We start from the raw sequence: 57,090 nt of genomic DNA on the forward strand, positions 1-57,090 counted from the left end.
GCCAGCCCTTCTCGCGGGCGATCCGGACCGCCTCGGTGCGGTTGCGGGCCTCGGTCTTCTGGATCGCCATCGACAGGTAGTTGCGCCGCCATGGCCGTCGCGCCGCGAGGGGAGACCACCGTGACACCGCCGGCCGCAGCCAGCGCCGCCGCCATCCGTACCGACGACCCGACCAACGACCCCGCCGCGGACAGTGCCGCGGCCGCCGACTCCCCGGCACCCGCCCCCACGGGGCTGCCCGGCAGCGGCGACGACGACCCCGACGAACGCACCGCGGCGGACGACCCCGCCGCTCCCGGCCGCACCCGCGCGGCCCACCCGTCTCCCGCAGGCGCCCGGTTCACCAGGCCCGGGGGGATGTTCTCCTCCCTGCGCGTTCGCAACTACCGTTACTTCTTCGCCGGCCAGGTGGTGTCCAACACCGGGACCTGGATGCAGCGGATCGCCCAGGACTGGCTGGTGCTCAGCCTCACCGGCAGCCCGCTCGCGGTCGGCATCACCACCGCCATGCAGTTCCTGCCGATGCTGTTGCTCGGCCTCTTCGGCGGCGTGCTCGCCGACCGGATGCCCAAGCGCCGGCTGCTGATCTACACCCAGGGCGCGATGGGCCTGCTGGCCGCCGGCCTCGCCGTGCTGACCGTCGGCGGCGTGGTGACGCCGTACTACGTGTACGCCTTCGCCCTGCTGCTCGGCCTGGTCACGGTGGTGGACAACCCGACCCGGCAGGCCTTCGTCTCCGAGATGGTCGGGCCCAAGGACCTCGCCAACGCGGTCAGCCTGAACGCCGCCAACTTCCAGACCGCTCGCCTGGTCGGCCCCGCCGTCGCGGGTCTGCTGATCGCCGCGGTCGGCAGCGGCTGGGCCTTCGCCGTCAACGCGCTGTCCTTCGCGGCGGTGATCGCCGGACTGCTGGCGATGCGGGAGAGCGAACTGCGCCCGACCGAGCCGATCGCCCGGGAGAAGGGCCAGTTGCGGGAGGGGCTGCGGTACGTCAAGGAGCGGCCCGAACTGCTCTGGCCGATGGTGCTGGCCGGCTTCATCGGGACCTTCGGCTTCAACTTCCCGACGCTGCTCTCCGGTTTCGCGTACGACACGTTCAAGGTGGGCGCCGGCCAGTACGGCCTGCTGAACACCGCGATGGCGGTCGGCTCGCTGGCCGGCGCGCTGCTCGCCGCCCGCCGGGGCGCGCCGAGGCTGCGCCGGCTGGTCGGCGCGGCGCTGGCCTTCGGCACGCTGGAGGTGGTCGCGGCCTTCGCGCCCGGCTACTGGACCTTCGCGCTGCTGCTGACGCTGATCGGGGTGTTCGGGCTGAGCTTCAACACCTCGGTCAACTCCATGCTGCAGCTGGCCACCGACCCCGAGATGCGCGGCCGGGTGATGGGCCTGCTGGTGCTGGTCTTCACCGGCGGCACGCCGATCGGCGCCCCGGTCGTCGGTTGGGTGACCGCCTCGTACGGGCCCCGGACCGGCCTGCTCGCCTGCGGACTGGTGTCCGCGCTGGCGGCCGGCGCGGTCGGTGTGGTGCTGGCCCGCAGCGCGGACCTGCGGGTGCGCTTCGACCTGCACCCGGGCCGCGGCGGCCGGGTGGTGGCCGTCGTGCCGCGGACCGCTCCGGCGCACAAGTCCGAGCTGGCCGCCGCCTGCTGACTGGACGTCACGTCAGGTCCCGTCACGGTGATCGGGCTGACGGGCTGACGTAGTGTCACACCCCCCGAGGGCTCGCCTCGGGGGGTTCGCGGCGTCAGAGCCGGATGGCGAGGACCTGGCCGGGCCAGACGCCGTTCGGCTGCTCGACCTCGAAGCTCTCGGTCTCGGTGAAGCCGAGTGCCCGGTACTGGGCGACCAGCTTGCGGTCGGCCCCGCCGTAGCAGTCGACCCGCAGCAGGCCGATGCCGCGCCGACGGGCCTCCTCGACCGCGTCGGCGATCAGCGCGGCGCCGATGCCCGAGCCCTTGCGGGTGCGGTCGGTGACCAGGTTGCGGACGAACAGCTCGCGCTCGGCCACGGCCGGGACGTACGTGCCGCGTTCCTCGGACAGCACGCAGGAGCCGATCGTGCGGCCCTCGTCGTCCACGGCGAGCCGGATCAGGAACGGCTCGCGGCCGTACTGCTCGATGTGTTCGACCCGGGCGGGCGTGCTGCTGAAGGGCTGGTCGCCCCACTGGCCGGTGCGGTCCCGGCCGACCAGCCAGGCCACGGCGCCGTCGAGCAGGGCGAGGATGTCGGGGACGTCCTCGGGGCCTCCGGTGCGGATCTTCATGCCGCTGGAATCGATCATGAAGCCGTTCTAGCCCAAAGCCGCGCGGGTGGGAAGGTGCCTGCGGTGGCGGTGGCGGTGGCGGCGGTGCCTGAGGGCTGGGAGCGGCCGCTGTCCGGGCGCTCCGCGCGGGAAGATGGGCCCATGAGGCTTTTCGTGGCGGTGCTCCCGCCGGTCGCGGCGTTGCAGGGGCTCTCCGACGCGGTCGCGCCGGTGCGCGGGCTGCCCGGGGCGGACCGGCTGCGCTGGACCACCGTCGAGGCCTGGCACCTGACCCTGGCCTTCCTCGGCGAGGTGCCCGCCGAGCGGCTGCCGGAGCTGGAGGCGGGCCTGGCCGCCGTCGCCGAGGTGCACCCGGTGCACCGGCTGCGGATCGCGGGCGCCGGGCGGTTCGGCGACCGGGTGCTGTGGGCCGGTGTCGAGGGGCAGACCTGGGCGCTGCGCCGACTGGCCGAGGCCGCCGCCGAGACCGCGGCCGAGGCGGTCGGGGAGCAGGCCGACACCTTCGCCTTCCACCCGCACCTCACGCTGGCCCGGGCCGGCTCCTCCCGCGGCCACCGGCGGGCCGTCCAGCGGGTCGCGGCGGCCGAGCTGGACGGCCTGGCGGCGGCGCTGGCGGACTACCGGGGGCCGGAGTGGGAGGCCGCCGAGCTGCACCTGATGAGGAGCGACCCGGAGGGCGGCTCCGCGCACTACGAGTCGGTGGCCTCCTGGGCGCTGGCGGACTGGGGCTGAGGCCCCGGGGCCCTCGCCGTCCGGCCCGGCGGGCGGCGGAGGTACGCTCGTTGACCGTGGATCCCAAGACTCGAATGCGCATCGTCTCCGGCACCCTGGTGCTGCTGTTGATCGTGGTGCTGATCAGCTCACTCGCCGGCCGCTAGCCGCCCGGCCGCCAGCCGCCGGCAGATCGGTTCGCTCATCGGCCGCCGGTCCGGTCCGCGGACGGCGTGAGGGCCACCACCCCGGGTGGGTGGTGGCCCTCACGCATGCCTCAGCGGGTGCTCAGAGCTGCTCGACCACGTAGTCGATGCACTGGGTGAGCGCCTCGACGTCCGCCGGGTCGATCGCCGGGAACATCGCGATGCGCAGCTGGTTGCGGCCCAGCTTGCGGTACGGCTCGGTGTCCACGATGCCGTTGGCACGCAGTGCCTTGGCGACCGCGGCGGCGTCCACCGACTCGTCGAAGTCGATCGTGCCGACCACCTGGGAGCGCTCGGCCGGGTTCGCCACGAACGGGGTGGCGAAGGAGGACTTCTCGGCCCAGGCGTACAGCCGGGACGAGGAGTCGGCCGTCCGGGCGACGGCCCAGTCCAGCCCGCCGTTGCCGTTCAGCCACTCCAGCTGGTCGGCCAGCAGGAAGAGCGTGGAGATCGACGGGGTGTTGTACGTCTGGTCCTTCGACGAGTTGTCGATGGCCGTCGGCAGCGAGAAGAACGGCGGGATGTAGCGGCCGGAGGCGGCGATCTCGGCGGCGCGCTCCAGGGCGGCCGGGGAGAAGGTGGCCAGCCACAGGCCGCCCTCGGAGGCGAAGGACTTCTGCGGGGCGAAGTAGTAGACGTCCGTCTCGGTGATGTCCACCGGCAGGCCGCCGGCGCCCGAGGTGGCGTCCACCAGGACCAGCGAGCCCTCGTCCGCGCCGGCCGGGCGCCGGATCGGCATCGCGACGCCGGTCGAGGTCTCGTTGTGGGTGAGTCCGTAGACGTCCACGCCGGCTTCGGCGACCGGCAGCGGGTGGGTGCCCGGGGCGGTCTTGATCACGCTCGGCTCGGCGAGCCACGGCGCGGCCTTGACCGAGGAGCCGAACTTCGAGGAGAACTCGCCGAAGTCCAGGTGCTGGGACTTCTCCCGCACCAGGCCGAAGGCGGCGATGTCCCAGAAGGCGGTGGAGCCGCCGTTGCCGAGGACCACCTGGTAGTCCTCGGGCAGCGAGAAGAGGCTGCTCACGCCCTCGCGTACGCGCTTGACCAGGTTCTTGACCGGGGCCTGGCGGTGCGAGGTGCCGAGCAGGGAGGTCTGGGTGGCGGCGAGGGCACTCAGGGCCTCGGGGCGCACCTTGGACGGTCCGCAGCCGAAACGGCCGTCTGCGGGCTTGATGTCAGCGGGGATCTGGATCTGAGCCACGCGCGCAGCCTACCGGCCGGGGACCGGGCGGGGGTACGGTCGTCCGCCCGCTGAGACTGTGATCTTGGCTGCTCGGGAACGCCGACAGCGGGCCCGGCCGAGGCCGGACCCGCTGGTCAGGGGCACTGTGCGGACGCTCGTCCGGTGCGGTCAGTGGACGATGGCGTCCCAGCCCTCGACCTCCTCGGGACGGCGCGGGCCGGGGCCGATGTAGCGCGCGGAGGGGCGCACGAGCCGGCCCGTGCGCTTCTGCTCCAGGATGTGCGCCGACCAGCCGGCGGTGCGGGCGCAGGTGAACATCGAGGTGAACATGTGGGCCGGGACCTCGGCGAAGTCCAGCATGATGGCGGCCCAGAACTCGACGTTGGTGGCCAGCACGCGGTCGGGGCGGCGGTTGTGCAGCTCCTCCAGCGCGGCCTTCTCCAGCGCCTCGGCGACCTCGAAGCGCGGCGCGCCGAGCTCCTTGGCGGTGCGGCGCAGCACGCGGGCGCGCGGGTCCTCGGCGCGGTAGACGCGGTGGCCGAAGCCCATCAGGCGCTCGCCCTTGTCCAGGGCGTTCTTGACCCACGCGGTGGCGTCGCCGGTGCGCTCGATCTCCTCGATCATGCCGAGCACGCGGGAGGGGGCGCCGCCGTGCAGCGGGCCGGACATCGCGCCGACCGCGCCGGAGAGGGCGGCCGCGACGTCGGCGCCGGTGGAGGCGATCACCCGGGCGGTGAAGGTCGAGGCGTTCATGCCGTGCTCGGCGGCCGAGGTCCAGTACGCGTCGACGGCCTTGACGTGCTTCGGGTCCGGCTCGCCGCGCCAGCGGATCATGAACCGCTCGACGACCGTCTCGGCCTTGTCGATCTCGCTCTGCGGGACCATCGGCAGGCCCTGGCCGCGGGCGGACTGGGCGACGTAGGACAGCGCCATCACGGCGGCGCGGGCGAGGTCGTCGCGGGCCTGCTCGGCGGAGATGTCCAGCAGCGGCTTGAGGCCCCAGACCGGGGCGAGCATGGCGAGCGCGGACTGCACGTCGACCCGGATGTCGCCGGAGTGCACCGGGATCGGGAACGGCTCGGCGGCCGGCAGGCCGGGGTTGAACTTGCCGTCGACCAGCAGGCCCCAGACGTGGCCGAAGGAGACGTGGCCGACCAGGTCGTCGATGTCGACACCGCGGTACCGCAGGGCGCCGCCTTCACGGTCGGGTTCGGCGATCTCGCTCTCGAACGCGACGACTCCCTCAAGCCCGGGTACGAAGTCGGACATGCGACGGCTCCTTCAGTTCTGCGATCGGCGCTCCGCCGTGGTGGGGCGGCGCACCAGTGACCGAATCGTGGTTGGCACTCGGTGCCAGAGTGACAGGCACGGGGTGCATTGCGCCATACACCGCCGTGGTGATGTTTGCCCTGGGGCCGCTTGACTTTTCCGTCGGGGGCCGGTCGTTCCCGGGAGAATCACCGGAACCAAGCGCCCGGTTCCGGACAATTCCCCGCACGACGGGCGGCCAAGCGGTGGCGAGTCACCTTATCTCCCACCGGGGTTTGTCCGGAGGTAGCGGTGCCGGTCGCTTGTCGTACGGGATGATGTTGGCGTGCAGACCCCGGAACGCGCCCAGTCGACGCCCCCGAGCCCCGCCACCCGGACCCCGGCCGGGGAGGCCCGCCCCGGCCCGGACCCCACCGTGATGCGCGAGCACTACGTCCACGAGGGCCTGGTCGAGGAGCAGCTCGCGCCCGAGCCGATCGGCCAGTTCACCCACTGGTTCCACGAGGCGGCCGAGGCCGGGGTGACCGAGCCCAACGCGATGGTGCTCTCCACCGCCGACGCCGAGGGACGGCCCAACTCGCGCACCGTCCTGCTCAAGGGCTACGACGCGCGCGGCTTCGTGTTCTTCACCAACTACGGCTCCCGCAAGGGCGCCGAGCTCGCCGCCAACCCGCACGCCGCGCTGCTGTTCCCGTGGCTCGCGCTGGCCCGCCAGGTGATCGTCCAGGGCCGGGTGGAGAAGGTCGGCCGGGACGAGACCGCCGCCTACTTCCGCACCCGCCCGCACGGCTCCCAGCTCGGCGCCTGGGCCAGCGAGCAGTCCAGCCCGGTCGGCGGGCGCGAGGTCCTCGAACAGCGCTACGCCGAACTGGAGCGCCGCTACCCGGAGGGCGAGGGCGTGCCCGTCCCGCCGTTCTGGGGCGGCTACCGGGTGATCCCGGAGAGCGTCGAGTTCTGGCAGGGCCGCGAGAACCGCCTGCACGACCGGCTCCGCTACCTCGCGGACCCGACCGACCCGACGGGCTGGCGGGTGGAGCGGCTCTGCCCGTGAGGGCGGCCGGGCCTGCGGAACCGGAGGTTCCGGGGGCTCCGGGGGCCCTGTCGGCACCGTGGGCCGACCGGGTCGACCCGGTCGCGGCGGCGCCGCGGAACTGATGGCCCGTCATGCCTCGGGTGTAGGATGCCCGTCGCGGACCTGGGTCGATGTACATCCGGCCAGCAACGCGCTGTGCCGGCACGATCGAGTGAGGGACTGATGGGCGTCACCGGTGCGGAAATCGCCGCTGGACTCGGCTCTGACCTGGTCGACGTCACCGCCCTGCCGCTCGAAGAGCTCGACGCCCTGCCCGACACCGTCCTGGGGGACCTGCTGCGCCGGGTCGTCGCGGACGCCCTGACCCCCGGCGCGGAGCCGCTCGCGGCCTTCCAGTCGTCGCTCGGCCGGTAGCCGCAGTCCTGGCCGTGCCCGCCGCTGCCGCCGCCGTACCGGTCATGCCATAGCAGTCGCGCCGTAGCGGGTAGTGCGGTTCCGGCGTGCGAGCCCTGGTGGCGCGCTCGCGCTCCCGTCGGCGCGCCCCCGGGCGCCGGAGCACTCCCGGTTTCGGGCGTGCGCCTGACCACCGGTTAAACCCCCGGCGGTCGCCGAATCCGCCAACTCACCAGCACGACTGGTGGAGTTCACGACATCCTGGGGTATGAAACCAGCGCCGTCGCGGCACCGTCGGGCACGGGGGGAACGGGTGATGGAGCACGAACAGCACAGGCCGTACTTCTTCTTCAGCTACGCGCGTCGTGACTTCGAGGCCGAGGACGCCTTCGTCAACCAGTTCTTCAACGACCTGCGCGACGAACTCGGCCGGCTCGTCGGGGCGGGCGTCCGCGTCGAGGAACTCGCCTACCGCGACACCGAACAGCTGCGGCTCGGCGACGACTGGGCCGAGCAGCTGGCGACGATGCTGGGTCGCAGCCGGACCATGGTCGCGCTCTACTCCCCGGCCTACTTCACCAGTCTGTACTGCGGCAAGGAGTGGACCGCCTTCCGCGGCCGGGTCCGCCGCCACCACGAGGACACCGGGGAGCTCATCTCGGCGCTCGTCCCGGTGCTCTGGGAGCCCGTCGTGCCCGGTGAGCTGGCCGACGAGGTGACCAAGATCCAGTGGGCCCAGCCGGACATGGGCGAGGCCTACGCCCGGCGCGGCCTGCGGGCCCTGCTGCGCTCCGCGCAGAGCGGGGCGTACGAGCAGGTCGTCCGGGTGGTCGCCGAGCGGGTCCGGGACGCGTCCGCGCGGCGGCTCGGCGAGCTGCCCGAGTTCGACCTCGGCGCGGTGCGCGGCTACTTCCCGCCGCCGGCGGCGCCGGCGACGGTCTCCACCCCGGGCATGGTGCGGCTGTTCATCGCGGCCGGCCGGGCCTCGGAGGCCGCCGCCGAGGGCGGCTCGTACGCGGGCGGCTGGTACGGCGCCAAGCCGTGGCACTGGGCGCCCTACCATCCGCCCACCCAGCCGTCGTTGGTGGCGCGCGCCCAGCAGGTGATCACCGCCGCCGGGCACGCCACCACGCTGGAGGAGATCGACGGCGGCCTCGGCGGGAAGCTCGACCAGGCCCGCGAGGACAGCCAGGTCAGCATCCTGCTGGTGGACCCGTGGGTGGCCGGCGGGGAGCGCTACCGCACCGCGCTGCGCGAGTACGACGACCAGAACCACCCGGCCACCGGCGTGATGGTGCCCACCGGCAGCGCCGATCCGGCCGACGGACCGGAGCGCGACGTGCTGTGGGCGGGCGTGCGCGGCGTCTTCCGGCGCAACTGGCTGCGCCGGAGCGACCTGGAACACCTGTTCCGGGTCAAAGTGAGCCGGGAGAGCTTCGACAACGATCTCACCATCATGGTGACGGTCGCCCAGAACAAGCTCATGGACGACAACTTGGATTGGGGGGACGATGGCGGCGACGCCTTCGGCTTCGGCCCCGGCGGCCCGGCCATGCCCGGGCTGGCCATCCCGGCCGGCCCGCCGGGGCCCCGCCAGGGTCCGTCCGCGTCGTTCGGCCCGGGCCAGGGCCCTGGCCCGAAGGACCTCCCGCACCAGAGTCGTGGCAAGGACAACGCTGTCCCACTGAGGGGAGACAAGGACGATGACCACTGAGCCCGGTGCAGAGCGTGAGCGCGGCGGACCGGGTTCGGTCGTCACGTTCTACTCCTTCAAGGGCGGTACCGGCCGGACCATGGCCCTGGCCAACGTCGGCTGGATCCTCGCCAGCCGGGGCCTGCGCGTCCTGGTCGTCGACTGGGACCTGGAGGCGCCCGGCCTCCACCGGTACTACCACCCGCTCCTGGTCGACCCCGAACTGCACTCCACCGAGGGCCTGATCGACCTGCTGCGCTCCTACGTCAAGCAGGCGCTGCCCTCCGCCACCGGGCCGGTCGGCCTCTCCCCGGCCGCCTGGCTGGACGAGCCGGGGCGCCTCGACGGCTACCTCTGCGGTCTCGCCCTCGACCTGCCGCCCGGCGGCCGGCTCGACTTCCTGCCCGCCGGCCGCCAGAACGCCGCCTACGCCGCCGCCGTCACCAGCTTCAACTGGCGCAGCTTCTACCACGGCCGGGACATCCGCGGCGGCGAGTTCCTGCGCGAGCTGCGCGAACGCTGGGCCCGCGCGTACGACTACGTGCTCATCGACAGCCGCACCGGCGTCAGCGACACCTCCGGCATCTGCACCGTCCTGATGCCCGACACCGTCGTCGACTGCTTCACCTTCAGCGCCCAGAACATCCGCGGCGGCGTCGACGCCGCCCGCGCCATCGCCGAGGCCGAGGAACGGGCGATCCGGGTGCTGCCGGTGCCGATGCGGGTCGAGGACGCCGAGCAGGAGCGCCTGGAGGCCGGACGCGACTACGCCCGCGAGGCCTTCGCGCCCTACCTCGGCCGCTGGCTGCCCGGCGACCGCCGGGCCGGCTACTGGGCCGACGTCGAGGTGCCGTACAAGCCGTTCTACGCCTACGAGGAGGTGCCCGCCACCGTCGCCGACCGGCCGCAGGAGGCCCGCAGTCTGCTCAACGCCTTCGAACGGCTGGCCGGTTGGATCACCGACGGGCGGGTCCGCACCCTGCGTCCGCTCACCTCCGACACCCGCCGCCGGCTCTACGGCGCCTACCTGCGCTCCGCCCGCGTCGTGCCGCGCCAGGTCTTCGTCAGCTACGCGCCGGAGGACCGGATGTGGGCCGAGTGGGCCGCCGGGACGCTCACCCGCTTCGGCTACCAGGCCTCCCTGCACAGTGCCGCCGAGCCCTACACCGGCCCCCGGCCGCCGGAGGTCGCCGGCCCGCTCGAAGGCCAGGGCCGGCTGCTCGCCCTGCTCTCGCCCGAGTACACCGCGCTGCCCCGCTCCGCCGAGGTCTGGCAGCTCCTGCAGGGGCGTGAACTCCTCTCCGGCTCACCGGCGTTGGTCGCCCTCCGGTTGCAGGACCCGGACGAGCCGGTGCCCCGCCCGTTCGCCGGGCAGGCCGCCCCCGACCTGGTCCGCTCCTCCGCGGCCGGCGCCGAGTCCCAGCTCTACGGCGAACTCGGCCCGCCGCCCGGCAGCAACCGCCAACTCGACTCCGACAGCGGCGAGATCATCGCGCCCGCGCGGTTCCCGGGCACCGCCCCGCAGGTCCAGGAGGCGCCCTCGCGCAACGCCGCCTTCATCGGGCGTGGCAAACTGCTCGAACTGCTCCGCAACCGCTTCACCGGCGGCCCGGCCGCCGTGCTCAGCCAGGTGCTCTACGGCTTCGGCGGCGCCGGCAAGTCCCAGATCGCCGCCGAGTACGCGCACCGGTTCAAGGCCGCGTACGACGTGGTCTGGTGGGTGCCCGCCGAGGAGCCCGCCAACATCCCGCAGAAGCTCGCCGAACTCGCGCCCCGGCTCGGCGTGCCCACCAGCGACGACGTCGCGCACACCGCCGCCGCCGTCCTCGACGCGCTGCGCCGCGGCCAGCCGTACCGCCGCTGGCTGCTCGTCTTCGACAACGCCGGGACCCCCGAGGAACTCGCCCCCTGGCAGCCGGCCGGCTCCTCCGGCGGACACGTGCTGATCACCTCCCGCAACCAGGGCTGGGCCCGGCACGCCGGCCTGGTGGAGGTCGACGTCTTCCTCCGCGAGGAGAGCGTCCGGCTGCTGCGCCGCTTCAACGCCGGCGTCTCCCCGGAAGACGCCGACCAGGTCGCGCAGCGCCTCGGCGACCTGCCGCTCGCCGTTGGCCAGGCCGCCGTCTGGCTCCAGGAGACGTCGATGCCGATCGCCACCTACCTCGAACTCCTCGACGAGGAGCTCACCGAGATGCTGGAGCGCACCCGGCTGCGCACCGCCGACTACCCGCACTCGGCGGCCGCGACCTGGCGCATCTCGGTCGAGGAACTGCGCCGGATGAACGCCCCGGCCGCCCAGATCCTGGAGATCTGCGCCTTCTTCGGCCCCGACGCCATCCCGATGCGGCTGCTGTACAGCCGTGCCGTCACCCGCGCCCTGCGGCTGCCCCCGCGGGCGCCCCGCGACAAGCTCGCGATCGGCGAATTCCTGCGTGCCATCAACCGGTTCGGGCTCGCCCGCACCGACCAGGGCAGCGAGACCATCACCGTGCACCGGCTGGTCCAGGCCGTGCTCCGGGACCAGGTCGAGGAGGAACGGCGGGCCGAACTGCGCGGCGTCGTCCACGCCGCGCTCGCCACCGCCAACCCCGGCGACCCGGACGTGCCCGCCAACTGGGCCGAGTACGCCGAACTCCTGCCCCACCTCTGGCCGTCCGGCGCCGTCGACAGCGCCGACGAGGACGTCCGGCAGTGGATCATCGACTCGGTCCGCTACCAGTGGAAGCGCAGCCTGCACGAGTCCGGCCGGGAACTGGCCGAGCGGACCCTGGAGCACTGGCGCCAGGACGGCTACGGCGGGCCCGACTTCGACGTCGACAACGACGCCCAGACCCTGATGCTGCGCACCCAGCTGAGCAACATCCGCCGCTCCCAGGGCGCCCTCCAGCAGGCGTACGAGATGGACCGGGACATCCTGGAACGCTTCACCGTGACCCTGGGCCCGGAACACTCGCACACCCTCGCCGTCGCCAACAGCCTCGGTGCCGACCTGCGCTTCCTCGGCCGTTACGACGAGGCCCGGACGCTCGACCGCCGGACCCTGGACGCCGCCCGGCGCACCCTCGGCCCGGACCACCCGCGCACCCTGATGATCACCAACAACCTCGCCGTCTCCGACTACCTGGCCGGCGACCGCCGGGCCGCCCTGGAGCGGCACCGCAGCAACTACCTGCAGCAGCGTGACGCGCTCGGCGCGCACAGCCTCTACGCGCTGTCCTCCGCCTCCAACTACGCCCGCGACCTGCGGGAGACCGGGCGGCTGCGGGAGGCCCTGGACCTGCTGGAGGAGACCGTCCGGATCTACCAGCAGACCATCGGCGACGGCCACACCGACACCCTGCGCGCCCGCAAGAACCTCGCCGTGGCACTGCGCCGGGCCGGCCGGTACCACGAGGCCCTGGAGATCGACGAGGACATCTACCAGCGCTACCTGGACATCAACGGCCCCGAGCACCCCGACACCCTGGCCGCCGCCACCAACCTGGCCAGCGACCTCAACGCCCTCGGCGACACCGCCCGGGCGATCCCGCTGGCCGAACGGGCGCTGGCGCGGTACCGCGACTACCTGGGCGAGAACCACCCGGTGACGCTGGCCGGCGCCAACAATCTGTCGGTCTACCTGCGACTGGCGGGGCGCACCCAGGAGGCCCTGGAGCTGTCCGGCCGTACGCTGGCGCAGTTCCGGACCGTCCTCGGCGCCCACCACCTCTACATCCCGATCGCGATGATGAACCACGCGAACGACCTGGCGCTGTCCGGGCAGACGCAGGCCGCGCTCGACGTGGAACTGGAGGCCGCGCCGCTGATGATCGAGGCGCTCGGCCAGGACCACTACGACTCCATCGGCATCAACTCCAACCTGTCGCTGTCGCTGGCCGCCGCCGGGCACACCGAACGCGCCGCCGAGCTGCGGTCGGACTGCATCCGGCGGGCGCGGGTGACACTGGGGGACGAGCACCCGACGACGGTGGCGGTACGGGCGGGGCTGCGGCTGGACTCCGACGTGGAACCCCCGCACGTGTGACCCGCAGGTGTGACAACGGGTCGGGCGGCGGGCCCGGCGGTGCTACGTTCGCGGGATGGTGGCGTTCCGGCAGTTCCTGCTGAAGATCCACAGTCGGTGCAACTTGGCCTGCGACTACTGCTACGTGTACGAGGGGGCGGATCAGAGCTGGCGCCGGCGGCCCCGGCGGATGGAACTGGCGACGGTCCGCCGCACCGCCCGGCGGATCGCCGAGCACGCGGCCGAGAACGGGCTGGACGAGGTCTCCGTGGTGCTGCACGGCGGCGAGCCGCTGCTCGTCGGTGCCCGCCATCTGGACGCCCTGCTCGGTGAGTTGAGCGGCGCGTCGGGCGGCGATCCGCATGCCGGCCCGGCGGCGGGCGGGCCGCGGGTGCGGTTCGGCCTGCAGACCAACGGGCTGCGGCTGCTGGACGAACCGGCGCTGCTCGACGTGCTGCACCGCCACCGGGTCGCCGTCGGGGTCTCCCTCGACGGCGCCCGGGTCGACCACGACCGGCACCGCCGACTGCCCTCCGGCGCGGGCAGCTGGGCGCGGACCGCCGAGGCGGTGCGGCTGCTCGGCTCGGACCGGCACCGGGAGCTGTTCGCCGGATTGCTCTGCGTCGTCGACCTGGCGGCGGACCCGGTGGGCACCTACGAGGCGCTGCTGGAGTTCGCGCCGCCCCGGCTCGACCTGCTGCTGCCGCACGGGACCTGGGCCGCCCCGCCGCCCGGGCTGCGGCCGCGCGCGGTGCCGCACGCGCCTCCGTCGGGTGCGGACCCCGCGCCGTACGGGGAGTGGCTGATCGCCGCCTTCGACCGCTGGTACGGCGCGCCGCAGCGGGAGACCGGGGTGCGGCTGTTCGAGGAACTGGCCGTGCTGCTGCTCGGGGGCCGGGCGGCCAGTGAGGCGGTCGGGCTGGCCCCGGTCGACCTGGTGGTGGTCGAGGCGGACGGCACCATCGAGCAGGCGGACAGCCTCAAGGCGGCGTACGACGGCGCCCCGGGCACGGGCCTGGACGTGTGGCGGCACGGTTTCGGGGAGGCGGCCGCGCACCCCGCCTTCCGGGCCCGTCAGCGCGGCCTCGCCGGGCTCGGGCCGGTCTGCGCCGGCTGCCCGCTCGCCCGGGTGTGCGGCGGCGGGCTGTACGCGCACCGGTGGGCGGGGGACGGGTTCGGGCATCCGTCGGTGTACTGCGCGGACCTGGACCGGCTGGCCCGGCACATCGCGGGGCGGCTGCGGGCGGGGGTCGCCGGGCTGGCGGTGGCCGGGCGGACGGGATGACCGGGCGTCGTCGGGTGCGCCCCGGTTCTCCGGTGGGTGCCCCGGTGGGGTCCGGCGGGGGACGTGGCGGGCGGTCGGCTCACCCGTTCGGGTCATGCCCGGGCCCGTCGCGGCTGATCCGTCCGGTCGTGGGGAAAGTGCGGGCGGATACGGCGGACGCGGTCGGCGCGGTGGTCGTGGCCGGCCGCACACGAGGAGGAGGACCGGTGACGGGTACGGGTGAGGCGGTGGCGGCCGGAGTGCCGGGCGCGCGGGGGGCGGACGGACTGCCGCGGCACGGCGTGGACCGGGCGACGTTCCGGGCGGTCGCGGGTGCGCGCGGCGGGCCGGAGGCCGTTCGGCTGCTGCGTGCCGGGCAGTTGAGCAAACGCGCCCTGCTGCTGCTCGCGCTGCACCGGGCCGCGCCGGAGCACGAGGGCTACCGCGAGGCGTACGGTCGGGTGCGGGTGCTGCAGCGCGAGGACCGGCCGCGGTGGGAAGAGGTGCTGCTGCGGCCGGAGTTGGACGCCTGGGCGGCCGACTGCCTGCGCGTCGTCGCGGCCGGGACCGGTGCGTCGGCCGGGTCGGGTGGGCCGGGCGAACCGGCCGGGTTGGGCGGGTTGGGCGAGTTCCTCCGGGACGACTCCGGCCGGGCACTGGCGCTGGAGTGCGACGGGCTGCGCTGGGCGCCGTCCGTCGATCACGCCGGGCCGCGCCGGGTGGACTACGGACGCCCGCCCGCCGGTCCGCTCACGGAGGCCGAACTCGCCTGCTGGGAGGAGCGGTTGTCCGAGGCCTGGCGGATCCTGGTGCGCCGTCACCGGCGCCACGCGGAGGCGGTCGCGGCCTGTGTCGTCACGATCGTCCCGCTGTGTCCCGCCCCCGGCGGGGAGGCGGTCAGCGCCGCGGCCCGGAGGGCGTACGGAGCGGTGGCGACCTCGCTGCCGGGCGATCCGGTGCTGCTGGCGCTGGCGCTGGTCCACGAGTTCCTGCACGTCCAACTCGGCGCCCTGCTGGACCTGGTGCCGCTGCACCGGCCCAACGGGCCGGCCGTCTACCATGCCCCCTGGCGGCCCGATCCGCGTCCGGCGGGCGCGCTGCTGCAGGGCACGTACGCGCACCTGGGGGTCGCGGACTTCTGGTGTGCGGAGGCGGCCGCCGGGGCGGGCGGGGCGGCGCGGGTGGAGCAGGCGCAACGGGAGTTCGCGCGCTGGCGGACGCACACCCTGACGGCCGGGCGGACGCTGCTTGAATCAGGGGAACTCACTCTGCAGGGGAAAGAGTTCACGGACGAGCTGGTTCGTTCCGCCTGTGAACTGGGCGGCCCGGGCCGGTGCTCCTGGGGCCGTTCGGGGGTGCCGGCCGCACTCGGACGAGGGCGGGAGGAGGGGAATCGACCGGCGGATTCGTACGCCTGCCCGGGCGGTGGCCCCGGCGGGTGCCGTGGCGGGTGGGGCGGCGACACGCTTGGGCGTGCGCCACGGCGCTTTGCGCGACCGCTGAACGGGTGATTCTTCGGGGTTCTGCGGGCCGTCGTACGGCGTCGGCCGCTCGGGGAGCCCAACTTGAGTCCGCAAGGTGCTGTGTGGAGTCCTCGCTGGCATTACATTTGGTCTCAACTGGGTGGACTTACCCACCCTCGGCAGGTCCTAACCGCGCCTAAGGAAACGAATATGACTCCGGTAACCAGCACCAGGCCCGCCGGCAAGCTCACTGACACTCAGGAGACGCCGGAACGCCCGTCCCTCGCCGATCTCGCCGCGCTGGGCGCGGAGGAGCTCGCCGCCCGACTGCAGCGCGCGCTTCCCGGCGCGGATTCCGGCCTCGTGCCGGTCGCGGCTTTCAACTCCTCGATCTGATCCGGCCGGGACCACCGAGCGGCACCCAGACCGAGCCGATCCGAACGGATCTCCGAACAGTTCCATGACGACGTCAATTCCGCTGCCCTTGACGCAGTTCGTGGTCAAGATGCACAGCAGGTGCGATCTCGCCTGCGACCACTGCTACGTCTACGAGCACGCGGACCGCAGCTGGAGCTCCCGCCCGAAGGTCATCGCGGACGGGATCCTGGCCAAGGCCGCCGAGCGCATCGGCGAGCACGCGGCCGCCCACCGGCTGCCCGCCGTCCGGGTCGTCCTGCACGGGGGAGAACCCCTGCTCGCCGGCCCGGACCGGTTGCGCCGGGCCGCCGAGGCGTTCCGGGCCGCGCTCCCGCCCGGCTGTGCGCTCGACCTGCGCATCCACACCAACGGGGTGCTGCTGAGCCGCGCCTACTGCACGCTGTTCGCGGAGCTGGACCTCAAGGTCGGCATCTCGCTGGACGGCGACCGGGCCGCCAACGACCGCCACCGGCGCTTCGCCGACGGGCGCAGCAGCCATCCGCAGGTCCTGCGGGCGGTCGCGCTGCTGAACGAGCCCGGGTTCCGGCACCTGTTCGCCGGACTGCTCTGCACGATGGACGTCGAGAACGACCCGGTCGCGGTGTACCGCGCGCTGGCCGAACTCCGTCCCCCCGCAGTCGACTTCCTGCTCCCGCACGCCACCTGGGACGAGCCGCCCAAGCGCCCCGCCGCGCTGGGCGCCACCCCCTACGCCGACTGGCTGCTGACCGTCCACCGGCTGTGGGAGGCGGACGGGCGGCCGTTCGCCGTGCGGACCTTCGAATCCGTGCACCGCACCCTGCGCGGGTTCTCCAGCCTCACCGAATCGCTCGGGCTGGAGCCCTCGGACCTGGCGGTCCTGGAGACCGACGGCACCTTCGAGCAGGCCGACAGCCTGAAGACCGCGTACGACGGTGCGCCCGCCACCGGGATGGACGTCTTCGCGCACAGCCTCGACGACCTCGCCCGCCACCCCGGCATCGCCGCCCGTCAGTCCGGTCTGGCCGGGCTGAGCGAGGCCTGCCGCGCCTGTTCCGTGGTCCGCTCCTGCGGAGGCGGCCTGTACGCCCACCGCTTCCGGAGCGACGATGGAGGAGGCAGCTTCGACCATCCCTCCGTCTACTGCGGTGATCTCATGACGTTCATCAACGGGCTCGCGGGGAAAGGCGGTTCGGCTGCCGTGCCGGCCGTTCCGGCTGCCGTACCCGCCGTACCCGCCGTTCCGGCCGTTCTGACTGTTGTTCCGGCCGGGTCGGCCGTACCGGCCGTGCCTGTGCAGGGGGCCGAACCGTCGCCCGGCGCGCAGCCGCTGCTGCCCGGCGCGCTCACGCCCGCGCAACTCGACGAACTCGCCCGCGGGTACGGCGGCGCGGACACCGTGGCCGTGCTCGGCCGCTCCCAACTCGCGCTCACCCGGGCGATGCTGGCCGCCGCCTGGGACGCCTCCGGGCAGGGGCGCCCCGAGGCCTGGGCCCTGCTGTCGGCGCTGGACGTCGAGGCCCCCGCCGCCGTGGACGCCGTCCTCGCCCACCCGTACGCCCGCGCCTGGGCGGCCCGGCGGCTCGCCGGGGACCTGCCGGTCGGGCTGGGCCCGCTGGCCGCGCTCGCCGCGGCCGCCGCGGTCCGGGCCGGGCGGGGCGACGCGGTGCCGGTGCCGGTGCGGGGCGGATGGCTGCACCTGCCGACGCTCGGGCGGATCGCCGTCCCCGACGGGGAGGCGGTGGTCACCGGACGGGCGGACGGCTTCGAGGTGCGGGCCGGCGACGGCTCGGTGCGCACGGTCCTGGACGAGCCGCTGCGGCGGGTCCGGCTGGCCGGCGGCTGGACGCTCGCGCTGGAGGACGCCGACCCGCTGCGCGACTGCCACGACCACCCGGTGGCGGACCGCCTGCCGGACGGCGAACTCCTCGACTGGACGGGCGCGTTGCGCGAGGCCTGGGAGCTGCTCGGGCGGGACCTGCCGGGGTACGCCGAGGGCATCCGGGCCGGACTGGCGACGGTCACCCCGCTGCGTCCCGGCCCGGCGGGCCGGGACGTCAGTTCGGCGGCCCGACAGGCGTACGGCGCGGTCGGCATCGCCCGGCCGGCCACCGCGCCGACCCTCGCGCTGCTGCTCGCCCATGAGTTCCAGCACGTCAAGCTGGGTGCGGTGCTGGACCTGACCGACCTGTACGACCGCGCCGACGACACGCGCTACTTCGCCCCCTGGCGGCCCGATCCCCGGCCGCTCGAAGGGCTCCTCCAAGGGACCTACGCCCACCTGGCCGTCACCGAGTACTGGGGCACCCGCACCCTGGCCTACGACGGGCTGCCGGGCGAGGCCGCCGACCGGGCGCGCGCCCAGTTCGCGCTCTGGCGGCGGTACACCGCCGAGGCGGTGGAGCGGCTGGCCGGATCCGGGGCCCTGACCGGGACCGGCTTGCGGTTCGCCGACGGCATGCGCGCCACCGTGGCACCCTGGCTCGCCCTGCCGCTGCCCGCCGTCGCCGAACAGGCGGCGGACCGGGTGCGACGGGAACGGGCCGGGGTCTGACCCCCACTCCGCCCGCCCCGGGACCTCCCCCGCCCGGGGCCCTCACCCCCGGGGAGCCGTCATCCTCACCGAATCCCGCGACGGCGGCGTCGCCGTCGCGGACGTCGCCGCTCCGGCGCCCGTCCGCTCCCGCCTCCGTCCGCTCCGCCGCGAGTTCGCCGACCTCGGGGTCCGCCCGGGCACGGTGCTGCACGTCCAGGCGTCCCTGCGCGCGCTCGGCCCGGTGCCGGGCGGGGCCGCCGGCGTGATCGACGCCCTGCTGGACGTCCTGGGCCCCGAAGGGACCCTGGTCGCTTACACGGCCACCCCCGAGAACTCCGCCACCTCGCGCGTCCACCGGTCCGCCACCGCCGGTCTCTCCCCGGCGGACGTGGCCGGATACCGGGCCCGGATGCCGCGGTTCGATCCGGCCGCCACCCCGGCGTCGCCCACCATGGGGACGCTGTCGGAGGCGATCCGGCGGCACCCGCGCGCGCTCCGGAGCCGCCACCCGCAGACCTCCTGGGCGGCGGTGGGCCGGCACGCGCGGGAGATCACCGGCCGCCACCCCGACGAGTGCCACCTGGGCGCCGACTCCCCGCTGGGCCGGCTCTACGACCTGGACGCCCGGGTGCTGATGCTCGGCGTCCCGATGGACCGGTTCACCGCCTTCCACCTGGCCGACCTGCGCCAGTCCGACGTGGTGCTGCGCGAGTACCGCTGCGTGGGGGAGGACGGCTGGACCGTCTTCACGGCGCCGGACCTGGACGACGTCCACTTCGGCCGCCTCGGCGCCGAGGTCCTCCGCACCGCCCGCGGCGTCACCACCGGCCGCATCGGTGGCGCGGACTGCCGGCTGGTGCCGGTGCGGGAGGCCGTCGACCTCGCGGATCGGATCCTGCGGAGCACCCGCGCCTGAAGCGCGTCCGCGCACCGCAAGCCCCCCGACGATGCGCGGGAAGTCGGACCCGCCGACGTCCCGCGTGGGGGAGGCGCTCGGCTGCGGGCCGGGCGTTGGCGTTGGCAGGGGCAGGGGCAGGGGCAGGGGCAGGGGCAGGGGCAGGGAGCGGGCAGGAGCGGGCTTACCGGCGCCGCTCCCACACGGCCCGGGTGAGCTCGTACTCCACCTCGCCGTGCTCGGAGCCCGGGATCGCGTCCGGCCAGTCGCCGGTGAAGTTCCGCAGGAACGACAGGCCCGACTTCTCCATCACGCGCCGGGAGCGCGTGTTCACGGTCATGGTGTTCGCGGTGACCCGCTCCACGCCGAGCTCGGTGAACCCCTTGTCGATCAGCTCCCGGGAGCCCTCCGTCGCGTAGCCCTTGCCCCAGGCGGTCCGGTTCAGGCGGTAGCCGAGCTCCACGACGGCGGGGCTGTGCTCGTCGAGGGGGCGGAACTCGAACCAGCCGAGGAAGGCCCCGGTCGCCTTCTCCTCGGCGGCCCAGAAGCCGCGGGTGCCGGAGCACGGGTAGTCGTGGAGGAGGCGCGGCAGGACCCTGGTCCGGACCGTCTCCAGGCTGGCCGGCGCACCGCCGTTGATGAAGCGCATGACCTCGGGGTCGTCGTCCAGCGCGAAGAGGCGGTCGGTGTCGGCTTCGGTGAACGGGCGCAGCACGAGCCGTTCGGTCTCAAGGAAGACAGGCATGCCGCGATCTTCTTCGGGCGCCACCGGTCGTGCCACCGGATATTCGCCGGTGCCGCCCGGTGGCCCTCAGGCGACGAAGTGGTCGAACTCGCCGGCCTTGGCGCCCCGGACCCAGGCCAGGAACTTGGTGCGGGTGGTGGTGACGACGCGGTCCGGGTCGTTCGACTCGCGGATGTAGACGAGTTCGCCCTCGGAGGCGATCTCGATGTAGTCGGCCCGGTCGCCGCTGAGGCTGGACTTCTGCCAGTCGAGGTGTTCCACGGGTGCCCCTCCGGATGGTTCGCGGTGACCGGGACGAGGGTACTGCCCCCAGAGCACCGACGGCGGCATCGTTTCGGTCATGTCAATTCGTGCGAGTCGTTGTGCTATTCCATTGGGGTGTCAGTCGTTCCTACACTGAAGCCCCGCCGCACGGGGGCTGCGGGAGGCAGGTTGCCGACGGGCCCGGGGGAGGCGCGTGTGACTGACCGGGGCTGGGACGACGACGACACCCGGCCGTACTTCTTCCTCTCCTACGCGCACACCCCGAAGGCCGGCGCGCGTGGTGCCGGCGACCCCAACCACTGGGTCCGGCAGCTGTACCGGGACCTGTGCGAGGCGGTGCTGCAGCTCACCACCGTCCCGGACGGGGTGCCGGTGGGCTTCATGGACGAGTCCATGCACCAGGGCGAGCTGTGGGCCGAGCGGCTCTCCGACGAGCTGGCGTCCTGCCGCGTCTTCGTCCCGCTCTACTCGCCGCGCTACTTCAACAGCGTCCCGTGCGGGCAGGAGTGGCACGCCTTCACCCGCCGCCCGGTCTACCCGGCGAACCTCGACTCCGAACGGACCAGCGGCATCGTCCCCGTCCTGTGGGCGCCGATGAGCCGCTACCGGCTGCCCAAGGTGGCCAGTGAACTCCAGTTCAACCACGCCGGTTTCGGGCCCGACTACGCCACCGAGGGCCTGTACGCCCTGATGAAGCTCACCTACTTCCGCTCCGCGTACGAGCTGGCCGTGCACCGCCTGGCGGCCCGGATCGTGCAGGTCGCGGAGGAGACCGTGATCCCGATCGGGCGGCGGCTCGAATTCAACTCCCTCCCCAGCGCGTTCAACGTCACCGCGCCGACCAAGCAGCTGCGGATCTCCGTGCTCGCCTACCACCAGGGCGAGTTGCCGGAGGACCGCAGCCCCGACTACTACGGCGACCGGCGCACCGACTGGCATCCGTACCGGCCGGTCGGCTCGCCGATCGCGCAGCACGCGGTCCGCCTGGCCCGGCAGTTGGGGTTCCAGCCGACCGTGCACGAGTTCGACGACGAGGCGGAGTCGATCATCGAGGGCCACGCGGAGGCCCCCGGCCTGCTGCTGCTCGACCGGTGGGCGCTGCGCGACCCGCGCCGGCGCGAGCTGGTACGGCGGTTCGACCGGTCGGACTCCACCTGGGTGAGCGTGCTGGAGCCGTGGAACGCCGACGACCCGGAGTGCGAGGAACAGGCCGGCGAACTCGGCCAGTTGAGCGATGACGCGCTGCGCATCACCCGGCGCGCGGGCCGGCCGAGCTTCCTCGGCGTGACCGGTCCGACCGGGCTGCACACCCTGGAGGACTTCGACGACGCGCTGCCCCGGGCCGCGATGAAGGCCAAGTACGCCTTCGAGGGCCGCACCCGGGCCGAACCGGAGGAACCGCCACCGTCCCGGCCGAGCCTGCGGGAGGCGTTCCGGCGCGGCGGGCCCGGCCCGGACGGAACCGGGCCCGACCCCTTCGAGGAGGAACCCGACCCGGGCAACGGCGGCGGCCCGGGCCCCCACGGCAACGGCCGCAGCCCCCACGGCGACCGCACCGGCAATCACACCGGAGATCGCACCAGCAGTCACACCGGCAACCGCAACGACCCGTACCGCGAGCACGGCCCGTACCGCGACGACGGCGATGACCCCGATGACGGGATGGCGCCCCTGGGAGGACGAGGAAACCGATGACCGAGAACCGCACCAGGAACCTCCGCCTCGGCGGCCTCACCGCCGCCGACCTGGCCGCCCAGCGCGAGGCCGGGCGACAGGCCGCGGAACAGGACCGCGACGGCCGGATCATCACCTTCTACTCCTACAAGGGCGGCACCGGCCGCACCATGGCCCTCGCCAACACCGCCTGGATCCTCGCCGCCAACGGCTTCCGGGTGCTCACCGTGGACTGGGACCTGGAGGCGCCGGGCCTCGCCAAGTTCTTCCACCCCTTCCTCGACCCGGCCTCCCTCGCCGGCACCACCGGGATGATGGACCTGATCGCCGAGTACCGCGAGGAGGCGCTGCGCCCGGTCGAGCACGCCGAGGGCTGGCACCTGGACTTCGCCCGGGTGCACCCGCACGCGCTGTCGCTCACCTGGCCGCACTTCCCGGCCGGCGGCAGCCTGGACTTCCTCTCCGCGGGCCAGTTCAACCGGGACTACTCCGAGGCCGTCACCCACCTCGACTGGGACATCTTCTACGACCGCTTCGACGGCGGGCAGTTCTTCGACGCCCTCAAGGCCGACATGGCCAAGCGCTACGACTACGTGCTGATCGACTCCCGCACCGGCCTGTCCGACATCGCCGAGATCTGCACCGTCCAGATGCCCGACGACCTGGTGGTCTGCTTCACCCTGAGCGACCAGTCCATCGACGGCGCCTCCCGGATCGCCCAGCACATCCACGACCGCTACCGCGACCGCGGCATCCGCATCCTGCCCGTCCCGATGCGCATCGACGAGGGCGAGAAGGAGAAGGCGGACGCCGGCCGCGCCCTCGCGCGGGTCCGCTTCGACGGCCTGCCCTCCGGCTTCAACGGCGAGGAACTCGCCCAGTACTGGGGCTCGGTGGAGATCCCGTACCGGCCGTTCTACGCCTACGAGGAGATCCTCGCCACCTTCGGCGACCAGACCGGCACCCCCACCTCGATGCTGGCCGCCTGTGAGCGGCTGACCTCGATGATCACCGAGGGGCGGGTCTCCGGCCTGCCGCCGGTGGACGAGACGGTCCGGCTGCGCTACGTGGACGCGTTCACCCGCCGCCGCCCGTCCGTCCCCGCCGACCTCTACCTCTCCTACGTCCCCGAGGACCGGATGTGGGCGGACTGGATCGAGTCCGTCCTCACCCGGGCCGGCTTCCGGGTGCTGCCCCGCGACCTCAGCGCCGGCACCGACCCGCGCGAGGAGACCGAGCGCGGCATCGACTCCGCGTTCCGGACGGTCGCCGTGCTCTCGCCCGCCTACCAGCGCTCCCCGCAGGCCCGGGCGCTGTGGGAGTCGGTGGTCAGCTCCGACCCCTCCGGCACCCGGCGCCAGCTGTTGCCGGTCCGGGTCGGCGACGTCCGGCTCACCGCGCCGTTCAGCAACCGCAACCCGGTCGACCTGGTCGGCCGCGACGAGACCCAGTCGATCCAGAGCCTGCTGCGCGCCCTCGGCCGTGGCGACGGGGCGCTCGACGACGCGCCCAACGGCGGGCCGCGCTTCCCCGGCAGCAAGCCCTCGGTGTGGGACGTCCCGCCGCGCAACCCGTCCTTCACCGGCCGCTCCGCCGTCCTGGAGCAGCTGCGCAACCAGCTGCGCGGCGGCATGGCGGCCGTGCTGCCCACCCCGCAGACCCTGTACGGGCTCGGCGGCGTCGGCAAGACCCAGGTCGCGCTGGAGTACGCCCACCGCTTCATGTCCGACTACGACCTGGTCTGGTGGATCGACGCCGAGCAGACCGAGCTGGTCGCCCCGGCGCTCGCCGAACTCGCCCGCCGGCTGGGCCTGCGGGTCGGCGACTCGGTGACCGAGGCCGCCGAGGCCGCCCGGGAGGCGCTGCGCCGCGGCGTGCCCACCTCGCGCTGGCTGCTGATCTTCGACAACGCCGACGAGCCCGCCGAGATCCGCCGGTTCTTCCCCGGCGGCTCCGGCCACATCCTGGTCACCTCCCGCAACCAGGCCTGGACCGGGCACGCCGAGGCGCTGGAGGTCGACGTCTTCACCCGCGGCGAGAGCGTCGAGCACCTGTGCCGGCGCGCCCGCAGCCTCTCCCGGCCGGACGCCGACCGGGTCGCCGAAGCGGTCGGCGACCTGCCGCTGGCCGTCGAGGTCGCCGCCGCCTGGCTGGACACCACCGGCACCCCGGTGGAGACCTACGTCAGCCAGCTGCACGCCGAGGCGGCCCGCGCGCTGGCCGTCGGCCGCCCCGCCGACTACCCGACCCCGGTCGCCGCGACCTGGAACGTCTCCATCGGCCGGCTGCGCCAGCAGTCCCCGGCGGCGGTGCGGCTGCTGCAGCTGTGCGCGTTCTTCGCGCCCGAGCCGATCTCGATGAACCTCTTCTACAGCGACCAGATGATCCGGGCGCTGGTGAGGTTCGACGCCGACCTCAGTGACAAGTTCATGCTGGGCAAGGTGATCCAGGCGATCGGCCGGTACGCGCTGGCCAAGGTCGACGCCGGCAGCAACAGCTTCCAGGTGCACCGGCTGGTCCAAGCGGTGATCCGGGCCGGGATGACCGCCGACGAGCAGGAGGTCGCCGTCCACGAGGTGCACCGCATCCTCACCGGCGCCCGGCCCGTCCTCGGCGACACCGACGACCCGGCCAACTGGCCCGCCTTCGACGAGATCTGGCCGCACCTGTCGCCGTCCAAGGCGCACAACTGCGACGAGGCGGACACCCGTCAGCTGCTCATCGACCGGGTCCGCTACCTGTGGAAGCGCGGCGAACTCGACCGCGCCCGCGACCTCGGCCACGCCCTCGACGCGGAGTGGACCAGCAAGCTCGGCGAGGACGACCGGCAGACCCTGCTGCTGCGCTTCCAGCTCGCCAACGTGCTGCGCTCCCAGGGCAGTTACGCCGAGGCGCTGGCGCTGGACGAGGCCACCCTGGAACGCCAGCGGGCGCTGCTCGGCGAGCACCACCCGTACACCCTGATGACGGCCGGCTCGCTCGGCGCCGACCGCCGGGCGCTCGGCCGGTTCCAGGCCGCGCTCGACCTCGACCGCGAGATCCTCGACCAGTTCCGCGAGCTGTTCGGCGACGACAACCCGCGCACGCTCTCCATGGCGAACAACCTGGCGATCGACTACCGGCTGGTCGGCGAGAGCGAGGCCGCCCGCGAACTCGACCAGGAGACCCTCGACCGGCGCACCGCCGTGCTCGGCCCCAAGCACCCCTACACCCTCATCACCAAGTCCGCCCTCGCCCGCGACCTGCGCGAACTCGGCGACTACCGGGGCTCGGTGGAACTGCTCCAGGAGGTCACCGCGGACTTCGGCGACGGGCTCGACCCGGGCCTGCCGGAGAGCCTGCGCAACGCCAAGTCGCTGGCCGTCTCGCTGCGCCGGATGGGCCAGCTCGCCGAGGCCCGCCGGATCACCAAGGAGACCTACGAGCGCTACCTGGAGCGCTACGGCGCCGACGCCCCCGACGCGCTGGCCTGCGCGCTCAACCTGGCCGCCGACCACAGCGCGTTCGGCGACAAGGAGGCCGCCCGCGACCTCTGCTCCACCGTCTTCGAGGGCCACCGCCGGCTGTTCGGCGACGAACACCCCTTCACCCTGGCCTGCGCCAACAACCTCGGCATCTACCTGCGCGGCAGCGGCGACGTCCAGGGCGCCATCGAACGCGGCCGGCTCACCGTCGAGGGGCTCACCCGCTCGGTCGGCCCGGAGCACCCGTACACCCTCAACGCGATGATCAACCTGGCCAACGCCTACGGCGACGACGGGCAGTCCGCGCTCGCCGAACAGCTCGGCCGGGCCGCCCACCGGGGCCTGTGCGAGCGCTACTCGGCGCAGCACCCGGACGCGGTGGCCTGCGAGGCCAACCTGGCCGTCACCCTGCGGTCGGCCAACCGGCACACCCAGGCCGCCGAGCTGCGCGCACGCGCGATCGCCGAGCTGATCCGGCAGTTCGGCGAGGAACACCCGAACACGGTGTCGGCGCGGGGCTGGAAGCGGATCAACCGCGACCTGGAGCCGCAGCCGGTCTGACCGGGAGGGCGGGGTACGCTGCGGCACCATGAACGAGCGCAGCGGGAGGACCACCGGAAGCCGCGGGTGGGCGGAGGCCGCTGCCGGGCGGAGCGAGGTGGACGCATGAACGGGCGCAGCGAGGGAACCACGGGCCGGAGCACCCCGCCCCCGGTCCTGGTCACCCGGCGCCTCGCGCCCGGCGTCATCGAACGGCTCACCGCCCGGCACGCCGTCACCTGCCACGACTCGGACCTGGCGATGGACCGGGCCGAGCTGCTCGCCGCCGTCCGCGGCCGGCGGGCCGTGCTCACCACCCTGGACGACCGGGTGGACGGCGAGTTCCTGGACGCGGCCGGTCCTGGGCTGCGGATCGTCGCCAACCACGCGGTCGGCTACCACAACATCGACCTGGCGGCCTGTGCCGAGCGCGGCGTGCTGGTCTCCCACACCCCGGGCGTGCTCACCACCGCCACCGCCGACATGGCCTGGGCGCTGCTGCTGGCCGCCACCCGCCGGCTCGGCGAGGGCGAGCGGCTGCTGCGCTCCGGCACGCCCTGGACCTGGGCGCCCACCTTCCTGCTCGGCCTGGAACTGGCCGGCACCCCGCTGGGCGTGCTCGGCATGGGCCGGATCGGCCGGGCGGTGGCCCACCGGGCCCGCGCCTTCGACATGCCGGTCAGCTACCACAACCGCCGTGAACTGCCGCCCGAGCAGGCCGGGGGCGCCGAGTGGAAGTCGCTGGAGGACCTGCTCGCGACCTCCACCGTGCTGGTCGTCACCTGCCCGCTCAGCGAGGCCACCCGGCACCTGCTGGACGCCCGCCGGCTGGCGCTGCTGCCGCCCGGCGCGGTGGTGGTCAGCATGACCGCCGGGGTGGTGGACGAGGAGGCGCTGGCCGCCGCGCTGGAGTCCGGCGCGCTGTTCGCCGCCGCCGTCGACAACTTCGAGCACGAGCCCGCCGTCCCGTCCGCGCTGCTCGCCCAGGAGCGCGCGGTGCTGGCCCCGCACCTGGGCAGCGCCACCGTCGCCACCCGGCAGGCGATGGGCGGCCTGGCGGTGGACAACGTCCTGGCGGTGCTCGACGGCGGGGAGCCGGTCACCCCGGTGCGGCCCTAGCTAGGCCGCGGTCCGGGGCACCCCGGTGCGGCCCTGGCGGTTCTGATCAGTTCTGGTCGCGGAGGTCGGTGACCGGATCAACCCGCCGCCCAGGCCAGGGCGGTGGTCATCACCCGGAACGCCCCGAAGTGCGCGGCGCCGGGCTCCAGGAAGAGTTCGGCGTCCGGGATGTGGTCGGCCAGCCAGCGGGAGTGGTCGACCGGCGAGAACTGGTCGTCCGCGCCGTGCCAGAGCCAGGTCGGCACCCGCACGGACCCGACGTCGAAGCCCCAGTCGGCCGTGAAGGCCAGCACGTCGTCGATCCAGCCGTCCGCGCCGTGCCGGAACGCCTCCCGGTAGTTGCTCTGCAGCATCCGCCGCAGTCCGCTGTCGGCCACCACCTCCCGGTCGGCGGGGGAGAGTTCGGTGCGCAGCCCGTTCAGCAGCCGGACCGGGTCGTCCTTGATCTGCCGGGAGCGGAACTCCATCGCGTCGGCGATCCGGCCGTGCCCGCGCTCGGCCTCCTGGTACGCCCGGACGTTGGACGGGGTCATCCCCGCGTACCAGTCGAGGCCGGTCGCGTTGCGCGGCGCCAGGCCCACCAGGACGGCGACCCGGCTGACCCGTTCCGGCAGCAGGGCCGCGCAGGCCAGCGCGTGCGGTCCGCCGCCGGAGCGGCCGAGCACCGCGAAGCCGTCCAGCCCGAACTCGTCGGCGATGGCCCGCACATCGGCCGCCGCCGCGGCCACCCGGCGGCCGAACAGCCGGGTCGAGTCGCCGTAGCCGGGCCGGTCGTACGAGATCAGCCGCACGCCGAGCCGGTAGAGCACGGTGCTGCGCGGGTGCGGGCCGACCCGGCTGCCGGGCATGCCGTGCAGCAGGAACACCGGCCGGCCGCGCGGGTCGCCGAGGGACTCGACCGCGAGGGCGCGGTCGTCCGCGGTCTTGACCATCCGTAACGACACCTGCGGCCTCCTCAGTGCTCCCGGTCGGTTCGGTGCTCCGGGCCGGTCCCCGGCTCCCGGTCGTTCTCCCGGCCCCGGTCGTCCTCGTGCTCCGGGTCGTCCTCGTGCTCCGGGTCGTCCTCGTGCTCCCGGTCGGTGGTGGTGCGCACCTCCCGGCGGGCCTGCCAGGTGGTGTGCTCCCGGGAGATCGCGTCCTCGGCGTCCCGGGCCAGCCGGGCCCAGACCTCCTCGGCCTCCAGGGCGTCCAGGTCCAGTTCGGCGAGCTGGCGGCGGATCTGCGCCAGTTCCTCGGCGGCCAGCGCGTACGCGGCGGCCAGCGGCCGGTACTGGCGCAGTTGCGCCCAGGCGGTGACCGAGGCGGCCACCGCCGAGACGGTGCCCAGCGCGTCGTAGGTGAACGCGCCGAGCGCCCGCAGCAGCGCGAGCGCGAGTCCGAGCGCGGGCAGCAGCACGCCCAGCACCCCGGCCCAGTGGCCGGCCCGGGCGCAGTGCCGGGCCTTGGCGCGGTACCAGTCGTGCTGCACCCGGATCCGCTCGTCCAGGTACACCTCGCGGCGCACCGCGAGCGGCTGTTCGCGCAGGTCGCGCATCGCCGCGGTGATCTCCGCCCCGCCGTCCGGCGCGGCGACCGGGCTGTGCTGGAAGGCGTCGAGCACCCGGCCGAGCTGGAAGCGGTACAGGCCCTCGGCGTCCGGCAGGGTGCGCGGCGGCGGCTGGTAGGCGTCGGCCCGGACGGCGTACTTCCAGACCAGGGTCTTCACCGACTCGGCGGCCGCCCGCCCCTCGTACCAGAGGCCCTGCGGGTTCTGCCGGCTGATCACCACCGCCAGCGCGATCGCGCCGAGGTAGGCGCCGGCGGCCGGCCAGGCCCAGGGCTCGCCGTCGGCCGAGCCGGTCGCGGCGGCGACCACCAGCAGGATCAGCTCCCAGGCGGAGAGCAGCACCGAGCGCCGCTGCCCGCGCAGCGAGGCCGCGTCGGCGGCCCAGAAGAACCCGGGCAGCAGGTCCCGCTCACGCACCCACCCGGTCCGTCCCGCACCAGACGCCATGTTCGGCCCCCACCCGTCGCTCCGGTCGCACCGCTCTCCTGCCCCGGGCGGCTTCCCGGTACGCCTGGCGCCGCCCGGGGCGGCGCGCAATGGCCGGGAAGGCCCGCTGGATTGTCCGGTACGCCTCGTGTTCGAACCGACACCCAGCGTGCGGGGGTGCGAGGGGTCGGCGGGTGTGCGCGGGGGTTCGGCAGGTGCGCCGGCAGGTGCGCCGGCAGGCGCGTCAGTAGGTGTAGAGGACCCGCTCGGCGTTGTCGGCCATCTGCCGGGCGTTCCACTCGGTGCCGCCCGGGACGTTGCCGGAGCGGAACAGCGGCGGGGCGGGGGCGTCCCCGGCGGCCGCCCGGTCGGCCAGTCGGCCGACCGCCGAGGCGACCACGGCCTGCATCAGCGCGCTGGTCACGATGGTGGAGACCGGGCCGAAGGTGGTCTCGGCGCCCGGGTGGGTCAGCTCGCCGTCGCCGACCGCGATCTTGCTGTCCAGCACCACGTCGCAGTGGTCCTTCAGGTACGTGCCGGACGGGTGCGCCGAGGGCACCTCCGCCGGGTAGGCCAGCGAGGTCACCCCGACCACCTTCAGGCCGCGGTCCCGGGCGTACCGGGCCAGCTCGACCGGCATGACCTGACGGCCGGACAGCGAGATCACGAACAGCAGGTCGCCGGCGGTCGCCGGGGTCAGGTCCAGGGTCGCGGTGGCCAGCCCGGAGACCCGCTCCAGGGCGCTGGACAGCGGCGCGGGCATCACCGTGACCCCGGTCGTCCCGGGCACGTTCAGCAGGTTCACCGGGACCAGGCCGCCGGCCCGGTAGACCACGTCCTGGGCCGGCAGCGCCGAGTGTCCGGCACCGAAGGTGAAGACCCGGCGGCCCTCCGTCATCGCCTCCGCCAGCAGCGCGGCGGCGGCCTCGATGGTGTCGGCCTCCTCCGCGCGGACCCGCTGGAGGTGGCCGATCGCGGCGTCGAAGTACCTGCCGACCAGGTCGTTCATCTGGTGCCTCCGCTCTCTGCCGGTGAGGGAACCGGCCGGGTGGGGCGGTCCGGGTGGTCCAGACCGCCGGTGGAGAAAGCTACGGCGAGCACGGTCGCGCCCCGGTGGTACCGCTGTCAACAGGAGCGAAATCCCGTACCCGAAGCCGCCGAGCGGGCCCGGTTGTCGCCCCGGTACGTCAGAATTGGCGATGAGGACACCGAAGAACGGAGCCAGCGGCGATGTCTGGGCTGATCGACACCACTGAGATGTACCTTCGCACCATCCTGGAGCTGGAGGAGGAGGGCATCGTCCCGATGCGCGCCCGGATCGCCGAGCGCCTGGAACAGAGCGGGCCGACGGTCAGCCAGACGGTCGGCCGGATGGAGCGCGACGGACTGCTCCAGGTCGCCGGGGACCGTCACCTCGAACTCACCGAGGAAGGCCGCCGCCTCGCGGTGCGCGTGATGCGCAAGCACCGCATCGCGGAGTGCCTGCTCGTCGACGTGATCGGCCTGGAGTGGGAGCAGGTGCACGAGGAGGCCTGCCGCTGGGAGCACGTGATGAGCGAGACGGTCGAGCGCAAGGTGCTCGCCATGCTCGGCCACCCCACCCAGTCCCCGTACGGCAACCCGATCCCGGGCCTGGACGAGCTGGGCGACACCAAGGCCGAGGGCGAGGGCTTCGACGCCGGGCTCGTCCCGCTGGACACCGTCAAGCCGGGCGACGACGGGGCCGATGTGGTGGTCCGTCGGATCGGCGAGCCGATCCAGACCGACAGCGCCCTGATGAGCACGCTGCGCCGGGCCGGCGTCCGCCCGGGCTCCACGGTCAAGGTGAGCGCCGGGGTGGCGGGCGTGCTGGTCGGCAGCGGGGAGAACGCGGCGGAGCTGGGCAAGGACATCGCCCAGCACGTCTTCGTCGCCCAGCCCTGAGGGTCGGCGCTCGCGACGACCCGCGAGCGGGACGACCGGCTGACAAGACGCCCGACGGGCGAACGACCAGGGCCCGCTGCTCCCCGTGCAGCGGGCCCCGCTCGTCCTCCCCGCTCCCTCCCTGCTCCCTCCCTGCTCCCCGCCCGGGCTCCCTCCCGGACTCCCCTCCAGCGCCTCGCCCGGCTTCCCCGTCCGAGCGACCCTCCGGCGTTCCCACGCACCGCAATTCCTCCCCTCGGCCGATCATGGCAATCCTTGAGCGCTGTCACTCGTACGAGGGGCTTCTCCGGTTGACCAGCGGGTAGGCGGAAGCCTTATCCGGACATGCGTATGACGGGCCCCGCCTCCGGTGGGAGGCGGGGCCCGTCACTCGCGCGCGTTGTGTCGCGCGGTGCGCGCCCTCGCCCGATAGGCGTAGGGCGGCCGTTCAGGGGAGGGTGAACCGGCGGGCGGCCGCGCTCAGCCCACCGTCGCCGGCTGGGCGGCCCGGGCGGCCTGGTGGGCGGGCGCCTCGCGGCCGCAGGCGTACGCGAGCGGGCTGATCAGCTCGGCGGCGTCGGGCAGCCAGCGGTTGAGCGCGGAGGGGGAGCGAGCCCACTGGGCGTACCCGGTGGAGCCGATCCGGGACGGCGGGGCGACGGTCCAGTCCCCCTCGCCGCGGGCGACCAGGTCCAGCCGGCCGGGCGGCCAGCCGAGCTTGCGGAGCATCTCCGGGAGCTTGGCCGCGACCCCGGGCAGGACCAGGAAGTGCAGCCGGCGGCCGATCCGTCCGGGCGCGGCGGGCAGGACCGCGACCGGGCCGAGCTGGAGGTCCATCCGTTCCATCCGGGCCAGCGCCAGGCAGCCGGCCGTCTCCGGCACGTCCAGGACGTCGAAGGAGCGGCCGGTGGGCAGCAGGATCGAGGCTTGCGGGCGCTCGGTCCACCAACGGCGCACCGCGCCCGGCCCGGCGCTCGCCCTGCGGGCCCAGTCCGCGTCCAGCGGGTGGGCGCCCGGCAGCGTGCAGTGCCGGTCGCCGCAGGAGCAGCGGGCGGGCCCGTCGCCGTCGATCAGCCAGGCGCCCGGTGCGACCTCCCAGTGGCGGTTCTCGGCGTAGCCGACGGCTTCGATGAGCAGCGGGGGCAGACCGGCGTTCTTGTCCTGGCCGGAGGCGTCGGGGGTGTCTTCCACGCGCTGCTCAACTACCGTGTGTGAGCCTGGTTACGGCCCGGTGCTGCCCGGTTGGGCGCATCCCGGCAATGTCACCCGTTCCGGTTACTCCTCCGAGTTGGGGCGGCCGGGAGCAGGCGCAGCGGGGGCGCACGGGAGCATTTCCCAGGGCGCAAGGGGGGTGCGGATCGTCACCGTGGGTATCCCGGTGGCGTTGCTGATCGCTAACCTGGTGTCAGATTCCTTGGACGGTCGGACAGTCGGCAACAGATCAGCAGAATCGTCGCCCGCCGGCCGGGACCGGAGGGTGTGGGGAGGCGAAGCCCAATGGCCGCGAGACCACTCGTCGCACGACAGCCCAACGAGCGTCTGCAGCAACTGATCCAGGAGGCCAGCTGCTCCAACGCCGGCCTGGCCCGGAGGGTCAACCTCTGCGGCGCCGAGCACGGGCTGGACCTGCGCTACGACAAGACCTCCGTCGCCCGCTGGCTGCGCGGTCAGCAGCCGCGCGGCCAGGCGCCGGCGGTGATCGCCGAGGCCCTGGGCCGCAAGCTCGGCCGCAGCGTGTCGGTCGAGGAGATCGGCATGGCCGACGGCAAGAACCTCAGCTCGGGCATCGGGCTGCAGTTCGCGCCGACGCTCGGCGCCGCCCTGGAGCAGGTCTGCGAGCTCTGGCGCAGCGACGTCGGCCGCCGCGACTTCCTGACCGGGGCGACGGTCGCCGCCTCCGCGCTGGTGGAGCCCAGCCGGGACTGGCTGATCACCCCGCCGGATCCGGTGGTGGCCCGGGCCGGCGGCCCCCGGGTCGGTCCGACGGACGTGGCCGCGATCAAGGCGACCACCGCGATGCTGGTCGACCTGGACCACCGCTTCGGCAGCGGGCACGTCCGCCCGGTGGTGGTGCACTACCTCAACTCGGTGGTCTCCGGCCTGCTCGGCGGCGCCTACCGGGAGGAGACCGGTCGCCAACTCTTCGCCGCGGTGGCCCGGTTGACGGAGCTCGCCGGCTACATGGCGGTGGACACCGGGCAGCCGGGGCTGGCCCAGCGCTACTACATCCAGGCGCTCCGGCTCGCCCAGGCGGCCGACGACCGCGGTTACGGCGGCTACGTGCTGGCCGCCTCGATGAGCCACCTGGCGGCGACCCTCGGCAACCCGCGGGAGATCGCCCAACTCGCCCGCGCCGCCCAGGAGGGCGCCCGGTCGGTGGCCACCCCCACGGCGATGGCGATGTTCTACGCCGCCGAGGCCCGCGGCCACGCCCTGCTCGGCGACGCCCGCTCCTGCGAGGCGGTGTCGGCCAGGGCGCTGGAGATGATGGAGAAGCGCCGCCCGGAGGACGACCCGGACTGGATCGCCCACTTCGACGACGCCTACCTCGCCGACGAACTGGCCCACTGCCACCGGGACCTGGAACAGGCCGGCCAGGCCGAGCACTACGCCCGCCGGGCGCTCGACCTGCACCCGCCGACCCGGGTCCGGCGCCGTGCGGTGGACCTGGTGCTGCTGGCCACCGCGCAGTTGCAGCAGCGGGACCTGGAACGCGCCTGCGAGACGGGCACCCAGGCGGTCCGGCTGCTGAGCGGGCTGCGCTCCAACCGGGGCGTGGAGTACCTGGACGAGTTCCGGCGCCGGCTGGAGCCCTTCCGGGAGCAGCGGGTGGTCCGCGAGTTCCACGCCCGGGCGGACGCGGAGGCCGCCTGACCAGCGGCGGACCCGTACCGTCCGGACGGGGAGCGTGACGGATGTCCCGCCCACGTGGTCACCCGGTGAGCCGAACCGGTAGCGTGGGCGTGGCGTCCAAGGAACTGTGATGCTCCCAAGAACCGACGAGATGTGGTCCGCCGTCAGCGCGCGGTCCTGCACAGGTGAGGAATCGCGTTGAGTCAGCGCCGCTCGTACCCCAACTCGGGTGACTTCAACCTGGACGACCTGTTCCGCCCCGAGCCCGGCGGGCCGCAGGGCCAGCCGGGGCAGCCGCAGTTCCAGGAGCAGCCCGGCCGGCCGCCGTTCCCGGGCCAGTCCGCGGTGCCGCCGGTGGGGCAGCCGTCCGGGCAGCCGGAGTACCTCGGCGAGGGTGGGTACGCGTCCGAGGGGGCGTACGTGTCCGAGGGCGGGTACCCGCCGCCGCACCAGGCCCCGCCCGCGCAGCCGGTGCCCGGGCCGGGTGCCCCGTGGGGCGCGCCGCAGCCCGGGTACGGCGTGCCGCCGCAGGCCGAGCAGGCCCCGGAGACCCAGTACCTGCCGCCGTACCCGGCCGGCGATCCGCAGGGGGGCGGCTACCCGGCGCCGGGGCCGCAGGCCCAGCCCGGCTTCCCGCAGCAGCAGCCCGCGCCCGGCTACCAGGCGTACCCGCCGGCCGCGCAGGTCCAGCAGGTCCAGCCGGCCTACCCGGCGCAGGACCGCGGCCAGGGGTACGCGCCGGACCGCGGCCAGGGCTTCGACGCGACCCAGGCGGGCGGGTCGGCCCGGGACGGCCGCCCGTCCAACAAGCTGATCATCGGCGGGGTGGTGGCGGGCTGCGCCGCGGCCGGCATCCTGGTCGCCGTCCTGATGAGCGGCAACGACGCCACCAAGGACGAGAAGAAGAGCACCCCGGTGGCGGCGGCCACCACCGGTGCTGCCTCCGGCACGGCGAGCGCGAGCGGCTCCGGCGCCGCCGTCGACCCGGACGTCAAGGCGCAGGCCCAGCCGCTGTCGGACCTGCTGGGCACCGCGAGCGACAGCCGGAGCGCGGTGGTCTCCTCGGTCGCCTCGGTGCAGAAGTGCGACAAGCTGCCCGAGTCCCAGCAGGCCCTGACCGCCGCGGCGGGCAAGCGGCGCGAGCTGCAGAGCAAGCTCGGCCAGCTCAAGACGGACAAGCTGCCCGGCGGTCAGCAGCTGGTCGAGCAGCTGAACGCGGCCTGGACCGCCTCGGCCCAGGCCGACGACGAGTACGCGGCCTGGGCGCAGGACGCGCAGGCCGGCTGCGACGCGAAGAAGCAGGACAACCAGCACTACAAGAACGCCGTCCAGGCCAGCGGCACCGCGACCAACGCCAAGAAGCAGGCCTCCACGCTCTGGAACACGATCGCCGGCCAGACCGGCCTGCCCAACCGCGGCGACGGCGACCTCTGACCGGCGGACTCTGACGGGCGACCTCTGACCGGCGGGCTCAGACGGGTGGGCTCAGACGGGCGGACTCTGACGGGTGGGCTCAGACGGGTGGGCTCAGACGGGTGGGGGCGGGCCGCGACCGGCCCGCCCCCACCCGTACCGCGCCCGTCACGCCGGCGGGCGTCCCCCGGTGAGCACCCAGCGGACGTCCACGAAGCCCGGCTGCTGCAGGGTCATCCGGCCGTTCTTGACCACCTGGTAGGTGACCCAGGTGTTCACCAGCCGCGGCGACGCGGTGCTGGGCAGCATGCTGGTGGTGCCCCAGTTCAGCGGCGGGGTGATCCCGACGTCGATGCCCTCGCCGGAGTCCAGCAGCCCGGTGACCGTCTTCGTGGTGACCGACTTGCCCGCCTCCGACAGCTTCTGCGCGGCCACCCGGAACACCTCGTACGCGACCCAGGTGGTCTGCACCCCGGGGTCGGAGACGTCGATGGTGCTGCCGCCGGTGGTGTCGGTGCGCACCACCCCGCGCAGCCCGTCCCAGATCTTCGCCGACTCCGGCGGGTACCAGCTGGCGACGTAGGCGCCGCCGAGCGGGCCGGAGTCACCGCCGGTGGAGTCGACCACCGACTGCTGGACGCTGCCGATGACCGACGCGAGCCGGGTGTTCTTCGGGTTGAGCCGCCGGTAGGAGTCCAGCAGGTTGCCGGTCGGCACGGCGGCCAGCGCGCTGGTGACGCAGTTGCCCGGCTCGTCCTTGCCGATCGCCTTGCGGGCCACCGGGGTGTAGTCGGAGGACTGCTCGGGCGCCTTGACGTCCAGCAGTTTGATCCCGGCCGGCCGGAGCGCGGTGCCCAGGTAGCCGAGCAGGCTGTCGCCGGCCGGGGTGTCCGGGCGGACCACGGACACCGACTTGCAGCCGGCGTCCACCAACTGGCGTCCGCTGCCCGCGATCAGGGCCGGCAGGCCGCCGTCCACCGGGTAGGACAGCGGGCTGGCGAACTCGGGCTGGGAGAGCCCGTAGCCGCCGATCAACGGGATGCCGGCGCGCTCCAGCACCGGCATGAAGGCCTCGCCCCACTGGCTGTAGGAGCCGATCACGGCGACGGCCTTGGCGTCCACCGCCTGCTGGGCGCAGGCCCGGGCGCCGTCGGCGGTGTTGTGCTCGTTGCAGGTGATCACCCGCAGCCGGTGGCCGTTCAGCCCTCCCTTGGTGTTGACGTCCTGGCCGATCGCGGAGGCGAGCGCGGTCATGCCCGGCCGGTCGGCCGAGCCGGTCCCGGAAGGGGCCCAGGTCATCACGGTCAGGTCGGCGCCGCTGGTGGAAGCATCGGCCGGTCCGCCGCACGCGGAGGCCGAGAAGAGGGTGGGGAACAGCACCGCAGCGGTCGCGGCGGCGGCGATCGGACGTCGGCGGCGGCGCCGTCCGATCGCGGGACGGGCCTGGAACGGATCCCTTCGGCTGGTCATCGGTCTTCCCTCTCTGGGGCGCACTCCGGCGCACCGGAATCAGCCAAGCCCCGGCGCCGCAAGCCGAGAGGGCCGAAGTGCGAACGATCGGCAAACGGCCGCTGAAATCCGGAGGGGTACGCGTGTAGATCGGGAGTGGAGTACGAACGGACGAGGAACGTACGATCGTTGACCATGTCCGTCAGCACAGATTCTTCGCACCGGTCCGCCCGAAACCCTTCTCGTCCGGGCCACCGCTCCAGCACCATGGGCGGCATGCCGCTCAATGACCTGCCCTGGTGGCGCTGGCGAGCCCGACTGCGCTCGGCGCTGCACATGCTGTCCGACCCCGCCTTTCAGCAGGAGGCCTGGCTGACCGGCCGGGACGGCTACGGGGACATCACCGACGCCGTCTACCGGCTGGTCGAGGACACCTGGCTGGACCGCTGGTCCGCCGAGAAGTACGTGGGCACGATGGTCCGCGACTCCGCCGAGGCCGCGCTGGTCGACGTCGCGGTGCTGCGGGCGGTGCAGATGCTGCACGAGGTCGGCGCGGACGCCCCGGCCTCCGCCTACCTCGGCCACCCCGGCTGGCCGGAGGCCGTCCGGGCCGCCCGCGAGGCGCACGTGCTGCTGGCGTCCAACGACGGGGACGACCCGGACGCGGCGCCCAAGTCGCTGGACGTGCTGCGCATCCTCACCCAGGTCTGACCTCCGGGCCCGCCCGGGCCGGCCCCGGTCGGACGATGCCGTCCCGCAGTACGGGCAGCGGGGCGGCGGCTGTCCAGGATGTGACACGCTGGACCGTTCACGCACGTCACGACCTCAGAACGGGATACGCCAGTGGAACAGCAGCCGGCCGGTGCCCAGTACGTCCTCACGCTGTCCTGCCCCGACAAGCAGGGCATCGTCCACGCTGTCTCCAGCTACCTCTTCATGACCGGCTGCAACATCATCGACAGCCAGCAGTTCGGCGACAGCGGCACCGGGCTCTTCTTCATGCGGGTGCACTTCTCCGCCCCCGAGCCGGTCACCGCCGACAAGCTGCGGGCCAGCTTCGCCGCGATCGGCGCCTCCTTCGGGATGGACTGGCAGATCCACCCGAGCGACCAGCGGATGCGGATCGTCCTCATGGTCAGCAAGTTCGGCCACTGCCTGAACGACCTGCTCTACCGCACCCGGATCGGCGCCCTGCCGGTGGAGATCGCCGCCGTGGTCTCCAACCACACCGACCTCCAGGACCTGACCGAGAGCTACGGGGTCCCGTTCCACCACATCCCGGTCACCAGGGAGACCAAGGCGGAGGCCGAGCAGCGGCTGCTGGACCTGGTCGCCAAGGAGGACGTCGAACTGGTCGTGCTGGCCCGCTACATGCAGGTGCTCTCCGACCAGCTCTGCACCGAGCTGTCCGGCCGCGTGATCAACATCCACCACTCCTTCCTGCCGAGCTTCAAGGGCGCCAAGCCGTACCACCAGGCGCACGCCCGCGGCGTGAAGCTGATCGGCGCCACCGCGCACTACGTCACCGCCGACCTGGACGAGGGCCCGATCATCGAGCAGGAGGTGGCCCGGGTCACCCACGACGTCAGCCCGGACCAGTTGGTCGCGCTCGGCCGGGACGTCGAGTGCCAGGCGCTGGCCCGCGCGGTCAAGTGGCACAGCGAGCACCGGGTGCTGCTCAACGGCGCCCGTACGGTCGTCTTCGCCTGACCGCTCAGGGGCGGGAGAGCAGCGGGAGCGCGTGCAGCACCTCGCGGACCGCGGCCCGGTCCCCGTGCTCACCGACCGGCAGCCGGTCCGGGTCGCGGTGCGCGGCGGCCAACTGGCAGAGCTCCAGGCCGTCCAGCACCATCGAGGCCACCGGCTCCCCGCCGGGCGGCGGCCCCGCGTCCGCGCCGTTCACGCGGTTCGAGCCGTTCACGCCGTTCACGCCGGTCGCGCCGTGCGGGCCGTCCGGCCCGTCGCCGCCGTCCAGCGGGACCAGCCACTCGCCGCTCGCCGGGCCGTCGATCACCAGCCGCAGCCTCCGGGCGGTCCGGCTCCCGCCGTCCGGCGCGGCCGGCGCCCCGGCGTGCTCGGGCCGGGCCGCGCGCAGCCCGGCCAGCGCCCGGGGCAGCAGCCGGACCACCAGCTCCACCATCTGCCGCAGGTGCTGCGGCGCGGGCGGGTCGTACGGGTAGGCGACCGCGCGGGCCACGTCCTCGCCGTGCACGTAGCACTCCAGGGCGCGGTCCACGAAGGCGTCGCGCAGCGGCAGCACGGTGCCGCCGTAGTCGACCGGGGTGTTGCCCTGCGGCGCGAGCGCGGCGCCGCGCACCAGGTCGTGGGTCTGCCGCCGCCACCGGGAGCGCACCGACTGCGGTGCCAGGGCGCCCTGGTCGGCGAGCATCCGGGCGGTGCGCGCGGCGATCACGCCGTACGGGCCGCCCTGCGGCGGGACGCGCGGCAGCGCGGGCGGCCGGGCCGGATCCTGCGGCGGCACCCGCCGTTCGGCGGCCGCGGCCGGGGCGCCCGGGCCGGTCGGCACCGGGTCGGGCAGGCCGAGGGCGAGGGCCAGGAAGCCGTCCACGGCGGTCAGCCGGCCGAGCACCTCGGCCGGGCGCAGCCGCTCGGTGCCGCCGTGCCACGGCAGTTCGGCCACCTCCTGCCACTCCTCCGGGCCGAGGTCGCGCAGCAGCGCGTCGAGCTTGGCGGTCTCCGCGGTGTAGGGCATGCCCCAGGCGGGGACGGGCAGTTCGGCCGGACGGCGGGCCAGGCACCAGTCGAGCACCTGCTGGCGCAGCGAGCCGGGCTGGTCCAGCGGCTCGTCGAGGGAGAGCCAGCCGGCCGCGTCGCGCAGCCGGGCCGCCTCCTCGGCGCACTCCGGGCAGGCGCGCAGGTGCTGTTCCAGGTCGGCGGCGTCGCGGGCCGGGCAGGCGCCGAGGGCCCAGGCGCCGAGCAGCGAGCGCAGGGCGTCGTGCCGCTCCTCAGTGCTGCTCACGTCTCCCCGTCCCCCGCTTCGTCCTGGCGGGCGCGTTCCTCGGCCAGTTCGGTGGCCAGCAGTTCCAGTCCGAGCCGCATCCGCTGCTTGGCGGCCTGTTCGCTGATGCCGAGCAGGCGGGCCGTCTCCCGGTAGGTGCGGCCGTCGTAGTAGGTCACCGCGATGGTCTCCCGCAGGGGTTGGGGCAGGGAGTCGACCACGTACTGGACGCGGGCGGCGGTGGCCACGGCGCGGATCTCCGCCTCGGTGCGGGTCTCCGCTTCGGCACGGGTCTCCGCCGCGAGCCCGCGGAGGTCGCCGCCCGGTACGCGTTCGGCGGCCCGCCGCGCCCGGAGCCGTTCGACCGCGCGGCGGTGGGTGAGCGCGCCGAGCCAGGACCGCAGGGTGCCCTGGGCGGGGTCGAAGTCCTCGGGGTGCTCCCAGACGTGTGCGAATATCTCCCGGGTGAGCTGGGCGGCGGCGGCCTGGTCGGCCAGTATCCGCCCGGCCAGGCCGTGCACCATCGGCGCGAGCTGGTCGTAGAGTTCGCCGAGCGCGGTCTCCTCGCCGCGCGCGAGGCGGCGCTGCAACTGCTCGTCCCAGCGCGGGGGCCGCTCCGGGGTGGCCATCGGGAACCACCCTTCTGCCCGGGGTCGCTGGCTTACCCAACGGTATCTTGCGGCCGGTCCGCGGTGGACGGAATCCGGCAAGAACGGAATCCGGTCTCGCGGATCCTCATCGTGCGGACCGTCAGGGGCCGTGGATCTTCACATGGTGGGACCGTCCGCTCGTGGGACCGTCCGCCGATGCGGCTGTTCGAGAGCCGCTGGACATATGTCGCACGGGTGGTTCGCGAGTGGCGGGAGGGGCGCCGGGGGTGTCCGGCGGTAGGTTCCCGACTGCGGGACCGGCGGGTCGGCCCGGGCCGGACGCGCGCCGGTACGAGGCTCGCGAGAGTGAGCGGGACAGTATGCACTGCCCTGTCCCCCGATCGCCGGAATATGCCCGAAGCGCTTGCTGCGGTCCGCCCGCCCGCCCATCCTGAGGCGTATTCGTGTCGCGGCCGGTGCGCGACCGACGAGTCGGCGCGGACGAGTGGGCGCGGGTGGACGGACCGGGCGATCGCCCGGGTGCGGCTCGGGTGGCGCCGGGCGGAGTGCGAGGGCCCGCAGGCCGGTCGATCCGGCCCGATCGGGACTTAGGCCGAACTGCGAGTGCGGGTGGTGGAGCGGTGCAGGTTCTTCAGGTACAGCTGGCGGTGCAGGCGGACCCCGCCGAGGTCGGCCGGGCCCGTCGATGGGTGCGCTCGCGGCTGTTGAACCACGGGGTGGACCCGGACGCGCCGATGGCCGAGACGGTGGTGCTGGTGGTCTCGGAGCTGGTGACCAACGCCGTCGTGCACACCGGCTGTCCGGCCGTGCTGCGGCTCTGCCTGCCGATGACCGAGGACGTGACGGGGCCGGACGGGGCGGCCGTGGCGGACGGGACGGCCCGAGTCGACGGGACGGCCGCGCCGCTGCGGGTGGAGGTCGCCGACGCCAGCCGGGCCGCTCCCGCCCCGCGGCACGCCGGGGCGGACGAGGACGCGACCAACGGGCGCGGCCTGGAGCTGGTCGAACTGCTCTGCGAGCGCTGGGGCTGGTACCCGGACGGCTCGGGCAAGCGGGTCTGGTGCGAGATCGGCCTCGGCGCCCGCCCGGCCGATCCGCTGGCGGACGTGGACTGGGCGGCTTTGGCGCAATAGCGGCTTTCCCGGCGGCCGCAGGACCCGTGGCGATCACCGGCCGAAAGGTGACGCAACCATTCCGAATTTCGGACTAGCCATTGACGTGACGTATCCGACTGATCACGCTTGGGTGCGGCTCTCCGTTGCGAGGGGACGCCGAGGGGTCGTCCGACCACCGCCGCGGTGCCGCTGTCCAGGGGGATCGAGTCAGCGAGGGGGGCCGCGGACTGTCGGTCGCAGGCCGCTCCTCGGCGAGTGCGGGGGCCGCGGCGCGGGTTCAGGGCCCGCGTGTCGCGGTTGGATGGCGGCGTGCCGTTCCGCGCTCGGGGTGCGCACGGCCTGCCGCCATCCACTGCGTCGGTCGCGGGGCGGCTGGATCCGGCCACCCGGCGGTCGGTCGCCGGATCGCTTCCGCAGACGGTCTTCGGTGGAGCCGAGGGGCCGAGGGAGCCGGCCCGTTTCGGGTGCGGGTCTCAGCGGGGGGCCGTGCGGAAGGTGCGCCGGTAGGCGCTGGGCGCCACGTCGAGCCGGCCGCGCAGCTGCAGCCGCAGCGAGGCGGCGGTGCCGAAGCCGGACTCCCGGGCGACCTGGTCGATCGTCAGGTCGGTCCGCTCCAGCAGTTGGCGGGCCCGCTCGGTGCGCTGGGTGGTGATCCACTGGCCGGGGCTGGCGCCGGTCTCCTCGCGGAAGCGCCGGGTGAAGGTCCGTACGCTCATGCCCGCCCGGTCGGCGAGCCGGCGCAGTTCGAGCGGCTGGTCCAGGTGCTCCAGGGCCCAGGCGCGTACGGCGGCGGTGCCGTGGTCGCCGCGGTCCACCGGGCTCGGGGCCTCCACGTACTGCTTCTGGCCGCCCTCGCGCCACGGCGGCACCAGGCAGTTGCGGGCCACCGCGTTGGCCACCGCGCTGCCGTGGTCGCGGCGCACCACGTGCAGGCAGAGGTCCACCCCGGCGGCGACCCCGCCGGAGGTGAGGATGTCGCCGTCGTCGGTGTAGAGCACGTCCGGGTCGAGCCGCACCCGGGGGAACAACTCGGCGAAGCGCTCGGTGTAGCGCCAGTGGGTGGTGGCCGGGCGGCCGTCCAGCAGCCCGGCGGCGGCCAGGATGAAGGAGCCGGTGCAGATCGACATCAGCCGGGTGCCGGGCCGGATCCGGGCCAGCGCGTCGGCCAGCGCCGGGGTGAAGCAGGCGTCGGCGACCGTCGGGCTGGAGTCGGCGGAGGCCGGGATCACCACCGTGTCGGCCCGCTCCAGCAGTTCGGGCCCGTGGTCGACCATGGCCTTGAAGTCGGTGCTGGTGGAGACCGGCCGGCCGTCCAGGGTGCAGGTGGCCACCTCGTAGTGCGGCCGTCCGGCCGGGTCCTTGGCGCCGCCGAAGATGCGGGCGGGGATGCCGAGCTCGAAGGCGATCACGCCCTCCAGGGCGAGTACCGCGACCAGGTGTGCCATGCCGTCCCCTCGGGTGTCGGTGGGTCCGGGCCAGCGTACGCCTGGCCGTGGCCCGATTCTTGCGAAAGCTGTCGTTCAGGCCACTCGCCCGGGCTCCGACGGCCCGGAACACTCGTCGCGTGACCGAACGCAGCACCCCCGCCCCCGCATCCGCCGCCGTCCCCGACCCCGTATCCGCCGCCGTCCCCGCGTCCGCCGCCGACCCCGTATCCGCCGCCGACCCCGCGTCCGCACCCGGCTCCGCGTCCGACCCGGTCGGCGGCGGACGGCCCGCACCCGCCGAGCGCCCGCGGGTGCACTACGCCTGGGTGGTGGCGGGCGTCGCCCTGCTCGTCCTGCTCGGTTCGGCCGGATTTCGCTCCACGCCGAGCCTGATGATGGACGCCCTGCACAACGAGTTCGGCTGGTCGCTCGGGACCATCTCCGCCGCCACCTCCGTCAACCTGACCCTCTACGGCCTCACCGCCCCCTTCGCCGCCGCCCTGATGGACCGGTTCGGCGTCCGCCTGGTGGTGGTCTGCGCGCTGCTGACCATCTCCGTCGGCTCCGGGCTCACCATGCTGATGCGTCAGCCCTGGCAACTGGTGCTCTGCTGGGGCGTGCTGGTCGGCCTCGGCAGCGGCTCGATGGCCGGCGCCTTCGCCACCACCATCACCGGCCGCTGGTTCCGGGCCCGCCAGGGCCTGGTCACCGGGGTGCTCACCGCCGCCGGCGCGGCCGGCAACCTGGTCTTCCTGCCGGTCGGCGCCTGGCTGGTGGAACACCACGGCTGGCGGTCGGCCGTGGTCGTGGTCTCGCTCGCCGCCAGCGCCGTCGCCGTCCCGGTCCTGCTGCTGATGCGCGAGCGGCCCGCCGACGTCGGCCTGCTCCCGTACGGCGCGACCGAGGCGCCGCCCGCGCCCGTCACCGACGGCCGGGCGCTGACCCGTTCGCTGCGGGTGCTGCGCACCGCCGCCCGCGCCCGGGCGTTCTGGCTGCTGGCCGGCTCGTTCGCGATCTGCGGCGCCACCACCGCCGGACTGGTCGGCACCCACTTCATCCCGGCCGCGCACGACCACGGCATGCCGGTCACCACCGCCGCCGGCCTGCTCGCCCTGATCGGCGTCTTCGACGTGGCCGGCACCGTCTTCAGCGGCTGGCTCACCGACCGGGTCGAGGCCCGGGTGCTGCTGACGGTCTACTACGGGCTGCGCGGCCTGTCCCTGCTCCTGCTGCCGCAGCTGCTGGCCGGCTCGCTGCGGCCGCCGATCCTCGCCTTCGTGATCTTCTACGGCCTGGACTGGGTCGCCACCGTGCCGCCCACCGTCGCGCTCTGCCGCCGGCACTTCGGCGAGGACGCCCCGATCGTCTTCGGCTGGGTCCTGGCCGGCCACCAGATCGGCGCGGCCGTCGTCGCCGGGCTGGCCGGCCTGGCCCGGGACGCGCTCGGGAACTACGACCTGACCTGGTACGGCGCCGGCGCGCTGTGCGCGGTCGCGGTCGGGCTCTGCCTGGCGCTGCGTCCGGACCGGGGCGACCGCCCGGGTGCCGCCGGTGCCGCCGGTGCCGAGGGTGCCGCCGGTGCTGCCGGGAGGGTTGTCACCGCGGAGGTCTAGGCTCCGTTCCATGGCGCTCACCTTCACCCTCGATCCGAAGCTCGACCCCGGCCTGCGGACCGGGATCGTCCGGCTGTGGACCGACGTCACCAACGCCGGCGGCGCGGTCGGCTTCGTGGCGCCGGTCACCGAGGACGAGGTGTGGGACACCGCCGACCGCCAGTTCGCCGGGGTCGGGCCGGACGGTCCGGACCGGCTGCTGGTCGCGTACGACGGCGAGGGCGGCGAGGGCGGCGAGGGCGACGGTGGTGACGGCGACCGCGGGCGGCTGGTCGGCGTGCTGTTCTTCGAATCGATGCGCTTCGAACCGATGGAGCACTGGCGGATGCTCAAGCGGGTGATGGTGCACCCCGACTGCCAGGGCCGCGGCTACGGCGCCGAGTTGCTCGCCGAGGCCGAGCGGATCGCCCGGCAGTGGGGCCTGCAGTCGCTGCGGCTCACCGCGCGCGGCGGCCTGGGGCTGGAGCGCTTCTACGCCCGCAGCGGCTACCAGGAGGTCGGCCGGGTGCCGGCCGCGATCCGGGTCGCTCCCGGGGACGACCGCGACGACATCACGATGTGGCTCGACCTGCGCTGACTCCCGCCCCGGGCGGGTGCGAACGGTCGCGGTGGGTCACCCGGCGCGCTCGCCCGACTCCGGGCGGGAGGGGCACCGGCCGCGGCGGCCGTCAGGCATGCTTGACTGGAGGGCCCGCCCCCGCCCGGACCCGCCCCGCGCGACGAGAAGGATGTGTTCCAGTGAGCAGCAACGGCCCGGAGAAGTCGCACGCCACGCTCCGCTACACCTCCATGCGGGTCAGCATCTTCCTCGGCTGCCTGCTGGTGGCCCTGCTGCTCGGGCACTTCCAGATCATCCCGGTCACCGGCGAGGCCGGCATGGTCTTCCTGTTCCTGCTGGCCGCGATCGCCTCCGCGCCGATCAGCTACGCGCTGCTGAGCAAGCAGCGCGACGAGATGTCCGCCCAGATCAGCGGCAAGGTCACCGGGCTGCGCAACCGCACCGCCGAGCGGATCGCCGCGCAGAACGCCGAGGAGGACGCCGCCGACGACGCCGCCCGCGCGGCGGCCGCCGGGCAGAACTGACCCCCGGTCCCCACCCCGACCGCCGAGCCCCCGCCGCAGCCGCCGTGCCCGCGACCCCAGACTCCGCGCCGCCCGGGCACCCGTCCGGGCAGCTGTCCGCGCAGCCGCCTGAGCGGTTGTCCGCGCAGCCGTCCGGGCCACTGTCCGAACACCAGCCCGAGCGGCCGTCCGGGCAGTCGTCCGCCGAGAGCGCGCTCGGGACCTGGCCGGCCCCCGTCCGCCGGCCCACCGGGCGGGACGTCGCCCGGCTCGCCGGGGTCTCCCAGGCCACCGTGTCGCTGGTCTTCTCCGGTGCCGAGGCAGGCCGCCGGGTCTCCGAGGCCACCCGGCAGCGGGTCCGGGAGGCGGCCCGCAGCCTCGGCTACCGCCCGCAGGCGGCCGGCCGGCAGCTGCGGCTGGGCCGCAGCGGGATGATCCTGCTCTCCGTGCCGAACCTCCAGGGCCCGTTCTTCGGCCGGGTGCTGGACGGGGTCCACCAGGAGGCCGGCCGCAACGGCCTGGCGGTCGTGGTGAGTTCCGGCTGGGGCAGCGCCACCCTCGCCGAGGCGGCCACCGCCGGCCGCTTCGACGGCCTGCTGATCTGCTCCCCGGACGACAGCCAGCTCGGCGAACTGCCCGCCGACACCCCCGCCGTCTTCCTGGACGCCGACCCGGGCACCGACCGCACCCGCCCGACCGTCGAGCTCGACGTGGCCGGCGGGATGCGCGCCGCCGTCGAGCACCTGGCCGCGCTCGGCCACCGCCGGATCGGCCGGCTGCGTTCCACCCACGCCGCGTACACCTTCCGGGTACGGCAGGCCGCCTTCGAGCGGGCCGTGCTGGAACTCGGCCTGGACGTCGTGGAGTTGGGCGTGAGCCTGAACGACGGGCACCGGGCCGCGCGGACCGTCGCGGACCGGCTGCTGGCGCGGCCGGACCGGCCGCGCGCGGTGATCTGCGACGATGACGTGGTCGCCTCCGGGGTCTACCAGGCCGCCGCCGAGCTGGGGCTGCGGGTGCCGGAGGACCTGTCCGTGGTCGGCATGGACAACGTCGCGGTGGCCGCGCTGCTCGCCCCACCGCTGACCACCGTCGACCTGCCCGGCGAGGAGCTGGGCCGGGCGGGCGCGGCCGCGCTGGCGGGACTGCTGCGCGGGGAGCGGGTGGAGCCGGTGGCGTCGTTGGCCACCTCGCTGGTGCTGCGGGCCTCCACGGCCTCGGCGTAGCACCGGCGGTCGGGCCCGGGAAGGGGACTGCGCCCACCGGCCAGACCACCGGTGGGCGCAGTCGTTCGTGGGGCGGGCTCGACCCGCCGGGGCGGGCTCGACCCGCCGGGGCGGGCTCGACCCACCGGGACGGGGCTCAGCCCACCGGGACGGGACGGGCCGGGACGGGTGTGACGGGCGTCGGGTGGAACCAGCGCCGGGCGCCGAACAGCAGCAGTCCGCCGAGCGCGATCCCGCCGGCCGCGCACAGGGCGACGGACCGCAGCGAGTCCTCGGCGAGGTTGCCGGAGACCGCGTAGCCGAGCGAGTTGCCGGTGGCGAACAGCGTCACCAGCCAGGCGAAGGCCTCGGTGACCGTGCCGGTCGGCGCCAGCTCGGCGACCAGGACGAACGCCGCCGCGAGCAGGGGCGCCAGCATGACTCCGGACAGGAAGGCCAGCGCGGCCATCGGGTACGGCCCGGGCAGGGTGACCAGGGGCAGGTACGAGGCGGCCATCGCGAGCGCCATCACCCAGGTCCGGGTGGCGGTGGTCTGCCGCCACTTGACGGCGCCGTAGGCGAGCGCGCCGAGCAGCCCGCCGAGCGCGGCCAGCGCCAGCAGGGTGCCGGCGCCGCCCGGCAGTGCGTCGGAGTGGTGCTCGGCGTAGGCGATGAACAGCACGTTCTGCGCGCCGACCGCCCAGCCCGCCCCGGCCAGTCCGACCAGCAGCAGTACCAGGCCGGGGGAGCGCAGCGGTCCGAGCAGTCCGGCGGAGTGCGCGCGGACCGGGGCGCGCCAGGACTTGGCCGGTGCGGTGCTGGCCACGATCAGCGCGCCGGTCAGGCCCAGTCCGGCGGCCGCCCAGAGCGCGACCACCGGGCTGAACAGGCCGGCGATCCCGGCGACGGCCAGCGGCCCGGCGACGTAGAGGATCTGCTGGGAGGCGGAGTCGAAGGCGTAGGCGGTGTCGAGCTGCTCCTCCTCGACGACCTCCGGCCAGAGCGAGCGCAGGCAGGGCTCCAGCGGGGGCATGGCGAGGCCGGCGATCGCGGCGCCGACGGTGGCGGCGAGCGGGGAGCCGGGCGCGAGGGCGAGCAGCGCGTACCCGCCGCCGGCCACCACGGCCGAGGCGAGCAGGACGCGCGGCTGTCCGGTGCGGTCGACGATCCGTCCGAGCACCGGTCCGCCGACGGCCGCCGAGATCGCGTAGGCGGCGGTGGCCAGCCCGATCCGTCCGTACGGCGCGCCGGCTTCGCGCAGGGCGAGGGCGATCACCAGGGCGGTCATGCCGGCGGGCAGGCGGCCGAGCAGGGTGCCGAGGAGCAGGCGGGTGACGTGCGGGGCGCGGAGCAGGGCGAGGTAGCCCATCGGCGTCTTCTCCGGTCTGGGCAGGCGGGGGCGGGGACATCGCAAAGTTATACGTATAACTGCTCGGCGGTCAATCGGACCGCCGGTCGGCGCTGATGGGGCGTCGGTCTCGTTCGTGTCCGGAGCTCGACGTCGGGGTGGGGCGCAGGTGGGGAGGGGGTTTACGCCATCTCAAACAACTACTTTGAACATCTCAAACCTTTACTGCTAACGTAACGGCCATGACAGCCTCAGACGCACTGCGGACGAACGGCCCGGGCCCCCTGCCCGGCGCCGCCCGCCGGTGCGCTCTGACCGGCGCTGTGGACAGCCCGCGCCGTTGTCGCGCCCCGCGCGGTGCCGCCCTGCGCCGTACTGCTCCGCGCTGTACCGCCCCGAGCTGTATCGCGGCGGCACGCCCCTGACCGGGGCCCCGACCCCTCCCGTCCGGCCCCGCGCCGTGCCGCCCGCGCCGCCCCACGCCTCACCTCCCGTCAGCAACGCCCTCCCCCGGAGCCGCTCCCCCATGTCCACAGCGCCCGAGGCGACTTCGTCGCCGTCCGTGCTCGCCCGTATCCGCAAGACGCCGTTCTGGGTGCAGATCGTCGCCGGCCTCGTGCTCGGCGTCGGCCTCGGCTACCTGGCCCGGGCCGCCGACATCTCCTGGCTGGCCACCACCCTGGAGACCATCGGCAAGATCTTCGTCCAGCTGCTCAAGCTGGCCGTCCCGCCGCTGGTGTTCACCGCGATCGTGGTGAGCGTCGCCAACCTGCGCAACGTCACCAACGCGGCCCGGCTGGCCACCCGCACGCTGCTCTGGTTCATGATCACCTCGCTGATCGCGGTCGGCATCGGCCTGGGCCTGGGCCTGCTGACCAACCCCGGCCAGGGCACGAACCTGAAGACCGAGGGCCTCAAGGCGCTCGACTCCAAGGGCACCTGGATCGACTTCCTGACCGGGATCTTCCCGACCAACATCGTCGACGCCTTCGCCAAGGTGAACGTGCTGCAGATCGTCTTCATGGCGGTCGTGGTCGGCGCGGCCATCATCAAGCTCGGCGCCAAGGCCGAGCCGGTCCTCAAGCTCAGCGAGTCCGTGCTGGAGCTGACCCAGACCGCGCTGTGGTGGGTCATCCGGCTCTCTCCGCTCGGCACCCTCGGCCTGATCGGCAAGTCCGTCGCCAAGTACGGCTGGGACCTGCTCAAGCCCTTCGCCACGCTGACCCTCGACATCTACGTCGGCTGCGCGCTGGTCCTGTTCGTCGTCTACTCGCTGCTGCTGCGCTTCGCCGCCGGCCTCAACCCGCTGCACTTCTTCAAGGGCGCCTGGCCCGCGATCCAGCTGGCCTTCGTCTCGCGCTCCTCGGTCGGCACCCTGCCGGTCACCCGCCGGGTCACCGAGCGCCTCGGCGTCCCGAGCGAGTACGCGTCGTTCTCGGTGCCGTTCGGCGCGACCACCAAAATGGACGGCTGCGCCGCGATCTACCCGGCGATCGCCGCGATCTTCGTCGCGCAGGTCTACAACATCGAGCTCGGCATCAAGGACTACATCCTGATCGCCTTCGTCTCGGTGGTCGGCTCGGCCGCCACCGCGGGCCTCACCGGTGCGATCGTCATGCTGACGCTGACCCTCTCCACCCTGGGCCTGCCGCTGGAGGGCGTCGGCCTGCTGCTCGCCATCGACCCGATCCTGGACATGATGCGCACCGCGACCAACGTCGCGGGCCAGGCGCTGGTACCGGTCCTGGTCGCGGCGCGGGAGGGCATCCTCGACCGCGAGGCCTACGACAACCCGCAGGGCGACCTGCTGGACGAGCCGGTCACCGTCCCGGCCCAGGCCACCGCGAAGGCTGCCACTGCCGCCTGATCCTCGTCGGACGCACGGCGAAGTGCCCTCTCCCTGGCGGGGGAGGGCACTTCGCCGCTTCCGGCTCCGGGCCGTGCGGCTCGTCCGGGCCTGGTGTCTCGTCCGGACCGGGCGGACCGGCTCGTCGCGCCCGGCGCGGCGGGTTTCGGACGAAAAGGTGACGAAAAGGCAGGGGGCCCACCGATAGGCGGGCCCCCTTGGGTACTGCTCTTGTGCTCATGCTGGCGGCTGTCGGGAGCCGCCGGTGGACCCGTCGGGGTCCCGAGCGATCAGATCATCAGAGGATGGTCAGACAGCGGTGACGTTCTCCGCCTGCGGGCCCTTCGGACCCTGGGTGACGTCGAAGGTGACCGTCTGGTTCTCCTCCAGCGAACGGAAGCCGTTCGCGTTGATGGCGGAGTAGTGAACGAAGACGTCGGGGCCGCCGCCCTCCTGGGCGATGAAGCCGAAGCCCTTCTCAGCGTTGAACCACTTGACGGTTCCCTGAGCCATGCCGTTCTCCTTGCGATGCGTGTCGGGAACCACACCGTGTGGCTCCCGGTCCGCTGCGCTGATCGCCCTGCCTCCGGACGAGTCCGAAGTTTTTCGATATTGCTGAAAAACTACAAAAAGCCCGCGGTTACATGCTCCGCAGGCTTCAAGTACTGCAAGGGGAATCAAACTGCAACTGAGGGCAACGCTAGCATGCGGCCGCTGTGACGACCAGAGGTCACTTACGGCGTGGAAGGCGCGTGTCGTAAGGGCGAGAGCGGGCGCGGAAAGGCGTGTTGGGGGCGCGTGAGGGCGTGTCGGGTGGCCGGTGCGAGCCGTGCCGAACGGCGGGCATACGCTGCGGGGAAGCGCACGAACAGCAAGGGAGCGGCGCAGTGGCAGCACCGGACGCACAAACACCGGACGCGCGAACGCGGGAGCCCCAGGACAACACCCCGGCCAGGCCCCGGGTCGGCCATATTCAGTTCCTGAACTGCGTTCCCCTCTACTGGGGGCTCGCCAGGACCGGCAATCTGCTCGACCTGGATCTCACCAAGGACACCCCGGAGAAGCTGAGCGACCAGCTCGTCGGCGGCGCCCTGGACATCGGGCCGATCACCTGTGTGGAGTACCTGCGCAACGCCGACGACCTGCTGGTCCTGCCCGACATCGCGGTCGGCAGCGACGGCCCGGTGATGTCCTGCCTGATCGTGAGCAAGGTGCCGCTCGCCGACCTCGACGGCCGCCGGGTCGCCCTCGGCTCCACCAGTCGCACGTCCGTCCGGCTCGCCCGACTGCTCCTGGAGGAGCGCGAGGGCGTGCGTCCGGACTACTTCAGCTGCCCGCCGGACCTCAGCGCGATGCTCGCCGAGGCCGACGCCGCCGTCCTGATCGGCGACCCGGCGCTGCGCGCCTACCTCGGGCAGGCCGCCGACCTCGGGCTGACCGTCCACGACCTCGGTGCGATGTGGAAGGAGTGGACCGGCCTGCCGTTCGTCTTCGCGGTCTGGGCGGTGCGCCGTGAGTTCGCCGAGCGGTGCCCCGAGCTGACCGCGGCCGTGCACCGGGCCTTCCTGGAATCCCGCGACCTCTCGCTGGTGGAGGCCGCCAAGGTCGCCGAGCAGGCCGCCCGCTGGGAGGCCTTCGGGGCGGACGTGCTGGAGCGTTACTTCAGCGAGGCGCTCGACTTCTCGCTCGGGGAGCGCCAGTTGGCCGGCGTCGCCGAGTTCGCCCGGCGGGTCGCGCACGACAGCGGCTTCGCGCCGGACGTGGCGGTGCGGCTGCTGGAGCCGGCTGAGCTGCCGCTGGGCTGAGGCCGGGCTGACGCCGGGCCGGTCTCCCGGGCTGTCTGCCTGGGTGGTCTCCCCGGGGCTCCCCGCGTCGAATTCCGCCGCGCCTTCCCGGCCGTCCTCGGCGGTCGTAGCGGGCTCGTGCCAGTGGTGTCCGATCCGTGACGAGAACGGGGTCCCTTCGGGGAACTCGGCCGGTACGGTTCGGCTCGGGCACGGGGCCCGTCGAGGGGAGCGTGGCGATGCAGCCGCTGGGGCCGGACGATCCGCGCGAGCTGGGTGACTACCGGTTACTCGGGCAGCTCGGGGCCGGCGGCATGGGCCGGGTCTACCTCGGGCGGACGCCCGGCGGGCGCACCGTCGCGGTCAAGGTGGTGCGCCGGGAGTTCGCCGCGGACGCCCGGTTCCGGGCCCGTTTCCGGCAGGAGGTGGCCGCCGCCCGCAAGGTCGGCGGGGACTGGACGGCCCCCGTGCTGGACGCGGACACCGAGGGCGCCCAGCCCTGGGTGGCCACCGGTTACGTCGCCGGTCCCTCGTTGAGCGCCGCCGTCCGGGAGTTCGGGCCGCTGCCCGAGCCGACCGTACGCGCCCTCGGCGTCGGGCTGGCCGAGGCACTGACCCACGTGCACCGGCTCGGTCTGGTGCACCGGGACGTCAAACCGTCCAACGTGCTGATCACGCTGGACGGCCCCCGGCTGATCGACTTCGGCATCGCCCGCGCGCTGGACGGGACCAGCAACCTCACCGGGACCGGCACCCTGATCGGCTCGCCCGGCTTCATGTCGCCGGAGCAGACGCGCGGGGAGAAGGTCGGGGCGGCCACCGACGTGTTCTCGCTGGGCGCGGTGCTCGCCTACGCGGCGACCGGGAAGCTCCCGTTCGGGCAGGAGGCACAGCCGGCGGCGGTGATGTTCCGGACGGTGTACGACCACCCGGAACTGCTCGGGACGAGCGAGTCCCTGCGCTGGATCCTGCTCGACTGCCTGGCCAAGGATCCGGACGCCCGCCCGGTGCCCCAGCGGCTGCGTGCCTGGCTGGACGACGAGGGGACGGCCGCCACCCGGCTGGAGCGGGGCGGGTGGCTGTCCGCGGAGTTGGCGGCGGTGGTGGGGCGCGGCGCGGTCCAACTGCTGGACCTGGAAACGGAGGGCGCGGGGCCGGGGGCAGGGGGACCGGCGGCCGGCGGGGCCGCGGCGGGTGGCCCGGCTGCGGGTAGGCAGGCGACAGGCGGGCGGGCGGCAGGTGGGCGGGTGCCGCCGAGGCCGCGGGGGAAGCCTTCGGCGGGGGCCACCCCGGGCGGGGCGCCGCCCCGGCCGTCGCGGCCCCCGGGGGCGATGCCGTCCTCGGGCGGGGCGGCTGCGCCCGGCGGGGACAGGTCGTCGCCGAGGACGGTGCCCATGCCGGGGGCGGGATGGGGGTCCGGACCCGGGTGGGTGCCCGGACCGGGGGCGGGGTGGGTGCCGGGACCGGGGATGGGGCCGGGGCCGGAGCCGGAGCCACGGCGGAGACGGCGGCGCTGGTGGCGGGTGCCGGTCGTGATGCTGGCCGTGCTGGTCCTGGTGACGGCCGCCGTGATGACGCTCCGGTACCTGGTGGAGGAGGCCGACCGGGCGACCGCCTCCACCGGCCTGACGACGGAGCCGGTCGGCGATCCGACGATCCCCGTCGCGGCCGGACGGAACCTGGTACCGACCGCGTACCTCGGCCTGTGGCGCGGCGAGGTCGACGTGGTCGCCGGCGGTGCCGTCGGCGTCATCACCATCTCCGTCGGCCAGGGCGGGATCGGGGACGAGAGCACCACGACCCGGATGGCCGGCTCCAACGGGGCCGTGTGCGAGGGCGCCTGGACGCTCCGGAGCGTTTCGGCGACGGCCCTGGTGTACACCTCGCGGCTGGCCGCGTCGAGTGCCGCGACCTGCCAGAACATCGCGCTTCCCCGCGTGCTCACCCTCCTGCCGGACGGCACCCTCCGCTACGACGTCAGCAACGGCGCCACCACCGTGCAGGGCGGGGTGGTGCGAAGAGCGGGCTGACGCGGACGGTGAAACGTGCTGGCGTAGGCTGGTTCGGCCGTACCCGGACGCCCCGTTGTCCGGGCCGGCAGCGCAGACCGCAGCAACACCCGAGAGAGAGAAGGCCGCCAGGTGACCGAGCTCGCAGCGACCACCCTCGATGCGTCCAGCACCGACCTGCAGGCCCTGCTCGACCGGGCCGCCGCCGGCGGCCGGATCACTCCGGAGGAGGCGCTGGAGCTGTACCGCTCGGCGCCGCTGCACGCTCTCGGCTCCGCCGCCGACGCGGTGCGCCGCCGCCGCTACGCCGGTACCGAGCACATCGCGACGTACATCATCGAGCGGAACATCAACTACACCAACGTCTGCGTGACGGCGTGCAAGTTCTGCGCCTTCTACGTGCCGCCGAAGAGCGACAAGGGCTGGTCCCGCGAGCTCGACGAGATCCTGCGCCGCTGCGCCGAGACGGTCGAGCTGGGCGGCACCCAGATCATGTTCCAGGGCGGCCACCACCCGGACTACGGCGTGGAGTACTACGAGCGCGCGTTCTCGGCGATCAAGGCCGACTTCCCGCAGCTGGTGATCCACTCGCTGGGCGCCTCCGAGGTCGAGCACATGGCCCGGATCTCGGGCGTCTCCATCGAGGAGGCCATCACCCGGATCCACAAGGCGGGCCTGGACTCCTTCGCCGGCGCCGGCGCCGAGCTGCTGCCGGAGCGTCCGCGCAGAGCGATCGCCCCGCTGAAGGAGTCCGGCGAGCGCTGGCTGGAGATCATGGAGGCCGCGCACGGCCTCGGCGTGGAGTCCACCTCCACCATGCTGATGGGCACCGGCGAGACCAACGCCGAGCGGATCGAGCACCTGCGGATGATCCGCGACGTGCAGGACCGCACCGGCGGCTTCCGCGCCTTCATCCCGTACACCTACCAGCCGCAGAACAACCACCTCAAGGGCTCGACCCAGGCCACCGTCTTCGAGTACCTGCGGATGATCGCCATCGCCCGCCTGTTCCTCGACAACGTCGCCCACATCCAGGGCTCCTGGCTCACCACCGGCAAGGAGGCGGGCCAGCTGTCGCTGCACTACGGCGCGGACGACCTCGGCTCGGTCATGCTGGAGGAGAACGTCGTCTCGGCGGCCGGCGCCAAGCACCGCTCCAACCTCACCGAGCTGATCCACCTGATCCGGGCCGCCGACCGCGTCCCGGCGCAGCGCTCGACCACGTACGAGCACCTGCGGGTGCTGGACGACCCGGCGAACGACCCGGTCGACCCGCGGGTCGCCTCGCACATCGCCTCCACGGCGATCGAGGGCGGCACGGCGCACCCCGAGCTGAAGATCCTGGACAACTGAGGACGCCGACCCCGACGTGCTGACCCCGACGTGCTGACCCCGCCGTGTTGACCCTGCACCGGGCGGCCTTCGTGCTGCCCGACCCGGCCGATCCGACCGCCCGGTCCTTCGTGGACGGGGCGGTGGTGGTGCGTGGCGAGCTCGTCGAGGCGGTCGGGCCGTACCGGGAGCTGGCGGCCGCCCACCCGGGCGCGCGGGTGCGGGACTGGGGCTCGGCGGTGCTCTCCCCGGGGCTGCGCAACCCGTACGGGCACTCGCTCCTGGAGCGGGCGTACCACCCGGACCCCCGGGAGGAGATCGGCGTCGAGCCGGTGGCGGACGGGCTGGTCGGGTCGACGGACGAGGCGCGGTGCGGGGCGAGTGCGCGGCGCGGGCTGCAGCGGATGCTCGGGTTCGGGGTGACGGCGGTGGCCGGGCCGTTCGAGCGTTCTTCGGTGCGGACGGCGGTGGGGCGGTCGGGGCTGGTGGGGTTGCCGGTCCTGCCGGTCCTGCCGGGGGCTTCGGGTGGTGCGGGGGCTGTGGGCGCGGGGCCGTTGGACCCGCTGGCCGTGCTGCCCTTCGCGGAGGCCGTGCACGGGCGGGTGGCGGTCGGCGGTCGGGCGGACTTCGCGGTGTTCGCGGCCGCGGGGGAGGGGCGCGCCGAGCCGGTGGCGGGCGGGTGCCTGGCCACGGTGCTGGGCGGACGGTTGGTGTACCGGCGGCGCTGAGTGGACCGGCGGCGGGTCGGTGGGGCCGCCCCGGTTCGGCGGGGGAGCGGCGGGGGAGCAGCGGCGCCGGTGTGACGTACTCATCAGTAGCCGGATTCCCTTTCCGCGCAAGGGACTTCCTTCGTGTGCACCCGAACTCCGGTGCCGGTGGCGGGGGGTGATTGTCCCTTCGCCGTGACCTGAGGGCCCGCCAGCGGATACGATCCCGGTCAGATCACTCCGTACCCTCACCACACCACCGCCCGTGCCCGCGGGCGGCGGGGCCCGTCCCCCGGCCCCGAACGGCAAGCCAGGACAGGAACCATGCGAACCGCGACCGTTCCCCCGCCGCGCGTCCCGCGGTTGGGCCGTGGTTGGTACCTCGCCGCCGTGCTCAGCGCCGTGCTGGCCGTCGGCATGTGCCTGCTCGGCTGGCGCCAGGCCGACCAGGCCGACCGGATCGCGGCACACCCGGTGAGGGTCGAGGGCGTCGTCACCCAGCTCCCGACCGGCGGCGGCACCTACAGCTCCGTCAGCTACCAGGTGGGCGGTCAGCCGCACACCGCGGCCGCGCTGCCGCTCGCGGACGGCACCAGGCTCGGCGACGCGGTCTGCCTGGAGCACGCGGCCGACGACGCGGGCGCGGTGCGAATCTGCGGCGACACCTACCCGCAGCCCGTCGGCGTGGGCCTGGCCCGGTTCAGCGTGCCGGTCGCCGTGGTGCTCTTCGCGGTCTGCGTGCTGCGCATCTGGCGGCACCGCAGGGCCGTCGCGGTCCGCGCCGGACAGGGGCGGCTGGCCGCCAACCTCGCGCTGGCGACGGAGGCCCTGGCGGACGGGATGCCCGCGATCACCCACGGCAAGCGCTCCCGCCGGAAGCGGCGGGTGGGCGGGCGGCGCGGGCAGCACTGAGGGAACCGTTCCCGACCGGGGTGGTCGGGGTGGCCGGGGTGACCGGGGTGGCCTGTCGGCGTGCCCGGTCGTGCATCCGGTGGTGCACCCCACGGTGAGCCCCGTTGGTGCGCCCCGTTGGTCGGGGTGTCCGAGCGAGGGTGAACAATGGGGGCGTGACCCGAGCCTCTCTGGACAAGCAGCCGCACGAAGTCGCCGCCATGTTCGACGACGTCGCGGCGAACTACGACCGCACCAACGACGTGCTCTCCCTCGGCCAGGCCCGCGCCTGGCGCCGGGCGGTGGCCGAGGCGGTGGCCGCCGGACCGGGGGACCTCGTGCTCGACCTCGGGGCCGGTACCGGCACCTCCTCGCTGCCCTTCGTCGAGGCCGGGGCCCAGGTCGTCCCGTGCGACTTCTCGGTGGGCATGCTCGCCGAGGGCAAGGCCCGCCACCCCGAGCTGGCGCTCACCGCCGGGGA

At 74.1% G+C, this 57,090-nt stretch carries 46 protein-coding genes and 1 pseudogene (1 of these 47 only partly in view); 31 read left to right on the forward strand and 16 right to left on the reverse strand.

The window, feature by feature from the left end; genetic code table 11:
• Positions 1 to 85: pseudogene (locus tag AB0Q99_RS25300) on the reverse strand (DNA-binding response regulator); the annotation flags it as partial.
• Between the two features lie 272 nt (positions 86 to 357).
• Between AB0Q99_RS25300 and AB0Q99_RS25305 the strand changes: the two are divergent.
• A complete protein-coding gene (locus AB0Q99_RS25305) occupies positions 358 to 1,647 on the forward strand; it encodes an MFS transporter (RefSeq protein WP_363575557.1) in 1,290 nt (429 codons plus the stop codon).
• 94 nt (positions 1,648 to 1,741) lie between these two features.
• On the opposite strand, the gene AB0Q99_RS25310 is transcribed toward AB0Q99_RS25305, so the two are convergent.
• The gene (locus AB0Q99_RS25310) at positions 1,742 to 2,278 is read right to left on the reverse strand and encodes a GNAT family N-acetyltransferase (protein WP_363575424.1); all 537 of its coding nucleotides are present in this window, start codon (positions 2,276 to 2,278) and stop codon (positions 1,742 to 1,744) included.
• A gap of 123 nt (positions 2,279 to 2,401) precedes the next feature.
• Between AB0Q99_RS25310 and thpR the strand changes: the two genes are divergently transcribed.
• A complete protein-coding gene (gene thpR / locus AB0Q99_RS25315; protein ID WP_363575426.1) occupies positions 2,402 to 2,992 on the forward strand; it encodes an RNA 2',3'-cyclic phosphodiesterase in 591 nt (196 codons plus the stop codon).
• A 267-nt stretch (positions 2,993 to 3,259) separates the two neighbouring features.
• On the opposite strand, the gene serC is transcribed toward thpR, so the two are convergent.
• A complete protein-coding gene (serC, locus tag AB0Q99_RS25320) occupies positions 3,260 to 4,378 on the reverse strand; it encodes a phosphoserine transaminase (RefSeq protein ID WP_363575428.1) in 1,119 nt (372 codons plus the stop codon).
• Between the two features lie 150 nt (positions 4,379 to 4,528).
• Complete coding sequence (locus AB0Q99_RS25325) at positions 4,529 to 5,629, reverse strand: citrate synthase 2 (protein WP_363575430.1); 1,101 nt, start codon at positions 5,627 to 5,629, stop codon at positions 4,529 to 4,531.
• Positions 5,630 to 6,047: 418 nt separating this feature from the next.
• Here AB0Q99_RS25325 and pdxH point away from each other — a divergent pair, with 418 nt between their 5' ends.
• The 9 genes from pdxH (at position 6,048) to AB0Q99_RS25370 (ending at position 19,326) form a co-directional block, all read left to right on the forward strand.
• Positions 6,048 to 6,680, forward strand: a complete 633-nt coding sequence (pdxH, locus tag AB0Q99_RS25330; protein ID WP_363575559.1) for a pyridoxamine 5'-phosphate oxidase — start codon at positions 6,048 to 6,050, stop codon at positions 6,678 to 6,680.
• Positions 6,681 to 6,884: 204 nt separating this feature from the next.
• Positions 6,885 to 7,076: an FxSxx-COOH cyclophane-containing RiPP peptide gene (gene fxsA, locus AB0Q99_RS25335; RefSeq protein WP_363575432.1), complete on the forward strand. Its 192-nt coding sequence runs from the start codon at positions 6,885 to 6,887 to the stop codon at positions 7,074 to 7,076.
• 295 nt (positions 7,077 to 7,371) lie between these two features.
• A complete protein-coding gene (locus AB0Q99_RS25340; protein ID WP_363575434.1) occupies positions 7,372 to 8,769 on the forward strand; it encodes a TIR-like protein FxsC in 1,398 nt (465 codons plus the stop codon).
• Positions 8,759 to 12,772 carry an FxSxx-COOH system tetratricopeptide repeat protein gene (fxsT, locus tag AB0Q99_RS25345; RefSeq protein WP_363575436.1) on the forward strand — a complete coding sequence of 1,338 codons (4,014 nt, stop codon included), beginning with the start codon at positions 8,759 to 8,761 and terminating at the stop codon, positions 12,770 to 12,772. The genes AB0Q99_RS25340 and fxsT (AB0Q99_RS25345) overlap by 11 nt, the downstream gene beginning before the upstream one ends.
• Positions 12,773 to 12,827: 55 nt before the next feature.
• The gene (locus AB0Q99_RS25350; protein ID WP_363575438.1) at positions 12,828 to 14,036 is read left to right on the forward strand and encodes an FxsB family cyclophane-forming radical SAM/SPASM peptide maturase; all 1,209 of its coding nucleotides are present in this window, start codon (positions 12,828 to 12,830) and stop codon (positions 14,034 to 14,036) included.
• 206 nt (positions 14,037 to 14,242) lie between these two features.
• A complete protein-coding gene (locus tag AB0Q99_RS25355) occupies positions 14,243 to 15,526 on the forward strand; it encodes an HEXXH motif-containing putative peptide modification protein (protein ID WP_363575440.1) in 1,284 nt (427 codons plus the stop codon).
• 162 nt (positions 15,527 to 15,688) lie between these two features.
• Entirely contained in the window at positions 15,689 to 15,874 is a 186-nt protein-coding gene (locus tag AB0Q99_RS25360) for a hypothetical protein (protein WP_363575442.1), read from the forward strand.
• Positions 15,875 to 15,938: 64 nt separating this feature from the next.
• Complete coding sequence (locus AB0Q99_RS25365; protein WP_363575444.1) at positions 15,939 to 18,428, forward strand: FxsB family cyclophane-forming radical SAM/SPASM peptide maturase; 2,490 nt, start codon at positions 15,939 to 15,941, stop codon at positions 18,426 to 18,428.
• A gap of 184 nt (positions 18,429 to 18,612) precedes the next feature.
• The gene (locus AB0Q99_RS25370; protein ID WP_363575446.1) at positions 18,613 to 19,326 is read left to right on the forward strand and encodes an AAC(3) family N-acetyltransferase; all 714 of its coding nucleotides are present in this window, start codon (positions 18,613 to 18,615) and stop codon (positions 19,324 to 19,326) included.
• 163 nt (positions 19,327 to 19,489) lie between these two features.
• Here AB0Q99_RS25370 and AB0Q99_RS25375 read toward each other — a convergent pair whose 3' ends face one another.
• Positions 19,490 to 20,050, reverse strand: a complete 561-nt coding sequence (locus AB0Q99_RS25375; RefSeq protein ID WP_363575448.1) for a GNAT family N-acetyltransferase — start codon at positions 20,048 to 20,050, stop codon at positions 19,490 to 19,492.
• A 66-nt stretch (positions 20,051 to 20,116) separates the two neighbouring features.
• Positions 20,117 to 20,311 (reverse strand): DUF397 domain-containing protein, encoded by a 195-nt coding sequence (locus AB0Q99_RS25380; protein WP_363575450.1) that lies wholly within the window; start codon positions 20,309 to 20,311, stop codon positions 20,117 to 20,119.
• Positions 20,312 to 20,509: 198 nt separating this feature from the next.
• Here AB0Q99_RS25380 and AB0Q99_RS25385 point away from each other — a divergent pair, with 198 nt between their 5' ends.
• The 3 genes from AB0Q99_RS25385 to AB0Q99_RS25395 all read left to right on the forward strand — a co-directional run bounded on the left by AB0Q99_RS25385 (position 20,510) and on the right by AB0Q99_RS25395 (position 27,111).
• Entirely contained in the window at positions 20,510 to 22,009 is a 1,500-nt protein-coding gene (locus tag AB0Q99_RS25385) for a TIR-like protein FxsC (protein ID WP_363575452.1), read from the forward strand.
• Between the two features lie 149 nt (positions 22,010 to 22,158).
• Positions 22,159 to 26,013 (forward strand): FxSxx-COOH system tetratricopeptide repeat protein, encoded by a 3,855-nt coding sequence (gene fxsT / locus AB0Q99_RS25390; RefSeq protein WP_363575561.1) that lies wholly within the window; start codon positions 22,159 to 22,161, stop codon positions 26,011 to 26,013.
• 105 nt (positions 26,014 to 26,118) lie between these two features.
• The gene (locus tag AB0Q99_RS25395) at positions 26,119 to 27,111 is read left to right on the forward strand and encodes a D-glycerate dehydrogenase (protein WP_363575454.1); all 993 of its coding nucleotides are present in this window, start codon (positions 26,119 to 26,121) and stop codon (positions 27,109 to 27,111) included.
• A 77-nt stretch (positions 27,112 to 27,188) separates the two neighbouring features.
• Here the strand turns inward: AB0Q99_RS25395 and AB0Q99_RS25400 are convergent, their stop codons facing one another.
• The 3 genes from AB0Q99_RS25400 to AB0Q99_RS25410 form a co-directional block, all read right to left on the reverse strand.
• Positions 27,189 to 28,043 (reverse strand): alpha/beta hydrolase, encoded by an 855-nt coding sequence (locus tag AB0Q99_RS25400; RefSeq protein ID WP_363575456.1) that lies wholly within the window; start codon positions 28,041 to 28,043, stop codon positions 27,189 to 27,191.
• A 23-nt stretch (positions 28,044 to 28,066) separates the two neighbouring features.
• Entirely contained in the window at positions 28,067 to 29,074 is a 1,008-nt protein-coding gene (locus AB0Q99_RS25405; RefSeq protein ID WP_363575458.1) for a DUF4231 domain-containing protein, read from the reverse strand.
• Positions 29,075 to 29,327: 253 nt separating this feature from the next.
• Positions 29,328 to 30,092: an SIS domain-containing protein gene (locus tag AB0Q99_RS25410; protein ID WP_363575460.1), complete on the reverse strand. Its 765-nt coding sequence runs from the start codon at positions 30,090 to 30,092 to the stop codon at positions 29,328 to 29,330.
• Positions 30,093 to 30,313: 221 nt separating this feature from the next.
• On the opposite strand from AB0Q99_RS25410, the gene AB0Q99_RS25415 reads away from it, so the two are divergent.
• Positions 30,314 to 31,006 (forward strand): metal-dependent transcriptional regulator, encoded by a 693-nt coding sequence (locus AB0Q99_RS25415; RefSeq protein WP_363575462.1) that lies wholly within the window; start codon positions 30,314 to 30,316, stop codon positions 31,004 to 31,006.
• Positions 31,007 to 31,465: 459 nt separating this feature from the next.
• On the opposite strand, the gene AB0Q99_RS25420 is transcribed toward AB0Q99_RS25415, so the two are convergent.
• A complete protein-coding gene (locus AB0Q99_RS25420) occupies positions 31,466 to 32,176 on the reverse strand; it encodes a bifunctional DNA primase/polymerase (RefSeq protein ID WP_363575464.1) in 711 nt (236 codons plus the stop codon).
• Between the two features lie 306 nt (positions 32,177 to 32,482).
• Between AB0Q99_RS25420 and AB0Q99_RS25425 the strand changes: the two genes are divergently transcribed.
• A complete protein-coding gene (locus tag AB0Q99_RS25425; protein WP_363575466.1) occupies positions 32,483 to 33,859 on the forward strand; it encodes a transcriptional regulator in 1,377 nt (458 codons plus the stop codon).
• Between the two features lie 177 nt (positions 33,860 to 34,036).
• Entirely contained in the window at positions 34,037 to 35,272 is a 1,236-nt protein-coding gene (locus AB0Q99_RS25430; protein ID WP_363575468.1) for a hypothetical protein, read from the forward strand.
• A 147-nt stretch (positions 35,273 to 35,419) separates the two neighbouring features.
• Here AB0Q99_RS25430 and AB0Q99_RS25435 read toward each other — a convergent pair whose 3' ends face one another.
• The gene (locus AB0Q99_RS25435; RefSeq protein ID WP_363575470.1) at positions 35,420 to 36,721 is read right to left on the reverse strand and encodes an ABC transporter substrate-binding protein; all 1,302 of its coding nucleotides are present in this window, start codon (positions 36,719 to 36,721) and stop codon (positions 35,420 to 35,422) included.
• 174 nt (positions 36,722 to 36,895) lie between these two features.
• On the opposite strand from AB0Q99_RS25435, the gene AB0Q99_RS25440 reads away from it, so the two are divergent.
• Together AB0Q99_RS25440 and purU are read left to right on the forward strand one after the other, a co-directional pair.
• Positions 36,896 to 37,411, forward strand: a complete 516-nt coding sequence (locus AB0Q99_RS25440; protein WP_363575472.1) for a hypothetical protein — start codon at positions 36,896 to 36,898, stop codon at positions 37,409 to 37,411.
• 132 nt (positions 37,412 to 37,543) lie between these two features.
• The gene (gene purU, locus AB0Q99_RS25445; protein ID WP_363575473.1) at positions 37,544 to 38,410 is read left to right on the forward strand and encodes a formyltetrahydrofolate deformylase; all 867 of its coding nucleotides are present in this window, start codon (positions 37,544 to 37,546) and stop codon (positions 38,408 to 38,410) included.
• 4 nt (positions 38,411 to 38,414) lie between these two features.
• Here purU and AB0Q99_RS25450 read toward each other — a convergent pair whose 3' ends face one another.
• Both AB0Q99_RS25450 and AB0Q99_RS25455 read right to left on the reverse strand, forming a co-directional pair.
• The gene (locus tag AB0Q99_RS25450) at positions 38,415 to 39,680 is read right to left on the reverse strand and encodes a zf-HC2 domain-containing protein (protein WP_363575475.1); all 1,266 of its coding nucleotides are present in this window, start codon (positions 39,678 to 39,680) and stop codon (positions 38,415 to 38,417) included.
• Positions 39,677 to 40,288, reverse strand: coding sequence for a sigma-70 family RNA polymerase sigma factor (locus AB0Q99_RS25455; RefSeq protein WP_363575477.1), 612 nt, complete (start codon positions 40,286 to 40,288; stop codon positions 39,677 to 39,679). The genes AB0Q99_RS25450 and AB0Q99_RS25455 overlap by 4 nt, the downstream gene beginning before the upstream one ends.
• A 602-nt stretch (positions 40,289 to 40,890) precedes the next feature.
• On the opposite strand from AB0Q99_RS25455, the gene AB0Q99_RS25460 reads away from it, so the two are divergent.
• Positions 40,891 to 41,403: an ATP-binding protein gene (locus AB0Q99_RS25460; protein WP_363575479.1), complete on the forward strand. Its 513-nt coding sequence runs from the start codon at positions 40,891 to 40,893 to the stop codon at positions 41,401 to 41,403.
• 455 nt (positions 41,404 to 41,858) lie between these two features.
• Here the strand turns inward: AB0Q99_RS25460 and AB0Q99_RS25465 are convergent, their stop codons facing one another.
• Complete coding sequence (locus AB0Q99_RS25465; protein WP_363575481.1) at positions 41,859 to 42,830, reverse strand: helix-turn-helix domain-containing protein; 972 nt, start codon at positions 42,828 to 42,830, stop codon at positions 41,859 to 41,861.
• A gap of 119 nt (positions 42,831 to 42,949) precedes the next feature.
• Between AB0Q99_RS25465 and AB0Q99_RS25470 the strand changes: the two genes are divergently transcribed.
• The 4 genes from AB0Q99_RS25470 (at position 42,950) to AB0Q99_RS25485 (ending at position 46,713) form a co-directional block, all read left to right on the forward strand.
• On the forward strand, positions 42,950 to 44,425 hold the full coding sequence (locus AB0Q99_RS25470; RefSeq protein ID WP_363575482.1) for an MFS transporter: 1,476 nt from the start codon (positions 42,950 to 42,952) through the stop codon (positions 44,423 to 44,425).
• Between the two features lie 10 nt (positions 44,426 to 44,435).
• Positions 44,436 to 45,002, forward strand: coding sequence for a GNAT family N-acetyltransferase (locus AB0Q99_RS25475; protein ID WP_363575484.1), 567 nt, complete (start codon positions 44,436 to 44,438; stop codon positions 45,000 to 45,002).
• Positions 45,003 to 45,163: 161 nt separating this feature from the next.
• Positions 45,164 to 45,508, forward strand: a complete 345-nt coding sequence (locus AB0Q99_RS25480) for a DUF4229 domain-containing protein (protein ID WP_363575486.1) — start codon at positions 45,164 to 45,166, stop codon at positions 45,506 to 45,508.
• Between the two features lie 44 nt (positions 45,509 to 45,552).
• Positions 45,553 to 46,713, forward strand: a complete 1,161-nt coding sequence (locus AB0Q99_RS25485; RefSeq protein WP_363575488.1) for a LacI family DNA-binding transcriptional regulator — start codon at positions 45,553 to 45,555, stop codon at positions 46,711 to 46,713.
• A 136-nt stretch (positions 46,714 to 46,849) separates the two neighbouring features.
• On the opposite strand, the gene AB0Q99_RS25490 is transcribed toward AB0Q99_RS25485, so the two are convergent.
• Positions 46,850 to 48,061, reverse strand: a complete 1,212-nt coding sequence (locus AB0Q99_RS25490) for an MFS transporter (RefSeq protein WP_363575490.1) — start codon at positions 48,059 to 48,061, stop codon at positions 46,850 to 46,852.
• 505 nt (positions 48,062 to 48,566) lie between these two features.
• On the opposite strand from AB0Q99_RS25490, the gene AB0Q99_RS25495 reads away from it, so the two are divergent.
• Positions 48,567 to 49,907 carry a dicarboxylate/amino acid:cation symporter gene (locus tag AB0Q99_RS25495; protein WP_363575491.1) on the forward strand — a complete coding sequence of 447 codons (1,341 nt, stop codon included), beginning with the start codon at positions 48,567 to 48,569 and terminating at the stop codon, positions 49,905 to 49,907.
• 288 nt (positions 49,908 to 50,195) lie between these two features.
• Here the strand turns inward: AB0Q99_RS25495 and AB0Q99_RS25500 are convergent, their stop codons facing one another.
• Entirely contained in the window at positions 50,196 to 50,399 is a 204-nt protein-coding gene (locus AB0Q99_RS25500; protein WP_189920031.1) for a cold-shock protein, read from the reverse strand.
• Between the two features lie 458 nt (positions 50,400 to 50,857).
• Here AB0Q99_RS25500 and AB0Q99_RS25505 point away from each other — a divergent pair, with 458 nt between their 5' ends.
• The 6 genes from AB0Q99_RS25505 to AB0Q99_RS25530 form a co-directional block, all read left to right on the forward strand.
• A complete protein-coding gene (locus AB0Q99_RS25505) occupies positions 50,858 to 51,691 on the forward strand; it encodes a menaquinone biosynthesis protein (protein ID WP_363575563.1) in 834 nt (277 codons plus the stop codon).
• A 218-nt stretch (positions 51,692 to 51,909) separates the two neighbouring features.
• On the forward strand, positions 51,910 to 53,700 hold the full coding sequence (locus AB0Q99_RS25510) for a protein kinase (RefSeq protein ID WP_363575493.1): 1,791 nt from the start codon (positions 51,910 to 51,912) through the stop codon (positions 53,698 to 53,700).
• Between the two features lie 111 nt (positions 53,701 to 53,811).
• Positions 53,812 to 55,032 (forward strand): cyclic dehypoxanthinyl futalosine synthase, encoded by a 1,221-nt coding sequence (gene mqnC / locus AB0Q99_RS25515; protein WP_363575495.1) that lies wholly within the window; start codon positions 53,812 to 53,814, stop codon positions 55,030 to 55,032.
• Positions 55,033 to 55,076: 44 nt separating this feature from the next.
• Entirely contained in the window at positions 55,077 to 55,739 is a 663-nt protein-coding gene (locus AB0Q99_RS25520) for a hypothetical protein (RefSeq protein WP_363575497.1), read from the forward strand.
• A gap of 303 nt (positions 55,740 to 56,042) precedes the next feature.
• Complete coding sequence (locus AB0Q99_RS25525; protein ID WP_363575499.1) at positions 56,043 to 56,630, forward strand: hypothetical protein; 588 nt, start codon at positions 56,043 to 56,045, stop codon at positions 56,628 to 56,630.
• Between the two features lie 155 nt (positions 56,631 to 56,785).
• On the forward strand, positions 56,786 to 57,090 hold the 5' end (the start) of the coding sequence (locus AB0Q99_RS25530; RefSeq protein WP_363575501.1) for a demethylmenaquinone methyltransferase. Its footprint extends 391 nt past the window's final position; 305 of the gene's 696 nt are visible here — the first part of the coding sequence; its start codon is at positions 56,786 to 56,788; the stop codon falls past the right edge of the window.

It is taken from the genome of Kitasatospora sp. NPDC086791 (genome assembly GCF_040685975.1).
Lineage (GTDB): Bacteria > Actinomycetota > Actinomycetes > Streptomycetales > Streptomycetaceae > Kitasatospora.

What these genes read in the sequence shown, in the direction of transcription:
- AB0Q99_RS25305 (WP_363575557.1), top strand. Translation starts at nt 358, where the DNA reads ATGTTCTCCTCCCTGCGCGTTCGCAACTACCGTTACTTCTTCGCCGGC.
- AB0Q99_RS25310 (WP_363575424.1), bottom strand. Translation starts at nt 2,278, where the DNA reads ATGATCGATTCCAGCGGCATGAAGATCCGCACCGGAGGCCCCGAGGAC.
- thpR (WP_363575426.1), top strand. Translation starts at nt 2,402, where the DNA reads ATGAGGCTTTTCGTGGCGGTGCTCCCGCCGGTCGCGGCGTTGCAGGGG.
- AB0Q99_RS25325 (WP_363575430.1), bottom strand. Translation starts at nt 5,629, where the DNA reads ATGTCCGACTTCGTACCCGGGCTTGAGGGAGTCGTCGCGTTCGAGAGC.
- pdxH (WP_363575559.1), top strand. Translation starts at nt 6,048, where the DNA reads ATGCGCGAGCACTACGTCCACGAGGGCCTGGTCGAGGAGCAGCTCGCG.
- fxsA (WP_363575432.1), top strand. Translation starts at nt 6,885, where the DNA reads ATGGGCGTCACCGGTGCGGAAATCGCCGCTGGACTCGGCTCTGACCTG.
- AB0Q99_RS25340 (WP_363575434.1), top strand. Translation starts at nt 7,372, where the DNA reads ATGGAGCACGAACAGCACAGGCCGTACTTCTTCTTCAGCTACGCGCGT.
- fxsT (WP_363575436.1), top strand. Translation starts at nt 8,759, where the DNA reads ATGACCACTGAGCCCGGTGCAGAGCGTGAGCGCGGCGGACCGGGTTCG.
- AB0Q99_RS25350 (WP_363575438.1), top strand. Translation starts at nt 12,828, where the DNA reads ATGGTGGCGTTCCGGCAGTTCCTGCTGAAGATCCACAGTCGGTGCAAC.
- AB0Q99_RS25360 (WP_363575442.1), top strand. Translation starts at nt 15,689, where the DNA reads ATGACTCCGGTAACCAGCACCAGGCCCGCCGGCAAGCTCACTGACACT.
- AB0Q99_RS25365 (WP_363575444.1), top strand. Translation starts at nt 15,939, where the DNA reads ATGACGACGTCAATTCCGCTGCCCTTGACGCAGTTCGTGGTCAAGATG.
- AB0Q99_RS25375 (WP_363575448.1), bottom strand. Translation starts at nt 20,050, where the DNA reads ATGCCTGTCTTCCTTGAGACCGAACGGCTCGTGCTGCGCCCGTTCACC.
- fxsT (WP_363575561.1), top strand. Translation starts at nt 22,159, where the DNA reads ATGGCCCTCGCCAACACCGCCTGGATCCTCGCCGCCAACGGCTTCCGG.
- AB0Q99_RS25395 (WP_363575454.1), top strand. Translation starts at nt 26,119, where the DNA reads ATGAACGGGCGCAGCGAGGGAACCACGGGCCGGAGCACCCCGCCCCCG.
- AB0Q99_RS25400 (WP_363575456.1), bottom strand. Translation starts at nt 28,043, where the DNA reads ATGGTCAAGACCGCGGACGACCGCGCCCTCGCGGTCGAGTCCCTCGGC.
- AB0Q99_RS25410 (WP_363575460.1), bottom strand. Translation starts at nt 30,092, where the DNA reads ATGAACGACCTGGTCGGCAGGTACTTCGACGCCGCGATCGGCCACCTC.
- AB0Q99_RS25415 (WP_363575462.1), top strand. Translation starts at nt 30,314, where the DNA reads ATGTCTGGGCTGATCGACACCACTGAGATGTACCTTCGCACCATCCTG.
- AB0Q99_RS25425 (WP_363575466.1), top strand. Translation starts at nt 32,483, where the DNA reads ATGGCCGCGAGACCACTCGTCGCACGACAGCCCAACGAGCGTCTGCAG.
- AB0Q99_RS25435 (WP_363575470.1), bottom strand. Translation starts at nt 36,721, where the DNA reads ATGACCAGCCGAAGGGATCCGTTCCAGGCCCGTCCCGCGATCGGACGG.
- AB0Q99_RS25440 (WP_363575472.1), top strand. Translation starts at nt 36,896, where the DNA reads ATGTCCGTCAGCACAGATTCTTCGCACCGGTCCGCCCGAAACCCTTCT.
- AB0Q99_RS25455 (WP_363575477.1), bottom strand. Translation starts at nt 40,288, where the DNA reads ATGGCCACCCCGGAGCGGCCCCCGCGCTGGGACGAGCAGTTGCAGCGC.
- AB0Q99_RS25465 (WP_363575481.1), bottom strand. Translation starts at nt 42,830, where the DNA reads ATGGCACACCTGGTCGCGGTACTCGCCCTGGAGGGCGTGATCGCCTTC.
- AB0Q99_RS25475 (WP_363575484.1), top strand. Translation starts at nt 44,436, where the DNA reads ATGGCGCTCACCTTCACCCTCGATCCGAAGCTCGACCCCGGCCTGCGG.
- AB0Q99_RS25490 (WP_363575490.1), bottom strand. Translation starts at nt 48,061, where the DNA reads ATGGGCTACCTCGCCCTGCTCCGCGCCCCGCACGTCACCCGCCTGCTC.
- AB0Q99_RS25495 (WP_363575491.1), top strand. Translation starts at nt 48,567, where the DNA reads ATGTCCACAGCGCCCGAGGCGACTTCGTCGCCGTCCGTGCTCGCCCGT.
- AB0Q99_RS25500 (WP_189920031.1), bottom strand. Translation starts at nt 50,399, where the DNA reads ATGGCTCAGGGAACCGTCAAGTGGTTCAACGCTGAGAAGGGCTTCGGC.
- AB0Q99_RS25510 (WP_363575493.1), top strand. Translation starts at nt 51,910, where the DNA reads ATGCAGCCGCTGGGGCCGGACGATCCGCGCGAGCTGGGTGACTACCGG.
- AB0Q99_RS25525 (WP_363575499.1), top strand. Translation starts at nt 56,043, where the DNA reads ATGCGAACCGCGACCGTTCCCCCGCCGCGCGTCCCGCGGTTGGGCCGT.